This window comes from Marinilabilia salmonicolor (genome assembly GCF_003003035.1).
In the GTDB taxonomy this organism is placed as follows: Bacteria; Bacteroidota; Bacteroidia; order Bacteroidales; family Marinilabiliaceae; genus Marinilabilia; species Marinilabilia salmonicolor_A.
Map to the genome: position 1 here is coordinate 230,686 of NZ_PVTS01000006.1, position 57,671 is coordinate 288,356.

Annotated in this window: 54 protein-coding genes (2 of these 54 only partly in view); 20 read left to right on the plus strand and 34 right to left on the minus strand. The window is 43.0% G+C overall.

Features of this window, described 5'->3' with window-relative positions:
- The 6 genes from BY457_RS08235 to BY457_RS08260 all read right to left on the minus strand — a co-directional run.
- Positions 1-593, minus strand: the start of a protein-coding gene (locus BY457_RS08235) for an acyl-CoA dehydrogenase family protein (protein WP_106152850.1). 1,126 nt of this gene lie to the left of the window's left edge; 593 of the gene's 1,719 nt are visible here — the first part of the coding sequence; it begins with the start codon at positions 591-593; its stop codon lies off the left edge, out of view.
- Between the two features lie 74 nt (positions 594-667).
- Positions 668-1,687 (minus strand): electron transfer flavoprotein subunit alpha/FixB family protein, encoded by a 1,020-nt coding sequence (locus BY457_RS08240; RefSeq protein WP_106152851.1) that lies wholly within the window; start codon positions 1,685-1,687, stop codon positions 668-670.
- A gap of 32 nt (positions 1,688-1,719) precedes the next feature.
- Positions 1,720-2,592 carry an electron transfer flavoprotein subunit beta/FixA family protein gene (locus BY457_RS08245; protein WP_106152852.1) on the minus strand — a complete coding sequence of 291 codons (873 nt, stop codon included), beginning with the start codon at positions 2,590-2,592 and terminating at the stop codon, positions 1,720-1,722.
- A 291-nt stretch (positions 2,593-2,883) separates the two neighbouring features.
- Positions 2,884-6,363 (minus strand): AAA domain-containing protein, encoded by a 3,480-nt coding sequence (locus BY457_RS08250; protein ID WP_106152853.1) that lies wholly within the window; start codon positions 6,361-6,363, stop codon positions 2,884-2,886.
- 2 nt (positions 6,364-6,365) lie between these two features.
- On the minus strand, positions 6,366-8,564 hold the full coding sequence (locus tag BY457_RS08255) for a S9 family peptidase (RefSeq protein ID WP_106152913.1): 2,199 nt from the start codon (positions 8,562-8,564) through the stop codon (positions 6,366-6,368).
- Positions 8,565-8,732: 168 nt separating this feature from the next.
- On the minus strand, positions 8,733-9,902 hold the full coding sequence (locus tag BY457_RS08260; protein WP_106152854.1) for an MFS transporter: 1,170 nt from the start codon (positions 9,900-9,902) through the stop codon (positions 8,733-8,735).
- A gap of 267 nt (positions 9,903-10,169) precedes the next feature.
- Here BY457_RS08260 and BY457_RS08265 point away from each other — a divergent pair, with 267 nt between their 5' ends.
- The gene (locus BY457_RS08265; RefSeq protein ID WP_106152855.1) at positions 10,170-10,472 is read left to right on the plus strand and encodes an RNA recognition motif domain-containing protein; all 303 of its coding nucleotides are present in this window, start codon (positions 10,170-10,172) and stop codon (positions 10,470-10,472) included.
- A 114-nt stretch (positions 10,473-10,586) separates the two neighbouring features.
- Here BY457_RS08265 and BY457_RS08270 read toward each other — a convergent pair whose 3' ends face one another.
- Positions 10,587-11,042 carry a YhcH/YjgK/YiaL family protein gene (locus BY457_RS08270; RefSeq protein ID WP_106152856.1) on the minus strand — a complete coding sequence of 152 codons (456 nt, stop codon included), beginning with the start codon at positions 11,040-11,042 and terminating at the stop codon, positions 10,587-10,589.
- A gap of 569 nt (positions 11,043-11,611) precedes the next feature.
- Here BY457_RS08270 and ablA point away from each other — a divergent pair.
- From ablA to BY457_RS08285, 3 genes are all read left to right on the plus strand, one after another.
- The gene (ablA, locus tag BY457_RS08275; RefSeq protein ID WP_106152857.1) at positions 11,612-12,934 is read left to right on the plus strand and encodes a lysine 2,3-aminomutase; all 1,323 of its coding nucleotides are present in this window, start codon (positions 11,612-11,614) and stop codon (positions 12,932-12,934) included.
- The gene (ablB, locus tag BY457_RS08280) at positions 12,921-13,754 is read left to right on the plus strand and encodes a putative beta-lysine N-acetyltransferase (protein WP_106152858.1); all 834 of its coding nucleotides are present in this window, start codon (positions 12,921-12,923) and stop codon (positions 13,752-13,754) included. Before ablA ends, ablB begins: the two co-directional genes overlap by 14 nt.
- A 156-nt stretch (positions 13,755-13,910) precedes the next feature.
- A complete protein-coding gene (locus BY457_RS08285; RefSeq protein ID WP_106152859.1) occupies positions 13,911-15,311 on the plus strand; it encodes a sodium:solute symporter family protein in 1,401 nt (466 codons plus the stop codon).
- A gap of 89 nt (positions 15,312-15,400) precedes the next feature.
- Here the strand turns inward: BY457_RS08285 and BY457_RS08290 are convergent, their stop codons facing one another.
- The 3 genes from BY457_RS08290 to BY457_RS08300 are packed head-to-tail and all read right to left on the minus strand — an operon-like array spanning position 15,401 to position 17,398.
- Positions 15,401-15,901 (minus strand): MarR family winged helix-turn-helix transcriptional regulator, encoded by a 501-nt coding sequence (locus BY457_RS08290; protein ID WP_258176669.1) that lies wholly within the window; start codon positions 15,899-15,901, stop codon positions 15,401-15,403.
- Positions 15,902-15,946: 45 nt separating this feature from the next.
- A complete protein-coding gene (locus tag BY457_RS08295) occupies positions 15,947-16,726 on the minus strand; it encodes an MBL fold metallo-hydrolase (RefSeq protein ID WP_106152861.1) in 780 nt (259 codons plus the stop codon).
- 3 nt (positions 16,727-16,729) lie between these two features.
- Positions 16,730-17,398 (minus strand): B3/B4 domain-containing protein, encoded by a 669-nt coding sequence (locus BY457_RS08300; protein ID WP_106152862.1) that lies wholly within the window; start codon positions 17,396-17,398, stop codon positions 16,730-16,732.
- Positions 17,399-17,528: 130 nt separating this feature from the next.
- Here BY457_RS08300 and BY457_RS08305 point away from each other — a divergent pair, with 130 nt between their 5' ends.
- Entirely contained in the window at positions 17,529-18,206 is a 678-nt protein-coding gene (locus BY457_RS08305; RefSeq protein ID WP_106152863.1) for an HAD family hydrolase, read from the plus strand.
- Between the two features lie 437 nt (positions 18,207-18,643).
- On the opposite strand, the gene BY457_RS08310 is transcribed toward BY457_RS08305, so the two are convergent.
- The 10 genes from BY457_RS08310 to BY457_RS08355 form a co-directional block, all read right to left on the minus strand.
- Positions 18,644-19,558, minus strand: a complete 915-nt coding sequence (locus BY457_RS08310; RefSeq protein ID WP_106152864.1) for a PfkB family carbohydrate kinase — start codon at positions 19,556-19,558, stop codon at positions 18,644-18,646.
- Between the two features lie 10 nt (positions 19,559-19,568).
- The gene (locus tag BY457_RS08315; protein ID WP_106152865.1) at positions 19,569-20,111 is read right to left on the minus strand and encodes a hydrolase; all 543 of its coding nucleotides are present in this window, start codon (positions 20,109-20,111) and stop codon (positions 19,569-19,571) included.
- A complete protein-coding gene (locus tag BY457_RS08320) occupies positions 20,108-21,649 on the minus strand; it encodes a phosphoglucomutase (protein WP_219885149.1) in 1,542 nt (513 codons plus the stop codon). The genes BY457_RS08315 and BY457_RS08320 overlap by 4 nt, the downstream gene beginning before the upstream one ends.
- A 3-nt stretch (positions 21,650-21,652) precedes the next feature.
- On the minus strand, positions 21,653-22,270 hold the full coding sequence (locus BY457_RS08325; RefSeq protein WP_106152866.1) for an SIS domain-containing protein: 618 nt from the start codon (positions 22,268-22,270) through the stop codon (positions 21,653-21,655).
- Between the two features lie 189 nt (positions 22,271-22,459).
- Positions 22,460-23,509, minus strand: a complete 1,050-nt coding sequence (gene selD, locus BY457_RS08330) for a selenide, water dikinase SelD (RefSeq protein WP_106152867.1) — start codon at positions 23,507-23,509, stop codon at positions 22,460-22,462.
- Entirely contained in the window at positions 23,506-23,745 is a 240-nt protein-coding gene (locus BY457_RS08335) for a DUF3343 domain-containing protein (RefSeq protein WP_258176670.1), read from the minus strand. Before BY457_RS08335 ends, selD begins: the two co-directional genes overlap by 4 nt.
- The gene (locus tag BY457_RS08340) at positions 23,726-24,871 is read right to left on the minus strand and encodes an aminotransferase class V-fold PLP-dependent enzyme (RefSeq protein WP_106152868.1); all 1,146 of its coding nucleotides are present in this window, start codon (positions 24,869-24,871) and stop codon (positions 23,726-23,728) included. Before BY457_RS08340 ends, BY457_RS08335 begins: the two co-directional genes overlap by 20 nt.
- Positions 24,872-24,957: 86 nt before the next feature.
- Entirely contained in the window at positions 24,958-25,578 is a 621-nt protein-coding gene (yedF, locus tag BY457_RS08345; protein ID WP_106152869.1) for a sulfurtransferase-like selenium metabolism protein YedF, read from the minus strand.
- Positions 25,559-26,653 (minus strand): tRNA 2-selenouridine(34) synthase MnmH, encoded by a 1,095-nt coding sequence (gene mnmH / locus BY457_RS08350; RefSeq protein ID WP_106152870.1) that lies wholly within the window; start codon positions 26,651-26,653, stop codon positions 25,559-25,561. The genes yedF and mnmH overlap by 20 nt, the downstream gene beginning before the upstream one ends.
- 150 nt (positions 26,654-26,803) lie before the next feature.
- Positions 26,804-27,244, minus strand: a complete 441-nt coding sequence (locus BY457_RS08355; RefSeq protein WP_106152871.1) for a preQ(1) synthase — start codon at positions 27,242-27,244, stop codon at positions 26,804-26,806.
- A 216-nt stretch (positions 27,245-27,460) separates the two neighbouring features.
- Here BY457_RS08355 and rlmD point away from each other — a divergent pair, with 216 nt between their 5' ends.
- From rlmD to BY457_RS08370, 3 genes are all read left to right on the plus strand, one after another.
- Complete coding sequence (gene rlmD, locus BY457_RS08360) at positions 27,461-28,870, plus strand: 23S rRNA (uracil(1939)-C(5))-methyltransferase RlmD (RefSeq protein ID WP_106152916.1); 1,410 nt, start codon at positions 27,461-27,463, stop codon at positions 28,868-28,870.
- Positions 28,871-28,919: 49 nt separating this feature from the next.
- Positions 28,920-29,687, plus strand: a complete 768-nt coding sequence (yaaA, locus tag BY457_RS08365) for a peroxide stress protein YaaA (protein ID WP_106152872.1) — start codon at positions 28,920-28,922, stop codon at positions 29,685-29,687.
- A gap of 301 nt (positions 29,688-29,988) precedes the next feature.
- Positions 29,989-30,702, plus strand: coding sequence for a hypothetical protein (locus tag BY457_RS08370; RefSeq protein WP_106152873.1), 714 nt, complete (start codon positions 29,989-29,991; stop codon positions 30,700-30,702).
- A 165-nt stretch (positions 30,703-30,867) separates the two neighbouring features.
- On the opposite strand, the gene BY457_RS08375 is transcribed toward BY457_RS08370, so the two are convergent.
- Positions 30,868-31,629 carry a uracil-DNA glycosylase gene (locus BY457_RS08375; protein ID WP_106152874.1) on the minus strand — a complete coding sequence of 254 codons (762 nt, stop codon included), beginning with the start codon at positions 31,627-31,629 and terminating at the stop codon, positions 30,868-30,870.
- A 371-nt stretch (positions 31,630-32,000) separates the two neighbouring features.
- Between BY457_RS08375 and BY457_RS08380 the strand changes: the two genes are divergently transcribed.
- Positions 32,001-32,756: a 5'-nucleotidase C-terminal domain-containing protein gene (locus BY457_RS08380; protein WP_106152875.1), complete on the plus strand. Its 756-nt coding sequence runs from the start codon at positions 32,001-32,003 to the stop codon at positions 32,754-32,756.
- A 15-nt stretch (positions 32,757-32,771) separates the two neighbouring features.
- Positions 32,772-33,683, plus strand: coding sequence for a bifunctional metallophosphatase/5'-nucleotidase (locus tag BY457_RS08385; RefSeq protein ID WP_106152876.1), 912 nt, complete (start codon positions 32,772-32,774; stop codon positions 33,681-33,683).
- A gap of 393 nt (positions 33,684-34,076) precedes the next feature.
- Here the strand turns inward: BY457_RS08385 and BY457_RS08390 are convergent, their stop codons facing one another.
- Together BY457_RS08390 and BY457_RS08395 are read right to left on the minus strand one after the other, a co-directional pair.
- Positions 34,077-34,541, minus strand: coding sequence for an Lrp/AsnC ligand binding domain-containing protein (locus tag BY457_RS08390; protein ID WP_081485187.1), 465 nt, complete (start codon positions 34,539-34,541; stop codon positions 34,077-34,079).
- A gap of 144 nt (positions 34,542-34,685) precedes the next feature.
- Positions 34,686-35,972: a mechanosensitive ion channel family protein gene (locus BY457_RS08395; RefSeq protein ID WP_181256433.1), complete on the minus strand. Its 1,287-nt coding sequence runs from the start codon at positions 35,970-35,972 to the stop codon at positions 34,686-34,688.
- A gap of 195 nt (positions 35,973-36,167) precedes the next feature.
- On the opposite strand from BY457_RS08395, the gene BY457_RS08400 reads away from it, so the two are divergent.
- From BY457_RS08400 to BY457_RS08410, 3 genes are all read left to right on the plus strand, one after another.
- Entirely contained in the window at positions 36,168-37,445 is a 1,278-nt protein-coding gene (locus tag BY457_RS08400) for an IgA Peptidase M64 (RefSeq protein ID WP_258176671.1), read from the plus strand.
- Between the two features lie 24 nt (positions 37,446-37,469).
- The gene (gene mgrA / locus BY457_RS08405; protein WP_106152878.1) at positions 37,470-38,462 is read left to right on the plus strand and encodes an L-glyceraldehyde 3-phosphate reductase; all 993 of its coding nucleotides are present in this window, start codon (positions 37,470-37,472) and stop codon (positions 38,460-38,462) included.
- Between the two features lie 177 nt (positions 38,463-38,639).
- Positions 38,640-40,511, plus strand: coding sequence for an ABC-F family ATP-binding cassette domain-containing protein (locus BY457_RS08410; RefSeq protein ID WP_106152879.1), 1,872 nt, complete (start codon positions 38,640-38,642; stop codon positions 40,509-40,511).
- On the opposite strand, the gene BY457_RS08415 is transcribed toward BY457_RS08410, so the two are convergent.
- A complete protein-coding gene (locus BY457_RS08415) occupies positions 40,508-41,509 on the minus strand; it encodes a sugar ABC transporter substrate-binding protein (RefSeq protein WP_106152880.1) in 1,002 nt (333 codons plus the stop codon). The genes BY457_RS08410 and BY457_RS08415 overlap by 4 nt on opposite strands.
- A gap of 107 nt (positions 41,510-41,616) precedes the next feature.
- On the opposite strand from BY457_RS08415, the gene BY457_RS08420 reads away from it, so the two are divergent.
- The 6 genes from BY457_RS08420 (at position 41,617) to mnmA (BY457_RS08445) (ending at position 48,826) form a co-directional block, all read left to right on the plus strand.
- A complete protein-coding gene (locus tag BY457_RS08420) occupies positions 41,617-43,431 on the plus strand; it encodes a methyl-accepting chemotaxis protein (RefSeq protein WP_106152881.1) in 1,815 nt (604 codons plus the stop codon).
- Positions 43,432-43,769: 338 nt separating this feature from the next.
- Entirely contained in the window at positions 43,770-44,690 is a 921-nt protein-coding gene (locus BY457_RS08425; protein WP_106152882.1) for a prephenate dehydratase, read from the plus strand.
- 11 nt (positions 44,691-44,701) lie between these two features.
- A complete protein-coding gene (locus tag BY457_RS08430) occupies positions 44,702-45,865 on the plus strand; it encodes a pyridoxal phosphate-dependent aminotransferase (protein WP_106152883.1) in 1,164 nt (387 codons plus the stop codon).
- A gap of 2 nt (positions 45,866-45,867) precedes the next feature.
- A complete protein-coding gene (locus tag BY457_RS08435; RefSeq protein ID WP_106152884.1) occupies positions 45,868-46,962 on the plus strand; it encodes a bifunctional 3-deoxy-7-phosphoheptulonate synthase/chorismate mutase type II in 1,095 nt (364 codons plus the stop codon).
- Between the two features lie 15 nt (positions 46,963-46,977).
- Positions 46,978-47,754, plus strand: a complete 777-nt coding sequence (locus BY457_RS08440; RefSeq protein ID WP_106152885.1) for a prephenate dehydrogenase/arogenate dehydrogenase family protein — start codon at positions 46,978-46,980, stop codon at positions 47,752-47,754.
- 7 nt (positions 47,755-47,761) lie between these two features.
- Positions 47,762-48,826: a tRNA 2-thiouridine(34) synthase MnmA gene (gene mnmA, locus BY457_RS08445; protein WP_106152886.1), complete on the plus strand. Its 1,065-nt coding sequence runs from the start codon at positions 47,762-47,764 to the stop codon at positions 48,824-48,826.
- Here mnmA (BY457_RS08445) and tilS read toward each other — a convergent pair.
- From tilS to BY457_RS08465, 4 genes are all read right to left on the minus strand, one after another.
- Positions 48,816-50,138, minus strand: a complete 1,323-nt coding sequence (tilS, locus tag BY457_RS08450; RefSeq protein WP_106152887.1) for a tRNA lysidine(34) synthetase TilS — start codon at positions 50,136-50,138, stop codon at positions 48,816-48,818. The genes mnmA (BY457_RS08445) and tilS overlap by 11 nt on opposite strands.
- Complete coding sequence (locus BY457_RS08455) at positions 50,119-51,447, minus strand: chorismate-binding protein (RefSeq protein ID WP_106152888.1); 1,329 nt, start codon at positions 51,445-51,447, stop codon at positions 50,119-50,121. Before BY457_RS08455 ends, tilS begins: the two co-directional genes overlap by 20 nt.
- Before the next feature lie 167 nt (positions 51,448-51,614).
- Positions 51,615-52,247 (minus strand): peroxiredoxin, encoded by a 633-nt coding sequence (locus tag BY457_RS08460; RefSeq protein ID WP_106152889.1) that lies wholly within the window; start codon positions 52,245-52,247, stop codon positions 51,615-51,617.
- A gap of 204 nt (positions 52,248-52,451) precedes the next feature.
- Complete coding sequence (locus tag BY457_RS08465; protein WP_106152890.1) at positions 52,452-52,946, minus strand: metallophosphoesterase family protein; 495 nt, start codon at positions 52,944-52,946, stop codon at positions 52,452-52,454.
- Between the two features lie 286 nt (positions 52,947-53,232).
- On the opposite strand from BY457_RS08465, the gene BY457_RS08470 reads away from it, so the two are divergent.
- A complete protein-coding gene (locus BY457_RS08470) occupies positions 53,233-53,667 on the plus strand; it encodes an OsmC family protein (protein ID WP_106152891.1) in 435 nt (144 codons plus the stop codon).
- A 260-nt stretch (positions 53,668-53,927) separates the two neighbouring features.
- Here BY457_RS08470 and BY457_RS08475 read toward each other — a convergent pair whose 3' ends face one another.
- The 6 genes from BY457_RS08475 to BY457_RS08500 form a co-directional block, all read right to left on the minus strand.
- Positions 53,928-54,356: a hypothetical protein gene (locus BY457_RS08475; protein WP_106152918.1), complete on the minus strand. Its 429-nt coding sequence runs from the start codon at positions 54,354-54,356 to the stop codon at positions 53,928-53,930.
- 17 nt (positions 54,357-54,373) lie between these two features.
- Entirely contained in the window at positions 54,374-55,579 is a 1,206-nt protein-coding gene (gene mnmA / locus BY457_RS08480; protein ID WP_106152892.1) for a tRNA 2-thiouridine(34) synthase MnmA, read from the minus strand.
- Between the two features lie 118 nt (positions 55,580-55,697).
- The gene (locus tag BY457_RS08485) at positions 55,698-56,546 is read right to left on the minus strand and encodes a damage-control phosphatase ARMT1 family protein (RefSeq protein WP_106152893.1); all 849 of its coding nucleotides are present in this window, start codon (positions 56,544-56,546) and stop codon (positions 55,698-55,700) included.
- Positions 56,547-56,555: 9 nt separating this feature from the next.
- Positions 56,556-56,894 carry a NifB/NifX family molybdenum-iron cluster-binding protein gene (locus tag BY457_RS08490; RefSeq protein ID WP_106152894.1) on the minus strand — a complete coding sequence of 113 codons (339 nt, stop codon included), beginning with the start codon at positions 56,892-56,894 and terminating at the stop codon, positions 56,556-56,558.
- 165 nt (positions 56,895-57,059) lie between these two features.
- A complete protein-coding gene (locus BY457_RS08495) occupies positions 57,060-57,251 on the minus strand; it encodes a DUF5320 domain-containing protein (RefSeq protein WP_106152895.1) in 192 nt (63 codons plus the stop codon).
- 76 nt (positions 57,252-57,327) lie between these two features.
- Positions 57,328-57,671, minus strand: partial view of an acyl-CoA thioesterase gene (locus BY457_RS08500; protein WP_106152896.1) — the 3' portion only. The gene runs 67 nt beyond the window's last position; only the last 344 of its 411 coding nucleotides appear in the window; its start codon lies off the right edge, out of view; its stop codon occupies positions 57,328-57,330.

Below are 57,671 nucleotides of genomic sequence, written 5' to 3' on the forward strand. Positions count from 1 at the left end.
CCATCCTTTTCATTAAAAGTAGCTTTCAGCTGTACAGCCTGAAGGTCAGATCCGGCATCAGGTTCTGTGAGATCCATTGCGGCAGTCTCCCCACGTGAGATCCGTGGCAGGAAGCGCATTTTTTGATCTTCATCTGCAAATTCATTGATGGTTTCCGCACAATCCTGAAGTCCCCAGATATTGACAAAACCGGCATCGGCACGCGAAACCAAATCCGCTGCCATGATGTAAGGCACAATAGGAAAGTTAAGTCCCTCATACTTTCGGGGCAGGGTGATTCCCATCAGTCCGGCTTTTACCAGGGCATCCAGGTTTTCCTGAGTTCCCTTTGCATAAACCACTTCATTGTTTTCAATCTTAGGCCCTTCGGCATCAACACCTTCCGCATTGGGAGCCACAATATCGCCACTAATCTCACCCACAATTTCCAACACCTTTTCGTAGCTGTCCATGGCATCTTCAAAGTCCAGCGGCGCATAATCAAATTTGTCCTTGTCCTCAAAATCATTCTCTTTGAGGGCCACGATCTTTTTCATCAACGGGTGTGAAAGATGAAATTTAAGATCCGGATTATCTGTAAAAAAATTAGCCATTTTTTCTCTTTTATTTATCGGTCCGAAAAAGCATCCAGTGCCTTCGGATCAAAAGATACAACATTAAAAAAACTCTACTTGGAGTTCTTTTTATACGACTTGATAAGCTTAGGAATAATATCCATCACATCACCGGTTATGACATAATCGGCAATTTTATTGATGGGAGCTCCGGGATCATTGTTAATGGCAATGACCATAGACGACTCCTCCATTCCTGCTGTATGCTGAATCTGTCCTGAAATACCACAGGCAATATAAAGTTTGGGACGTACCGTAACTCCTGTTTGCCCAACCTGACGATCGTGATCGGCAAAGCCGGCATCAACGGCTGCACGGGAAGCCCCTACTTCACCTCCCAGCACCTCTGCCAATTCATACAGGACAGAGAAATTCTCTTTGGAAGCCATTCCATAACCTCCTGAAATAATGATAGAGGAATTCTTAATATTCACACGATTCTTTTCAATGTGACGCTCAATTACCTTTACCACGGTGTCTTCAGGCTTCAGTATTGCCCCTACGTCAATAGTCTTTAAAGCTCCCTTTTGGGTTTTAGAGAAAATCTCCTTTTTCATTACCCCTTCCCGAACGGTGGCCATCTGAGGGCGACAGTCGGGATTGATAATGGTAGCCACAATGTTGCCTCCGAAAGCAGGTCTAATCTGATACAACAGATTTTTATAAGTCTTTTTGGCTTTTTTATCCTCATGATCACCGATCTCAAGTGAGGTACAGTCAGCCGTAAGGCCGCTCTGCAAAGCAGAAGAGACGCGGGGTCCAAGATCACGACCCATAGTGGTGGCTCCCAACAGAGCAATCTGTGGCTTCTCCTTTTTGAAGAGTTCTACTATGATGGAAGTAAAAGGCAGAGTAGTATAAGGCTCCAGACGTTTATCGTCTCCCACATGCACCACATCGGCACCATAAGGATAGATCTGATCTTCAATTCCCTTGAGTTTATGGCCCAGGGCAAGAGCCTCCAATTTGCAATTGAGCTGATTGGCCAGCGACCGTCCTTTGGTAAGCAATTCAAGACTTACATCGGCGACCTTGCCATCTTCAATTTCACAAATAACAAATATATTGTCCATTTCTAAATTCGTTTTAAGTTCGTAAGCCGTCTCTAACCGATGGTATGATTGGCAATCAGTTCTTTCACCAGATCTTCAATCTCCTGATCATTGGCTTGAATCTTCCTTGATTCCTTAGCCTGGAAAACCACGTTCTCAATCTGCTTTACCTTGGTAGGCGAACCTGACAGCCCAAGCATCTGGAGATCACTCTCAATATCGTTGACACTCCATTCCGGAATGTTAAGATAGGGACGATCATTGGTCAGATCGATGTAATCTTCTGCCTGATTTTGACGTTCTGTGATGGTTTGCGCATGTTTGTATTTCTGCACCAGTCTGGCATTACGCGGACGACAGGAAGAAGCCGAGCTGTTGATGGTAACCACGGCAGGCACCGGACATTCAACGGTCTCCACACCTCTCTCAAGCCGGCGTTTCATGGAAACTTTTCCTTTTTCAACACTAAAAATCTCTTCTCCATAAGTAACCTGCGGAATACCAAGTTTCTCGGCAACCTGCGGCCCTACCTGCGCGGTGTCACCATCAATAGCCTGACGACCGGCGATAATAAGGTCATACTTTGCAATTTTTCTGATGGCACAGGATATGGCGTATGAAGTGGCCAGTGTATCGGAGCCGGCAAATGCACGATCGGTTAACAAAATACCATCATCGGCACCACGAAACAAACCCTCGCGAATAACATCGGCAGCACGTCCGGGTCCCATAGTCAGCAATGTCACGGTAGTTCCCGGATATTTGTCTTTAAGTCTCAGGGCCTGTTCCAACGCATTAAGGTCCTCCGGGTTGAAAATAGCCGGCAGAGCAGCACGGTTCACGGTACCGTCAGCTTTCATGGCATCCTTGCCCACATTGCGGGTATCGGGCACCTGCTTGGCAAGAACAATAATTTTTAATCCCATTTTCTATAATGTGTTTAAATTTGATAATATTTCTTTCAAAAGCATCACAAATATAATAAAACAGTGCAATCCCCAAACACATCAAAGATTCTGTTATACAAATATTTAAATATTCGAACATTCGGATTTCCCCCGAAGAAAAAGAACAAAATACTGTTAAAAAACGCCCCCTCAGATAGTTATAATTCGGCATAAAGAAAAGAGGTAATCACGGGTTGAAATGGAAATAAAATAAAGAAGAGGATGTAATTTAAAACTGGTCTTAATATGTATTTAGTAATGGACGGACTACTAATCTTCAACAATAGCCTTGCCCCCTTTCTGAAAATATCCCCCATTCGCCCGAATGTCTTCAATCAAAGTTCCGTAAATGGAATCATAGCCAAGAACAGCTTCATTTCCCGTTAGGATAATTTGCTTACGGGCCCTCGTGAGCATCACATTCAGCTTTCGATCCACCTCAACAGGCACCATCCGGTCTCTGGATCTATCCTCAATCTTCACCCGGTTTTGCACCAGGAAATCCAGTTGAGATGATTTGTTCATGCAAAACGATACCAGTATAAAATCTTTCTGACTTCCCTGGTAACGCTCAACGGTATCGGTCTGTATGGAGTCAAAACAACTAAAGCCATCTCTTTCCAGCTGATTACGAATGGCCGCAATCTGATTGCGGTACGGTGTAATAATCCCGACACGCTCCACAATTTCCTCATCACTTTTAAGACCATGAATAGTCACCAACTCCTGTAACAACTTACTGATGATGGCTGCCTCAAGCGGGTTGTATTTTTCGGAAATATCCCGCATTGCAAAAGCAGAAGGAATAAATACCATCCTGTGTGATGCAATCAATGAGGAGAGTTGAGTCCCGGCAACAAATCCGTCAGCAACCAGCTGCCCGCTTTGATGGGGCAATGCAGCAGTCCTGAGCTTATTGTTGTAAAAAAACTTATTGGCAAAGCCGGATAAATCGGGATGCATACGCCCCTGAAAAGTCAGTTCACCCCAGGCATCATCCCGGTTGTTTTTTTTACACAGATAAAGCAATCGCTCGAAATAAGAATTTCGACGGTCAAACAATCCGATGGAATTCAGTTTTTCATCTTTAACTACCGACTCTTCGGGTGATTGCGTTACAACAGCCGGCAACTGTCTTTCATCACCTATCAGCACAAATTTTTTAACTCTTCCCAAAAGATGAATAATATTAGGCTCCAGAATTTGAGAAGCTTCATCCACAATAACCACATCAAATTGCTTCAACTCAAACAACTCATTCTTCCCCAACACAGAAGATAATGTGCCGGCAAAAAGTCCGGTATCTTCTATGAGTTTCCGAATCTCTTTTCTGTTGCTGAGAGAGGCTATTTGTCTATCAAGCAACAAATCCTCATGCGCCCTGTCACATCCTAGAGAGGAACCAATGCGAATCATCCGGTCACTCACCAGATCACGCACGGAAGAACACATTTCGTCAACGGCGCGATTGGTATAGCTGACCAAAAGGACATTCAGGGCGGTTTCCTGAACAAGATTTTCAACCAAACGTTTCAAAAAAAGGTTGGTTTTTCCGGTTCCGGGGGGCCCCACCAACAGATAGTAGTCTTTGGCATTCAAAGCTTCCGAAAGAACCCGGTTTTGCTCATTTCGGCTCTCCTCAAGATACCCGGAATCTTCAGCAACAAGCTCTTTCACCTCCCCTCCTGAAGTTCGGGGAGGAATCAATCCCAGTAATAATTGCCGGCGACTTTCGGGAAGCTTAAGAAATTCAAACAAACCGGCATGCATTTGTTCAAAATTATTATCCAGGGAATCGTGCTCCAACACCCATGAGGAAAAGTCCTTAAAGTAATCCAGAGAACTCTGTTTCTGTCGTAAACGTACGGAGACCTCCTCATTGCTAAGCGATTCAATGGAGCACTTCAGCACCCGGTGTTGTGTGGCAAGCGATTTCTCATTTACATGAGGATACAAAACACAAATATCTCCTCTCCTGAAATTAATGAACTTATCGCCGGTCGCCGGCCTTTGAAGTCTGATGGATGCACTTTCGGTATCGGCATGATTCTCAGTGATAGTCAGATTGCGCAATTCGTTGAATGCATCCTCATCTGTCAGATCTGTCTTGTTCCAAAGGGCAGATAAGCCCTTGGTATATTCGCCGTCGCCCACTTTACTGAGAATTTTCTCACGGCTGATGAACGAGACAAAAGAAAAGAAATATGCGCGCTCCAGAGGGGTAATCCGTTCCAAAATAAGATGCTTAAAATCAAGAAACTTATTAAAAAACCAGGAGAATCTCTTGTCGCCAACATTTAACCCATACTTTTTTACATCCAGGTTACGAACAAATTCCTCACAAAATAAAAAGGGTTCCTTATCAGCTGCAAACCTATACTCCCAGGCAACAATCTGATTTCTGACATTCAATATTTCACGCTCGAAGCTTTTAAAATGAGAGACATAGCGTAAGGCTTCACCACTATTTGGGGAGGCAGAATAGAGTACCGCGTTAAAAATCTTTTTTGGATCATAACCCAGTACCCTCTGGGCCATCAAATTATACATCCGCACCTGTGCAGCATGATCTTCGGCCACCACCGAAGGATCTTGTGCAGGAAAAGGCAGTCTCCCCGATTTAAGTTCTATAATCTTGGATTGATAATTTCCGCTTTCACTGGCAGTCTCATCAAATAAGTCCATCCGGCCCTGCAGACCTACCTCAGGACTCATCAGGGAAACTTCCAGATTACTTTTCTGCCGGTCGATGGGCTGATGGTCGCCTTTCAGGAAATCGCTGTCCACCACCCGTCTGAGATTGACAAACTGCTGCTCCAACTCATCAAAATACGCTCTGTTAATTCCATCGAGAGATGTATAAGGCAGTGGAAAGAACCGGAACGAATCCATCAGGACACTCCGGAACTTCTTTTCTGCACCGGGCCGTTCATTCAATAACTCGTCAAAAAAAAGGTTGGCCACATTCCCTTTATGAATAGCCTTTGATAACTTCCTTGTCTCTGAACGCCCCACAAAGAACAGTTCAAAAGCTCTGATTTTTCGCCCCTGAATATTCTGAAAACATTTGGCAACCGAAGTAACATCGAGCAGGTAATCCGGCTCCAGAACAATAAGTCCGGCTACCACTTTACCATCGTCATTTCTGTGCGTTTCCAACAACTGGAGTTGCTGTCCCGGTTGCATCAACTCCACAGATGGTGTCAATTCGTGGTTCACGTTCTCGAGGTCATACAATATCACCAATGGAGAAGAACCGCCGGGAACATCAGGCTGAACCAGTAATTCATGGTTTTCGGTGTCCTTTTTCAGTAATATCGCCCGAAAACCTGAAGGATTAACGTGGTAGCTCCCTTTTACCTCCTCTCCATGGTTGTGCGTAGCATACAAATGACTTACTTCGGCAGGAATCTCCACTCCAAAGAACAGTCCATATGATTCTGCCAGAATTTTCAGCCCCCGATAGTATTCCTCCGTTCCCGGATTTAGTCTCTGACCAACGACTTTATTGGCAAAGATTCTGAATTCATGCAACCGGCTCTTTTGCCTTTTATTGAGCTGTTTTTTATTGCACAGATACTCCAATCGCCCGAAAAGATTGGAAAAAGTAAGTCCATCCTCTTTGGTAAGAAACTTACAGCATCGTTCCAGAGAAATCCGCTGCCTGACAACCTTTTCGACAAGCGAAAAAGCTTCATTTTCTTCAATGGTTATCAGGTCGTCAAAGAACTGGCGGGCAGGATTTTGCATTACTAAAGATTATCAAAAAGATACTGACTCATCATGGTATAGAGGTGATGACGGGTATTTCCTCCATAGATGCTGTGATTCCGGTTTGGATATACAAACATGTCAAATTGCTTTCCGGCCTGAATCAATTGTTCGGCATATTCCATGGTATTCTGAAAATGCACATTGTCATCCGCACTACCATGAATCAGGAACAACCGTCCGCTAAGATTCTCCGCCATATTGATGGGACTGTTATCGTCATACCCCCGGGCGTTCTGCTGCGGCTTTTGCATAAAACGCTCGGTATAAATGGTATCATAATAACGCCAGTTGGTCACAGGAGCAACCGCAATACCCACTTTAAAAAGATCACTTCTGCTCAAACAAATAGAGGACATATAACCGCCAAAACTCCATCCCCAGATACCAATTCGGGAAGCGTCCACATAATTCAGCGAACCAAGATACCGGGCAGTCTCAATCTGGTCATCCGACTCCAGTCGCCCCAATTGCTTGTAGGTGGATTTTTGAAACTCTTCTCCACGGGCTCCGGTTCCTCTGCCATCCACTGAAACCACCAGATAGCCGTTGGATGCCAGATATTGCTCCCAGTTGATACCATAACGATCCAACACCTCCTGCGAGTTAGGCCCGCTGTATTGAGACATCAATACCGGATAACGTTTTTGCTCATCAAAACCCAAGGGCTTTATCATATATCCGTTCAACTGAATACCTTCAGAGGTCTCAAACTGGAAAAACTCTTTTTGAGGAACTTCATAAGTGGCCAATCGCTCGGCCAATGCGCTGTTATCCTCTACAACACGAACCAGATCACCATCAGCTTCAAAAACTGAAACAACAGGAACTTCGTTGGCCGATGATCGCGTATTCACAAAGTATTTGAAGTGTTTGCTAAAATCAGCTGAATTATACCCTTCATCCGGAGTTAGCTGTAGCAGCTCCTCTCCTTCCAAATCCACAGAATAAACTTCGCGCTTAAGCGGTGATTTTTTGGCGGCCTGGAAATAGAACAACTCCTCATCAGCGTCAAACCCGTAAAAATCGGTGATATCCCATTCTCCGGTGGTTAGTTGCCGAACCTGAATGCCGGCCATGGAATACAGATATAAATGATTAAAACCATCATCCTGACCAACATAGGAGAAATGCTCCCCATCAGGAAGAAACTGAATATTGTCCAGCACATTCTCGGTGATAAACTTATCCTCCCGAACCGTCAGCAGCACGTTGGCAACTCCGGAAGCCGGATTGGCGATAAACAACTCCAGCTGATTTTGCATGCGGTTCATTTTCAAAACCCCCAACTTGTCGGGATGGTAACTCCAGCGAAGGCGGGGCACATAAAAATCATCCAACTCTCCGACATCCATCGCTTTTGTGGTGCGGTTTTTCACATTAAACACATGAACCGAGACCTTAGCGTTGGCTTCTCCAGCCTTTGGATATTTGAATTTGTATTGCCCCGGATAAAGTGCAAACTCTTCCCGGGCAGGATGAGTGCCCTTATAAAGTGGGAAGGAGAATTGTTTAACCTCAGACTCATCAAACTTCACATAAGCCAGGTTCTCGCTGTCAGGTGACCACTCGAAAGCTCTGTTGTATCCGAACTCCTCTTCATAAACCCAATCAGGAATTCCATTGATAATTTTGTTCTCTTCCCCATCTTCGGTTACAGCACTGGTAGTACCAAAGCGCAACTTCTTCAGATAAATATTATTGTTTCGGACATAAGCGATTTTGTAACTGTCGGGCGAAAAAGCTGGTACCTGCTGCTTCCCTTCTTCTGCCAGAGGAACAAGTTCTTTGTATTTTCGATCATAAACGTAATAGCTGGCCAGAAAGGAACGACGATAAATCCGCTCCACATCATTGTAAATCAATATTTTTGTTTCATCCGGACTAAATTCATAACCACTGATATTCTTTACTTCTGATGGATTTCGCTTGATTTTTTCGATATCAAAAACAACTTCCACAGCCTCTCCCGTTTTATAGGAATACTTAACGATTTTGGTTCCGCCATCCTCCAATGCAGTATAGTGTAAACCATCCTTCATGGATCGAAGACCGTCGATTCGTTTGGCAGAAAAAGTGCCGTTTTTGGTAATATCTTCAATGGTAATCTGCTTTTTCTGAGCGTTAACCACCGAACCAAAAAGAATAATTGTCAGAAATAAAAATGTAAGTTTTTGCATAATATCAAAAGCTGAAGTTTCTTGAAAAAACACTCTTCTCTGCTGTTTTTTTTCACCAACTGCCGATAAAACTGTAGTGTTAAATACATCGGAGAAGAGAACAAAAATAACCACAATTTATCATTTTACCGAAGAAATATCGGAAAGCCATACCCCCCGGAGGTACCTTCATTTACTTTTAGATTGATTTCGGAAAAATAAGATCATTGCCAGAAAAACAACCATACACAAAGCAAAGGCAACAAATACCGGATTCTGATAATTCCCTGAAATATCTCTCAGCACGCCTCCGGTAAAGGGACCGGCAAATCCTGACACACCGTATCCCAGAAAAACAAAGGGATAAATCTTCCCCAGATTGTTCAACCCGTATATCTGGGCAGTCTCTTTGGCATATATTACAAAATTGGCACCAAAGCTGAAGCCAACTGCAAAAGAAATGGCCAGGTAGAGCAACGGACTTAAATGAAGAAGTCCGATCAAAAGAGTAGAAATGCCCATTAAAAGAAGAGAAAGCGGAATCAAAACATTACCGCTAACAAAATCGTTGAGCCATCCCCAAAATAAACGACCACTGAAATTGGCCACCGAAAATACGGTGATGCCCAATACAAGAGTTGTTTCATCAATCGGGAATTGCTCTCCGATGGGTTTGAGATTCCCAATCACAAGAAGGCCGGCAAACGTTCCGGTAAAAATACCAAGAAACATTTTTAAAAATTGACTTTGCCTTAATAGTCGATTCATTGGTACCAAAGGGCTTAAATCATCACTCAGGGAGGGTCTGTCTATAAAAAATGAAGCCACAGCCAGGATAACTCCTTTACTAAGCCCAATCAACAGAAACACCTGTGGCAATGGAATCTCTGCAACAAACAACTCCTGAACCACCATAGACTCAACAATAGCTCCACCTCCGAAGCCGGCAGAAACAAGTCCTGTAACCAGCCCCTTTTTTTTGGGATACCACTCCACCGGTATGGTAATAGATATCAGATAGCCAAAACCGGTAGCGACACCTGCAAAAACAGAGATTCCCAGAAGCATTACCGGAAAGTGAATTCCGAACACAGGTACTACAAGAAATCCGACGGTATATAATCCGGAAGCAAGAAGTGCCAGTCTCTTAGCCCCCATCGTAGCAAGCAATGAACGGCCGAAAACCATGGCCACGGTAAAAACGGCAATAAAAACACCAAAAATAAGTTGAGTTTGTCCGGTAGAAAAACCATAGTCGGCAACCAACCGGGGAACAAAAATACTCCAGGCATAGATACTACCCAGAGCTAACATCATTGTAACAGCAGCAAAAACAGTCCTTACGGGCTTTAACATCATAACAGCAAGTAATTATTTATACATTTTTCACATACCAAAATAACTAAAAAACAGAAAAAAGGTTGTTTCTTTGCACCCAATAGATTTATACGTATTGCACTTCTTTTACGCTTCCTTAAACTGAATTGCCTTGCTACACTTCTATTTAAGTTCTTTTTATTTACATTTTATGATCACACATATTTCAGTGCAAATACACGGCTCATCCCATACGGGTGCGGGCATTGTCAGTGCTCTGAAGTGTCGGTCATCTCAAACATTTTTTTAATGAATCTTTTTGTAGCAAAGTTAAGTGACGCAACAACCAGCGAAGACTTAAACGATTTGTTCGCCGAATATGGCGAAGTAGTATCAGCCAAAGTAATTATGGACAGGGAAACCGGATCCTCAAAACGCTTTGGTTTTGTTGAAATGAAAGAAGATGACGCTGCTCAGAAGGCCATCAAAGACCTGAACGAGTGCCTCTTCGACAACAGCCCCATCGTGGTTAAGAAGGCCCGTCCGAAAGGCGAAGGTCGTGAACGTTCATTCGGTGGTGGGAACCGCAACCAGGGACAACGCAGATACTAAAAAGTTTCTGTCCAGAAACAAATTTTGCTTAGTTTATAGACGGACTAAATAATTTGCAAAATATAAAAGGGGCGATTGCAATTGTGCAGTCGCCCCTTTTTTCATGTTATCGGTTTAATCCACTTTAATTTTTCCTACCAGCTTCTTCACTTTCGAGGGGATACCATCGGTAACCATTGCTTTGTGAATCTCTTCGGGAAAGAATATAATAAAAGCCCCCTTTGGATGATTGACTTTCATTCCGGAATCGCCTGTGAATAAAGTACAATCTTTCTCCTCATCATAAGGGACTTCCACTTCCATTTTATACTCCTCGGCATACTTAATCATTTCATGACCTTCCATCAGATAATGAATATCTATATGCTTCTCATGTGATTCCCACACTGCTTCATCTTCCGACACAGTGGATTGTTCCATGGCATTAACAAAAACATCACTGCCACTCAACTCAACTCTTCCGGCCTCAAAATCAGAAGGATCAAGATTTTCCAAATAATCCAGCACGATCTCCATGGCCGGATGCAACATATAATAACGTGCTGCATTTTCAAAAGTATCTATAACCATAATATTTTTCTTACAAAGAAACTACATTCAGAGGTTTTTCACTCATCACCACCATACAATTTTATCAATTTTCGGGGAAAAATTCAATGAATAATCCATGAAATCGAATCTTACAAAATGCGTATCGCTGAATTTTTAGCGTGTCATTATCTTTAAATGGCACTTTTCCCGAAAATGTCGTAATTTCCAATTACAAAGAAAAATTCAACACAACTATGTTTGTACACCAACATTCATCCGCAACAACGGAAGTGTGCAGACAACAATAAATTACAAATCAATCTAAATTTAGTTCGCATACAAACAAATAAAAACAGCCGTTCTGTTCAATCAGCCATGAATCTCAAAACACAAAAACCAAAAAATCACACAATGTTCACTTTTACAGGCACTTAACCCGGACAAAATCTTTTCAAACCATTAACCATACCGGCCTCCCGTTTCCCGTTTCAAAAAAAATGATTAATTTTGTCGCGCAGAAACAATCAGGTTTCGGAGTTAAAAATCCCATCAAAAAATGACTTTTCAACCCTGACCCAAAAAACTGATTATTCACCAAACTGAATATTATGGCAATCTTCACAGCAAATCAACAAAGAATTGCAACAAAAATTGATTCTTCTTCCGAACTGTCGAACTGGCGGGACTGGAAATGGCATCTCAAACACTCCATTAAAACCATTGACAAGTTTGAAGAGCTAACGGGAATTAAGTTTCCGGAAGAGGAAAAAAAACAACTTGAAGAAACTAAGGGGAAATTCCCTCTCAGCATCACTCCTTACTATCTCTCTCTAATTAAAAAAGAGAATTTCAGACATGACCCTATCTACAAACAGTCATTTCTGGACAACAGAGAATTACACGTCACCCAATATGAAATGGGCGACCCGCTTTCCGAGGATACCGACAGCCCGGTTCCCGGAATTACCCACCGCTACCCCGACAGAGTTCTTTTTCATGTCAGCAATGTATGCGCCATGTATTGCCGCCATTGTACCCGCAAAAGAAAAGTGGGTGATCAGGATTTTGTACCCGGCAAATCGCAAGTGGAAATAGGATTGGATTACATCAGAAAAACTCCACAGGTAAGAGACGTACTCCTTTCGGGAGGTGATCCGTTCCTGCTTTCTGATGATTATCTGGACTGGATTCTGACAGAACTAAGAAAAATTGACCACATACAAGTCATCCGCATCGGAACACGTACTCCTGTTGTACTCCCTTACCGAATAACAGATGACCTGGTGAATATGCTGAAAAAGCACCACCCGATTTGGATCAACACACACTTTAATCACCCACGGGAAATAACCTCATCTTCGAAAGAGGCACTAAGGAAACTTGCTGATGCCGGTATTCCTTTGGGTAACCAGTCGGTATTGCTGGCCGATGTGAATGACTGCCCCAGAATCATGAAAGACCTGGTACACAAGCTCGTTGCCAACCGGGTACGTCCTTATTATCTGTATCAGTGTGACCTGTCAGAAGGATTGTCACATTTCCGCACTCCGGTAGGCAAGGGGATTGAAATCATAGAAAGCCTGATAGGTCATACCAGTGGTTTTGCGGTTCCAACCTATGTAATTGATGCTCCCGGCGGTGGCGGTAAGATACCGGTGATGCCAAATTACATCATTTCATGGTCAACCAACAGGGTAATTCTCAGAAACTACGAAGGGGTAATTACTTCGTACAAAGAACCCGACAATTATCAGCAAACCACATGTGACAGAAATTGTGACAATTGCAACCTGGAGCTCGACTTGCAGGAGGGCTACGAAGAGAATGCCATCGGAATAGAAAAACTTCTGTCCGATTACGATGATGCCATTTCACTGGTACCATCAGACAATGAACGAATTCAAAGAAGGGACGATAATGGACAAGACTGAGAAACTCGGACAATCGACCATACAGCATGGACCTGAGAGTAACAGAATTTATCTCATGCACCTGTGGCCAACCGATTTTCCCGGAATTATTGACAAGATAGATACTTTGGCAAAGAGCAATGGTTATACCAAGCTCTTTGTCAAAGTTCCTTCAAAATACGGTGCCGCTTTCCGGATGGCCGGATATGAAACAGAAGCACTGGTCCCCGGCTTTTTCAATGGTGCGGAAGATGCACTATTTATGGTAAAATACAGGGATGCGGAGAGGAAAAACCCCAACCGGGAAGAGATGGAGGTCTTTCAGAATCTGCTGCTATCAGATGCAAACAGTGAGATACCGGAACTGGACAGCACACACATATTGAGACTGCTGACTCCTGAAGACACTCCTGAAATGGTAAAGGTTTTCTCCGAAGTATTTGAGAGTTACCCCTTCCCCATCTTCGACACGGAATTCCTGAAAAAGGAGATGAGCGAAGAGACCCGCTATTTTGGTGTATTTCAGGATGGCAAACTGGTCGGCATCAGTTCGGCTGAGTGCAACGAATCGCTTAAAAATGCGGAAATGACCGATTTTGCGGTACTTCCCTCCCAACGTGGAAAAAAAATTGCCATACACCTCCTCAGAACCATGGAGGCGCACCTGAAAAACAATGGATTTAAGTCCTTTTACACCATTGCACGTCTTAAATCTCCTTCCATGAATAAAACCTTTCTCAACAACGGATATCGATATACCGGCACACTGGTGAACAATACGCACATTGCAGGTCAGATAGAGAGTATGAATGTGTGGTATAAGCAGGCGTTGAAGGGTTGAGGGTTGAGGGTTGAGGGTTGAGAGTTGAGAGTTGAGAGTTGAGAGTTGAGGGTTGAGAGTTGAGGGTTGAGGAACAGGCAAAAAAGCAAAAGCTCCAACAATCCCGGGGAGATTAAAATCAGAATTCCATTGCAGACCATAGAATAAAACAATACTATGCATCCGATAGATTTCATCATCATCTTTGTTTACATCGCAGCCATGCTCATGGTGGGACTTTGGTTTCACAGAAAGAATCAGAGTTCTGAGGATTATTACGTAGGTGGCCGAAAGATGACCCGCTGGCACTTAGGATTATCCGTTGTGGCAACAGATGTGGGTGGTGGCTTTTCCATCGGACTGGGAGGACTGGGCTTCGCAATGGGTCTGTCCGGCTCCTGGATACTCTTTACCGGATTGATAGGAGCCTGGCTCACCGCAGCAGTATTAATTCCGCGGGTTTACAAAATTGCCTTTACCAGCAAATTCCAGACATTCCCTGAAATGCTGAGCCACCACTACGGCAAAAGAGTAGCTTTTTGGGCAGGTATCATCAGTGCAATAGGTTACCTGGGATTTACCAGCAGCCAGATTCTGGCAGGCGCCAAACTCACTTCAGGCACCATTGACGGACTCAGCGTCAACAATGCGGCCTTGATAATGGGAATCATTGCGGTGGTTTACACAGCTTTGGGAGGAATTAAAGCAGTTATTTATACCGACACCATTCAATGGACCATATTGCTTTCGGGACTCATTTTTGTTGGAGTTCCCTTTGCCATTTACAATGTGGGCGGGCTTGACGTATTGCGGGAATCGGTTGACAAAGAAATGCTTTCTCTGACCAACATCAAAGGGTCGGTAATTGTCAACTGGGCATTTTCCATCATCCCCATCTGGTTTATTGGAATGACGCTCTACCAACGGATTTATGCGGCATCCTCCCGCAAAGAAGCACAAAAGGCATGGTTTGTGGCAGGGTTGTTTGAATATCCCGTAATGGCATTTCTGGGTGTTTTTCTGGGACTGATGGCTAAGGTATCCATCGATCACGGAGTTGTGCCCGCTGAAGCCGCTATTGGCATCGACAGTGAAACGGCTATGCCCATGATGCTTAAGTACATTCTGCCAACAGGAGCTCTCGGAATTATTCTGGCAGCCTATTTTTCAGCCATCCTTTCCACTGCTGACAGTTGCCTGATGGCATCCTCTGGAAATTTTGTAAGAGACATTTTTAAGGTAAAAAGGTCGGAGAACACACTCAAGGTCTCTCAGATCATGACTTTTGTACTCGGGTCACTGGCACTTGTTCTGGCCTTGTTTATGCCCAGTGTTCTGGATCTGATGCTGCTCTCCTACTCATTCATGGTAAGTGGTTTGCTGGCTCCGGTAATAGGATTTATCTTCTTCAAAAAGCCCAAACCCATGGCAGGATTGTTGTCTATGGCGGCGGGAGCGGCAGTGTTTGCCATTTTTCACTTTCTGAAAATTGAGCTTCCCTACGGATTTGATCCGGTTGTACCCGGAGTGATTGCATCCATCATAACCTTGTTTATTGTACAGAAAGTGGGCAAGTAAGAATCAGGGAGTATCACAAAGCCCCCTGTCGAATGGGGCCGTGCAGGAATCAAACAAATGTAAATGGCATCAGACAAACACCCCACGCTTTATTCCGGGGTGGTATCTGACTCAAAATCACCGGTGATTAAAGGCATTTCATCGGCTTGACTGGCTTCAATCTCCAGCATCTCAATAAGCAAATCCAAAGCACCCCCTACTCTGACCAGTTCATCGGCAGAAAGTCCTTTCAATTTTTCATCCAAACGCTGCTGCAACAAATCAGGAGTACGCTCCAGCAAGGCATCGCCCGAAGAGGTTAGAGCGATGTGCATAACCCGTTTATCCCCCGACTTTGGTAACCGGGCAAGAAAACCCTTTTTTTCCAGGCGCCCGATTATTCCTGTCACGGTACTGGAGTTCAGATTCAGATGGTCACGAATAGAGCGCTGAGTAGCCTGATAACCGGGAGAGGCTTTTAAAAATTCAAGACATAAAATCTGGGGAATACTCACCCCGAAATCTTTCTGCACTTTCTTGGATTCCAGATTAATAGAACGAACAATGCGCCTGATTTTTATTAAAATATCTTTGTAATCCATCTTACTCATAAATTGTTTCTTTATTACCTGAACTCTGTCAGCCGAGCTCTAATTTTAAACTGTCACTGGTTTCTTTTCCAGTCTAAACACCTCTGCTGCAGCATATCGGTTGGTCAATCTCACATCAAACCTGTGTGACAAGCTGTTAAAAGCCTCCAATGCCAGTTGCGGAGTATTGTTTTCGGCCGACAAATGCGATAAAAAAACAACTTCCAGATCGGCTCCACCGTGTATATCCAAAAGTTCCACTGCCTGTGCATTGGACAAATGTCCCACTTCAGAGGCAACTCTGTTTTTCAGATGCCAGGGATATACTCCGTTCCACAACATATCCTCGTCATAGTTTGATTCCAGAAACACAGCCTGACAGGAAGAAAAATGCTGAATCACATTGTCGCATGGCGACCCAATGTCTGTCATTACTCCCACATTAACCCCGTCATGTTCGATTCTGAAACTACACGGCTCTGCCGCATCATGTTGCTTTAAAAAGGTATGAATAATAAAATCTCCTATTTCGATGCGTTCTCCCGGAGTAAAATTCTTAATTAAAGCAGGACGATTGGGACCCCAGCTTTTCTCCAATGATCTGTGAGTAATATAGACCGGAACATCCAGTTGCTTACTCAAAACCCGCACACCTTTAAAATGATCGGCATGTTCATGAGAAATTAATATTCCTTTGATCTTTGAAGGATTCAAAGACCGTTCTTTCATTCGTTCCAACACCTGGCGTCGGCTGATTCCGGCATCCACAAGTATCGCTTCATTTTCATTGCCTATGTAATAACAATTTCCGTTACTACCCGATGCCAGTGCACATATTTCAATCATCTTTTATATCACTTTTATTTCAGGAGAAGCATTGCTGACATACTTACTCAACAATTCCGAAAGCATTGCCATAGTCTCCTCCAATCCGTCACCATCCCCGTCAAAAGAGGGAACAATCATAAGTACCCGTTTGGTTTTTTCATCAATCAGAGTCCGGGAAGAATCACTTGTAGGGGTTCCAAATGCTCCGTTTGAATCTCTGAAAACCGGTAAATTTTCAATATTTAATTCTCCCCTTCCGATTCCCTGGTAGGGTTCTGCTGGCTTCCCCTTGCCCAATGTCACATCTCCACTAATTTTACTAAGGTCGTAGCCACAAATGGAAAATCCGGTTTTAACAGAAACCAGATTCAAACAATCCACTACATTATTTACCTGATACAAACCCTTGCCTTTACTTACCCTTCGAAGCAATGATTCAGCAGCCGGACGGTATCGATTGGGGTCCTTTCCCAGTTTCTTATAGGCTTGCTTCAAGGACTTTACAGCCGGCATTTCCCTGATTTTCTCCGCATCCAGTTGAGTGGAAAGTGCTTCAATTTCGCTCTGCATACTTTGCAGTAAATCAGCTCCGGGCTCTTCGACCAGCACCTCAGAAACCAGACATCCCAGTTTAAGATCCGGAAAATTTTCAGCGATTTCGGGCTGGAGACTTAATTTAGGAAATTCCATTGTACAAATTGATGTTTTTCTCTTATTCTGCTAAAATACCAAATTTTCATGAATCCGCCTCAAAACTCAACGGGTGGATTTCGGACAGGCAGGTATTATTGCTATTTTTGCAGACTTAAAGTTATAAGCGATGACAAAGACAATACCTCAAAAAATAAATGCTGTGCTTTTTGATATGGACGGAGTGCTTTACGACAGCATGAAACACCATGCCGCCACATGGATTGAAGCATTCAATGCCTACAACATAAATTTCCCATTAGAGGAAGCCTACCTGAATGAAGGAAGCACCGGAGATTTCACCATAAAAAAGGCCATAAAACAGCTTTGTCACAGGGAGGCCACCCCCGAAGAAATTGAGGGCATTTACGAGGAGAAGACAAGACTCATGCATCTGCGTCCAAAAGCAGACAAGATTCCGGGAATGCAGGCACTAATGAAAAAAATCAGGGATGCCGGAAGAAGAATCATTGTGGTTACCGGCAGCAAGCAACCAATCTTACTGGAAAGATTACAGGAAGACTTCGGCGTTCATCCTGATGAAGTTGTATCCGGATACGATGTAAAACATGGTAAACCTCATCCCGAGCCCTATCTCATGGGACTAAACAAAGCGGGCGTTTCGGCGGATGAAGCCATCGTAATAGAAAACGCACCACTCGGAGTAGAGTCAGCTGTTGCGGCAGGGATCCACACCATTGCCATCAATACAGGTCCTCTGGAAAAGCAGGTATTGTTTGATGCCGGTGCGAGTGAGGTTTTTGATAAAGCTAAAGAGGTTGATGAGTTTTTTGAAAAACTATTGTAACCTACCTTATGCATAAGACCGGTACGATGCAAACAGGCTGAAAGCCTGAGAGCAACAGCCCATGGCAACGCCCTGGGTTTTGAGGTATTCCTCATGCCCCCTCATTATTGGTCGCGACGCGACCAATAATGAGGGGGGAGGTAATTATAATTTCCCTGGGGCGTTGCCCCAGGCTATTGCTTAAAGACCTTCGGCCTTAAAAAAAACACAACAACATTATGTATTTCCCTAACAGGAAAAAGCCCAACTTTTGGGAGGACTGAATTATTGACTTCGTCGAACTTCGTTTCAAAAATTATCTGTTGCGATGTTCAACTACCTTCCAAATTCCGGCGTCCTCCATAAAGTTGATTTGAAAAAAGCTCACTATTCCGGAGGAATAAATTGTTTTTGTCCTGTCAACTATCTGAAAGAAATATCTCTACGAATGGGTAGGCTTATTTTTTGTTCCTCGGTAACGTGGCTGCAAACTCCCTCGAGATATAATTATCAAAAGATAAACAAACATTTGTGGAAAACTCAATGGCGTTTTCCACAATATTTTTCCATCGGTCCATATCTCCTTCAGCAGGTTTTTGTCTGTTAAGGCCATAAGCCAGCCCTGCATTGAAATTATCACCGGCACCAATGGTACTAACAGGCTTTATCGTCCTGGCAGCAACATGAAAATATTGTTCACCAACCAGCCCATATACCCCATCCCTGTTGGCAGTAATAAGTCCCATTGCATCAAATTCCCGAATTTTTTGTAACACCTTATCTGTATCCAATCCGGGATAGATATTTTCAAAATCTTCATCACTTCCCCTTACCAAATGAGCCAACGAAAAGTTCTCTTCAATGAGGGGACGGTAAACATCTATATTGCTCAGATGATTTTTCCTGAAATTGGGATCATAAATAAGAAAAGCTCCCTGTTTACGTGCCTTTTGGAGCAATGGCACCACCTGCTTACGAAGTACAGGGTTCACGGCAAAGAAAGAACCAAACAGAAGAATGTCTCCCGGCAGGAAATCTGGTCCGGAAATCTGAAACCTTTCATCGGGAAAATCTTTATAAACCTGGTAGGACGCATTGTTGTCCTCATCCAGAAAAGCAAGAGCAACGGGTGTCTTACCTGTAGAAAACCTGTGAAGCCATGAAGTTCCGACACCGTTTTCCCGAAGAAATTCCACAATCTGGTCACCAACCTCCTCCAGGCCTATTTCACTAATCAAAGCCACCTCTTCCCCTGCCCGGGCAAGAGATACAAGGGCATTAAAGGCAGAACCGCCGGGGCGTGAAGCCACCGGCCGGTTATCCTTAAAAATAATATCGAGGACCGTTTCACCCAGCCCGAAAATCCGTCCCATACAGCAACCATTACTTAACAAGTTTCGAAATGGCTTTAAACTCATCCGTACCTGAAACACGGCACATCTCAAATAACAGTGACTCGTAACTGGTAATGATGATTCCATCCTGAACAAGTCTGGCCATAGCTATCCTTTTGTTCTCAGGATTTCTGGACCCTACACAATCTTCCACTACTACAGGATGGAAACCACGTTCCTTCAAATCGAGGGCTGTTTGCAACAGACAAATATGTGCCTCGATACCGGCAAGAACCACGGTACGTTTAGACGACAACTCGACCTTCTCCATAATTGCGGGATCATCACAGCAGCTAAAGGCAGTTTTTTCACTATGTGGATATTCGTCCACCAAAGCAGCGAGTGAAGGAATGGTTTCACCAAGGCCTTTTTTATACTGTTCGGTTACCATCACAGGAACTTGTAAAAGTTTAAGTCCCTCAACCAAAATCTTCATGTTTGCAGCCAGTTGCTCATGTTCATAAATATGAGGAAACAAGCGTTCCTGAACATCCACAACCATGGCAAGTGTATTGTCTCTGATAATTCTCATACTCCAAATCTTTTAAATGCCGATAAATCAAGATTGTCAAAACGTCCGAAAAATTCAAATAATTCTTCAGCGATTTTTTGTACCCCACCCGGTTCGTTAGATTCAATATTCAACGGAAGAACCGGATCATGCAACGACAAACGCAGCAAGAACCAGCCATCCTGACCGTTACCGGAACATTTCACCCGTACACCTTCGTAATTTTCGGGCAACAAATCCCAGTTGCTTTTATTTCCGGCCATAATGCCAACTTCAGCAATAATATCCGAACCGGTTTGAATAAAATCAGCAGAATTAATTCTCAATCGAATTTCACAGCTGTCAACCGGCTCTGGAAGACCTTCAATAAGGTCGGTCAAGCGATTGCCTTCGGCCCTCTTCTTTGCAAGGGTTACAATCATCCGGGTGGCAAGATAGGCTCCGTCATCCAAAAAGAAATTTTCCCTGAAAGCAGCATGACCGGAAGTCTCAATGGCGAGACAGGATTCCTGGCCGATTCCGTTCAAACGAACCGCTTCATTGATAACATTCTTATACCCCCGTTGATAGCGATGATGCTTGCCACCCAACTTCTCCTGAATAAACCATGACAACCCATCTGAAGTGATTGAGTCGGTAACAATGGTACTTCCGGGCTTCTTCTGTAACACCATCGCTGAAGCCAGTGCAATCAGGGAATTTTTATTAATGGGGCGTCCGGTGTAATCAACCAGTGCAGCACGATCCACATCCATATCAAAGATAATTCCCAGGTCAGCTTCAGACTCCTTTACCTTGTTGATAAGAGAATTCATGGCATTGGTGTCTTCAGGATTGGGGAAATGGTTGGGGAATCTTCCATCAGCCTCTAAAAACTGGGAGGCGGAAATATCTGCACCCAACTGCTCCAATACATCAGTAGCAAAAAAACCACCGGATCCGTTACCTGCATCCACCGCAATCTTCAATCCCTCAAGAGGAGTCTCATAGTGATCGGGATGATTAACTCCCTGGCGGATAACATCTGCCAGGTGCTGTGCATAAACAGCCATAAAATCATACTCTCCTACTGTTCCCTTCCTGCTTCCTTTTTTTAGGTGACCATCTGCAAGGGTCAGAATTTCTGAAATATCAGCCTTATCCAGGCCGCCTGTGGAGGTAAACAGTTTCAATCCGTTTTTATGAGCAGCCGAGTGACTGCCTGTCACCATAACCGCTGCATCCACTGGTTTCTCCCCAATTTGAGTGGACATAAACATAGCTGGCGTGGAGGCAAGTCCAACATTGACCACATCTGCTCCACCCTCACTAATTCCTTTGATAAGTGCCTGCAGCAGTTCAGGACCCGATAATCTCGGATCGCGTCCCACAGAAATTCGCAATTTGTTTTTTCCTGAAAAATAGGTTTGCAACCAGACAACAAAAGCTCTGCCGAGCCTTTCGGCAATTTCGGGGGTAAAATTTACTTCATCTCCCCTTACTCTGTCCAGAGCGACCCCCAGAATATCAGAGCCGTTGTGTAATTTCTTCCAGTCAGTTTGTGGCATGGTCAGATTCATAGTTTATTTTTTTTCGAGATTGGCAGCCTGACGGGATTTATCGCCCAGATAGCCGCCATGATGTCTTAATGCATAATCATGATTATTGAACCCGATTTTTTTCATCAGCAACACCACCAAAACATCACCAATTACGGTCATTGTAGTAGTGGAAGTTGTTGGTGTGTGGCCCAAAGCACAAACTTCGGGAGGATTTCCCGTAAAGAGACAAGCCGAAGCAGCTTCTGCCAGCAGGGAATTTTCGTTCCCGGTAATTACGATAAACGGGATATCGGGTCTGAGCCCTTTAGCCAGGTCAATCAACTCAATAATTTCCCGTGTCTTGCCCGAATTGGAAATAAGGAGCATTATATCATTGTCCTGTAAAACCCCCAGGTCGCCGTGCTGGGCCTCACTGGGATGTAAAAAAACGGCGGGAGTACCGGTACTGCTAAAGGTTGTGGCCATATTGTTGGCAATTTGACCAGCCTTACCCATTCCGCTGGTAATCAGTTTACCCTTACGATTGTGGACAAACTCAAAAAGCAGGCCAACAGCCTTTTCAAAACCTTCTGTAACAGGGATTTGTGCTACTGCACGGGATTCAGCTTCCAATAAAGCCCGGATTTCTTTTTCTATCATTATTTTTCTCTAAAAATGGTTCCTTTTATCCTTAAAAATAATTATGATATCAGATGCAAATTAATAAAAATATCATTGGTGTCCGGTTAAAAAAATGAGATTGCTTCACTACGTTCGCAATGACGCGAATTTACACGATTATGGGGGTTGGTAAGGGCTGATTAATTTTCTCTTCCGGAAAAACTATGCTTACTCCAGATAGATCCTTTTCCTTGTTTTTGGAAGTACTTCTCCAATCACTTTTGTTTGGGGATGTTTTCCGGTAGCTTTCAAATCAGCCAACACGGCATCCAGTTTTTCCGGAGGTACGCACATCAGCAGTCCGCCGGATGTTTGAGCATCCGCAGCAAGCATTTTCAAGTGCGGTTCCACCAGTTTATTTACATGCAACGAGGATTGCACAAAATCCAGATTTCTAAAGGACGCCCCGGGCAAACAGCCATCATTGGCCAGTTCGGCAGCCTGATCAATTATGGGTAAATCCCGGCTTCGAATGGCCAGGCTCACCTCACTTGCCTCAGCCATTTTGAGTGCATGACCGAGCAGTCCGAAACCGGTAACATCAGTGGCACAGGTGAGTGCGTGTTTGGTCATCACCTCAGCCCCCCACTTATTCAGCAGCTTCATTTGGTCAAGTCCTTTACGATATGCATCCTCACGTACCATCTTTAATCGCTGGGCAGCAACCAGCACTCCAATCCCCAGTGGCTTGGTAAGTACCAGCAGGTCTCCGGGTTTTGCTGATGCATTGGTAATTAATTTATCCGGATGCACCGTACCCACCACGGCCAATCCGTATTTGGGCGGATGATCTTCAATGGTATGACCTCCCATTACCAGGGCTCCGGCTTCCTGAATCTTACTGTGGCCTCCCTGCAATATTTGCTCAAAGGCACTCAATGGCATTTTGGCTGACGAAAACATAAACAGATTAAGAGCCAGCAAGGGAGTCCCGCCCATTGCATAAACATCACTCAGCGCATTGGCAGCAGCAATCTCACCAAATTCAAACGGATCGGAACAAACCGGAGGGAAAAAATCAGTGGTAAAGATAAGTGCCGTTTCATCGTTAAGCCGATAAACCCCAGCATCATCGTGGGTATCAATATCCACCATAATATTGGGATGCTGCATCTGCGGAAGCTTTGATAGAATTCCGGCAAGTTCTCCGGGTGGTAATTTTGCTGAACAACCACCATATTCCACTGTCTCTAACAAATCAATTATTTGCTCACTCATTGTTTGCCTCTCTTATGTAGTTCAAAAGTAATATTCTCTTTGCTCAAAGCCTCTCTGCAGGCATTCAAATTACTGTCTGCAACAACCAGGCACATTCCGCACTCGGAAGAGACCTCTTCCGGAACAGGAATAACCCTTGTGGCAATTCCTAACGCTTTACAGATTCGATCAGCACGCATCACTTTGTGCACATTCGGGAAGAGCAACAGCGGTTCTTCAGACATAATTCCTATCATTTAGTATTATTTTCAACGCTTCACCCAGATTTTGCAAATCCCCTTTTGTATGATAAAAGGAGGGAGCAAATCGTGCAGAACCTTTTGGGAAAGTATCCAGAAAACGGTGTGCCATGGGTGCGCAATGCAATCCGGATCGGATCTCTATCTCAAATCGTTCATACAAACGATTGGCAATGGTAGATGGGGTAAGATTTTCATGAACCAGCGAAAAGACATTTCCCCTGTTTACCGAATGCTCAGCTGTCAGCACCCTGACTCCTGAAATCTGCTGTACTCCCTGAACCAGAGCATTGATATCGTAGGAATCCCATTCCGGTTTCGGTCGGTTTTTAAGGGCAGCCAGAAGACCTGCAATACCAACCGCATTGTGTGTTCCGGCTTCAAACTTATCAGGAGCAAACAAAGGCATCTCAACACTCTCCGACCGACTCCCCGTTCCACCTAAAATCAGAGGAGAAAGCAATTCCGGATAACGCACATAAAAGCCCCCGGTTCCTGTTGGCCCCAGCAACCCTTTATGTCCGGTAAATGCTATAAAATCCACGTCCCACCTGTCACCTTCAAACGAAACACTGCCCAACGACTGGGTGGTATCAACCAAAAAAGGAATATTACCTATATACTCCCGAATCTTTTCTATCGGCTGAATAACTCCGTTCACATTACTTTCGTGATTGACAATTACCAGACGCGTTCGATCGCTGATTATTCCGGGAATTTGCTCAGGGATAATTGTTCCGTCTTCTTCGGCCGGAATCACTTTCCAGTGTACATTACAGGTTTCTTTAAGACGCTCAAGCGGACGCATCACGGCATTGTGTTCCAATGGTGATATCAACACCTCGCAATCGTGCAAATCAAGACCAAAAAGAACCGTATTGATGCCATGCGTTGCATTTTGCGTAAAAGCAATATTCCCGGCCTCTCCAACACCCATTACCTTTGCCAGTTCATCTCTGCACTCCTCAATCATTGACGAAGTCTTGTAAACCCTTGGGTAGGCAGCACGACCATAGGTTCCGGCAGTATTCCGGATAAAATCGGACAGTGCCCCGGCAACTTCCGGAGGTTTTGGCCAACCGGTACTTGCATTGTCGAAATAAGTGTTGGTGAATTGAGGCATAAAAAAAAATTTCTTCAAGTGTTCATTGACCCCAAATCAATAAATCCTGCAATTAAGCGATTTCGGGAAATTACATTCCGTGCCTTCTATAAATAAACCACTTTGCCTGCTTCGGCAAGTGTGGTAGCAATCTGATACATATTACTGATACGCCCCACCCCTATTTGCTCTTTCATACTGTAATAATCGACACAGGTACCACACACCAATACACTCACATCCTTGTCTTCAAGTTCAGCAAGAGCAGCTGCGGTATCGGTATCCTTCACGGCCAGTTTCACTCCTCCGTTATACATAATAATATGAGTAGGCAATTGATCCATCTCCTTCAGAGCATTAAAATATCCCCGAATCAACAAGGAACCCAGATCGTCTTCGCCCTCTCCCATACGACAGCTGCGGACAACAACCACATAATCAGTGTTTCCTCCGGCAGGCTGGGGCACCGCACAATATGCTTCGGGATTACTTTCTGCGACGGAAGCAGATTCTGCAGGTTTCGTGACTTCAATGGTATAAATGCCGTCTTTCTTATCGGCAACCGGGTTGGCACCAAGATCCTCCAGAAAGCTCATCAGATTCTGATAAGAGGTATCATTGTCGGAAATCACCTGCATTTTCTCTCCCTCATTCACCTCTCTCAGTCCGTTTCGGGCCATAATCAATGGTTCGGGACACAACCGTCCCTTAGTATCTATTGTCTTCATGACTAAACTGTTTTATCAATTTTCGGGCTACATTTTCAGGCTCATCGGTCATTTCTTTCAAGACCAATACCGGTTCATTTCTTTTTGCCAAAGATTTGGCATATCCTTTATCGTAATACTGCAAGGTAAGGTCAGCCACGGAGCGATAGTCACCTGCATCTAAAGCCTCCAATGCTTCGTTGGTTCTCTGGCCTCCAAGTCGTTTCTGAATTTTCAAAACAGATTCCTGCAGTAACTCTTTATCAAAGCAACCATAATCCCTAACAAGCCGATCCACCCGAAGTTTTCGGTCAATATCATACATAACCAATGGTGCCTGCATCAACAACTCAAAGAGTTGATCGGGAATATAGACACGGCCGATACTGTGGCTTTCACCTTCCACCCAAATTATTCTGTCGGGATTAAATTTCAGAAAACGGGCATGGATATCATTTTCAAACTGCTCTGATGTTGGTTGGTCCTCTTCTCCCAGTGCACCAAAGGCCGATCCTTTGTGATTGGCCAGGCCTTCCAGATCCAACATCTGTTCTCCATGGTTTTCAAGCTCCTTCAAAACTTCGGTTTTCCCACCTCCGGTAGGGCCGCCAATTACCATAAAACGCCATTTCTGTTCTTCCAGCATTTTTCTGAACGATGCCCGGTATGCCTTATAGCCACCCTCCAAGGTAGTGGCTTTCAACCCGACCGTTCTGAATAGCCAGGCCATACTTCCACTGCGCATTCCACCCCGCCAGCAATGAACCAATACCTGGTTGTCAACTGCAATACGCCTTGCCGCACGGGCAAACTCAGCCATTTTGGGGCCGACATACTCCAACCCCTTTAAAACGGCTGCATCACGCCCCTCTCTTTTATACAAGGTTCCAACCACAGCTCGCTCCTCATTGGAAAAAATGGGCATATTAATGGCTCCCGGAATATGCCCCTGGGCAAACTCCGCCGGCGTACGAACATCAATAACCGGAAACACCTCAGCTTCCTCCAGAAACGACTCCGGAGCAAGCACTGAGGTGCTCGCTTTATTACTATTTTCCAAATTCAAATGGTCAGAATCATTATTATTCACCATCATAGTTTTTTAAAACTGAAGGCAGGGTAACTTTTGACTGAAATATCGACTTCGGAAATATCACCCTCAAAACACCATCTTCATCCTTATCACTTCAGTAAAGACGCACAATCGTGCTTCTCTGCCAGAACCTCATTCCTCAACCCTGATTCCTTACAACGTCACACTCCAGGTGTCATCCATATGATTTTTCCAGTCGCTGTATTTTTCCTGACCGCCGCGTACTTTCCAGTCGCTGTCGATGGTCAAACGGGAACTGATACCACCACGGGGGTTACAAACCATTACAATTCGTATTCTGTCCGGATTGTAAACCTCCATCAGGTGATCGTAAAAAACATTAATCAATCTTTCATAAGAAACAGTGATATTCCGAAGTGCCTGAACGTACATCTTCAGGGATTTTAATTCAATAATGCGGTCGGTTGGATAAAAAGTAATGTAAACATCAGCAAAATCCGGCTGATCCTTTACCCCGAGAAAAGTAAACTCAGGTATCTTCACCTTTATTTCGTAAGCCTGATTGGTAGGATTAGGCAACGATTTCAGCATGCTTTTATCGATATCCTTGTAGGTTAAAACTTTATCTGCCATGACATTATTCGATTTGATGAACTAAAAAAATTATATCTGAAGTAAAAAACAACTTTGCATGATCCGGTTTCATTATCAGCAACCGGAAACAGAATGGCAAAGCACCAATAGATGATAAAATCGGTGCAAAGTTAACAATTTAAGAGAAACAAAAAGATTAGTGAATCTTAACGGATTCACATATCTTTGCGCGCAAAACCAGAAAAGAAAAAACAAGTGGGACGATCAAGACGAAACAAACCATTGCTCGAACGATTGGTGATCAGCGATGTAGCAGCAGAAGGCAAAGCCCTGGGCAGAGTCAATGACACGGTGGTATTTGTGCCACTGGCAGCACCGGGGGATGTGGTGGATGTTCAGGTAACAAAGAAAAGGAAAAAATATTTTGAAGGACGCCCTGTTAAATTCCATCACCTTTCGGAAATGCGTGCCGAACCTTTTTGCGAACATTTCGGCATATGCGGCGGGTGCAAATGGCAACATCTCCCCTATTCCGAACAGGTAAAGTTCAAGCAACGTGAAGTACTTAACAATCTTCAGCGAATCGGAAAAGTTGAGTTGCCGGAAATCAGTCCCATTTTGGCCTCCCCACAGGAACGTTTTTACCGCAACAAACTGGAGTTTACTTTTTCCAATAAAAGATGGCTTTCATTAGAGGAGATGGAGTCGGAAGAGGTCATTGACAACAAAAACGGCCTGGGATTTCATATTCCCGGGATGTTCGATAAAGTTATTGACATAAAGGAGTGTCATCTGCAGCGACAACCATCCAACGACATTCGTCTGGCCATCCGAAATTATGCCCTTCAAAACAACTGGACATTTTTTGACCTCAGAGCCCAGGAAGGTTTTTTGCGGACATTGATTATCCGCACAACTTCTATCGGCGAAACCATGATTATTGTGGTATTCTTTCACGAAGATGAAGAAAAACGAAACAGGCTGTTTGAACATCTCAGAGAACAATTCCCCGAAGTAACTTCATGGATGTACGTAATCAACGAAAAGAAAAACGATACCATTACAGATCAGGAAGTGGTGCTTCAATATGGCCGGGACCACATTTTTGAAGAGATGGAAGGTCTGAAGTTCAAAATCGGACCCAAATCATTTTATCAGACCAACTCTGACCAGGCTTACAATCTCTACAAGGTTGCCCGGAATTTTGCCGGACTTACAGGAGACGAAACCGTTTACGACCTTTATACTGGCACGGGAACCATTGCCAACTTTATTGCCGGCAACGCTAAAAAAGTAGTGGGAATAGAGTATGTGCCAGAAGCCATTGAGGATGCCCACATCAACTCGGAAATTAACAACATCGAAAACACCCGTTTCTTTGCAGGCGACATGAAAGACCTTCTCAACCATGACCTGTTTGAGAAAGAAGGATTCCCTGATGTAATTATTACCGATCCTCCACGGGCTGGAATGCATGAAGATGTGGTCAGAACCATCCTCAATGCCGCTCCCGAGAAAATAGTTTATGTGAGCTGTAACTCCGCAACCCAGGCCAGAGACATCAATATTCTGGATGCCCGGTACCGCGTTACCGCAATTCAACCGGTTGATATGTTTCCCCACACGCACCATGTGGAAAATGTGGCTTTGTTGGAAAGGAAATAATTTTCGGTTGAACTTTTTAATAGTGTGTTGCGTTTTTCTGTAAAAAAGTATGATTGCAATATTATCACCGGCAAAAAAACTGGACTTTAAAAAGAAAGTTCCAACATCGCAAAGTACCGAAATACTCTTTTCTGATGAAGCATCTTCATTGGCTGATGATTTGAAAAAATTCTCACCCGATGAACTCATGAACCTCATGAAAATAAGCCGACAATTGGGAGAACTCAATGCAGAACGTTTCATTCAATGGAGCTGGCCTTTCAATTCAACGAAAGCCCGTCAGGCCATTTATGCTTTTAATGGTGAAGCCTACAACGGGCTCGATGCATGGTCACTTAATCACAAAGAAATAGAAACAGCTCAAAAGCAGTTGCGCATTCTGTCGGGAATGTACGGTGTATTAAGACCATTGGATAATATACTTCCATACAGACTTGAAATGGGCACTAAACTCAAAAATGAAAAGGGGAAAGACCTCTATGAATTTTGGGGTGAAAAACTGACAAGACAAATTAACGAAGACCTGAAACAAGGCAAACATAAAGCACTCATCAACCTTGCGAGCCAGGAGTATTTTAAAGCCCTTGATGAAGATAAAATTGAAAAACCCGTAATAACCCCCGTTTTCAAAGAAAACAAAAACGGGACATACAAAGTCATCAGTATTTATGCTAAAAAAGCACGAGGCATGATGGTCCGATTTATCGTACAGAACAAACTAACCCAACCTGAAGACCTGAAAGCCTTTGATGAAGATGGCTACCATTTCAACAACGATCTTTCAAAAGGAAACGAAATGGTCTTTACCAGACACTAAAAACTTCAACATTCACGTTCAATAGTTCGTTAGATTTTTAGATTTTTAGACGTTAGAGGTTAGACGTTAGAGGTTGGAAATTAGAAGTTAGAAAAAACGTATTACGCTGACATTCTAAGCATTACCGGAAAACTCATTTAAACATAAAGATTTAATGCCCCAAATTTTTTAAAGGGTTTATCGGACTATTGGTCGGTATTCAAGAACAGAAAACAAAAAATACAAACCACTTTTAACGCACAATTTCGTGACAAACCCATGATTTTTTCTTAACTTTTGTACATACAAAAACTAAGTTATTATGAGTGAAACACAACATATTGAACGTTATGGAAATCTTCTGAAACAGGAAAGCCTGAGAACACTGGAAGACAAAATATGGCCAAACACCTTTGTTTTGGAAGCTCCGGAACCCTTCCCCGGGTTTTTTAATTACTATTCCGACCATCCGGTGGACAGCAAACCGCTTTATATCTACCTGGTATTAAAAAGGTTATATACACTGGAGGAAATTACCCGGGCAACTCAGAATATTCAGAAGTATTTCGATACCGATTTCAACGCCACCCCCGGAGTTGTAAACATCTACAACAAGCAGTTTGATGTCATCAGGGTGCGCCATCTGGACAACTTCTCTCAGATCACCGACTTGCAGGCAAGCTACATGGATCAGGGGATAGAATTTAAAAGCAAGCCCAACAGAAAAGTGGAAGGTCCGGCCGTAATCCGCATCAAAAAGTTTTTCATTCTTGATGAACCGGAACAGGGACTATTTTTTGACACCATCGAAAAAGATCATGGATATTTTCTGATTCCGAATCAATTAACATGGAAGCATTTTGAAGACATTACCCGCAGAGTAAAGTTTAACTGGGAAAAGCCGTTTTTCGATGCTGCCATAGGCCACTTTCATGTAAAATTTGGACTTCAGGATATGATTCGAATTTATTATCCTGAAATGAGTCTGGATTATTTGCGTGAAGTGAGGAAAAAGTATCTGGAACGCATTAAATAACAAAATTAGTGTTTGTCTATAAAGTCCAACTTCTGCGTTGTTGCTCAAAATCTAAATCCTAAAATACACTAATATTCTGCGGTTTAGATTTTTCACACGCCTTGAATTTGAACTTACTCGTTCAAACACATGAAAAACGTTTAGTTTATGGACAAACACTAATGATTACCAAAGCCTCTTCTGTCGTTGCACCGAAGAGGCTTTTTTATCTCCTCCTGTCCAGTCAATCAACCCGGAAGTAGCCTCAAAAACGTTTGTTTCTCCCAGTAAAAAATCATTAGGGCGCTCATGGCAAATCATTGGATGTGTTGTGGAAATGCTATGCTTAATCTCAAGATGCTCCACTGCTTTTTGGGCGTGGTTTCCCCATAGAAACCAAACGGCATCCGGACAATTTTTATTAATAAAATCTAACAATCGGTCGGTAAAGGGTTTCCAGTATCCCGAATGACTTCCGGGTTTACCTACATGACAGGAAAATGAGGTATTCAGTAACAAAACACCCTGTTGTTCCCAATACTTAAACAGCTCATCCGGCGGGAGCAAAGAAAATTCCCCGGCAGCCATTTCTTTTTTGATGCCTTTGAAAGTTTTGAAATCCTTCCTTTCAGCAGCATAAAGCGCACGAACAATATTACGCAGGCTGGTATTCCGAAAACTTTCGGTCCAATTCTTCAATGGCCCCACCTCAAATGCCCTGCCCGTAGCAACCCCTTGCTGAGGGTAGGGATCCTGACCGAGAATCACTACTTTGGTTTTGAAAAGATCAAGGGCCAAAAACCGAAGCATTCTATTTCTACCAGGCGTTAAATCTTCGCTGTTCGTAATTCCAATTTGGCTTTCAACATCATCAAGTATTGCCGAAATCTCCTGAGTAAAAAAAGGCTTCCAGGAAGGATGAATGTCTGAAGGTAAAATCATCTGCATTATTCAAGTTCTAACTTGTTTCTGTCCATAAAGTACCACTTGCGTCGCGTTACGCTTGCCGCCAAAATACTCATTTACCCAAGTAAACTCCGCTTTTGGCGGCTGTACAAGCCTTGCAACTGGCACTTTCTAACCAGACACATGACCATGTACAAACTTAGCTTTGCTTATAGACGGGCACTAACTTGGGACTTAACCTGATGTATCCGGTAAATTTTCAGGTTGAAAGTTCAAATATAACTAATCCTGTATTTTTCCAATCATACCATCCCTCATTCAGCAATCATTTCCGGATAAAGAGAACATTAACAATTTTGTAACCCTGGATAAACACATATTCCCTCTGATTTGTTAGCTTTGAAAACAAAAAAATGCGACACCATCATTTTATTTTCATTCTTCTAACACTCGCAGCAATCAGCTGTCAGTCACCAGAAAAACCATCACTTACCTCGACTCAGAACATAACCATCGATAGTACGATTGTAGCAGATTCGATGGTTGCATCTTACATTACACCACTTCGCGATTCGGTAAATGCAATAATGAACGAAGTCATCGGAACGTCACCGGAAGAAATGTTTGCAGACAAACCAGAGTCCCCTCTATCCAGCTTTGTTGCTGACCTTCTCAGGGAAACAGCTTTAAAAGAATTAAAGGACCTGAACAAAGAAAAATTACCGGTTATTTCCATCATAAACATCCGGGGTTTGAGAGCTCCCCTCCCAAAGGGCTCCATAAAAGTTAAACACATCTATGCCCTGATGCCATTCGAAAATCAGATGGTTACCTTAAAAATGTCAGGCGAAGACATCAAAAAACTTTATCAGCACATAGGCGAATCCAACGGGGACGGCCTGAGTGGCGGTTCTTTTACTTTCACCGGTCAATCGGTAAAAAATCCGAGAATCAACAACCAACCGGTTAGAGACGAGGCCTTTTATTATGTGGTGACATCAGATTACCTGGCCACCGGAGGCGACCATTACACCGTTTTTGCCAACGCCGTTGAAAAACATGAATCATCGAATAAAATCAGAGATTTGATCATTCGACACATTCGGGAATTAAATGAACAGAACAAACAGATTCCATCTCCATCAGATCAGCGAATCGAAATGCAATAAAAAAAGCCATAGATCATGCAAACCACCAGAAGACAATTCATAAAGACCCTGGCTGCCGGGAGTCTGGCTGCCACCCTCCCATTTGCTGTAAAAGGAGAGTCGCGTAATTATCATACACTAACCATTCTACATACCAACGATGTCCACAGCCATCTCGATCCCTTTGAAGCCAATCATCCAAGGTTTCCTGACATGGGTGGATTTGCAAGAAGAGCAAGCCTCATAAACCAAATCAGGAAACAAAACAATCACGTTTTATTGGTGGATGCAGGTGATATTTTTCAGGGTACCCCATATTTTAACTTCTTTGGAGGAAGACCCGAATTGGAATTAATGTCGAAAATGAGATACGATGCAGCAACCATCGGCAATCATGAATTTGATAATGGCATTCAGCACCTCTCTGACCAGTTGAAATATGCCGATTTTCCTTTCATCTGTAGCAACTATAATTTCGACAACACCATCCTGAAAGGCAAAACCCGGCCCTGGAAAATCATTGAAAATGGCCCCTTCCGAGTTGGCATCGTAGGCATTGGAATCAACCCTTCAGGGCTGGTATCCCCGGCAAATTATGAAGGAATGAAATGGCTTGATCCAATAAAAACAGCAGAGGAAACAGGAGCCTTCCTGAGAAATGAAAAGAACTGCAATCTCATCATTGCGTTATCGCACCTGGGCATCAACAGCACCTCCGAAAGGCCCGATTCGGACCGAAAACTAGCGGCAGAAACATCCTCCATAGATATCATCATAGGAGGACACTCACACACATTTCTTGACGAACCTGAACAAATAAAAAACAAAGCAGGCAAAAATGTCATCATTAACCAGGTTGGCTGGGGCGGAGTAATTCTGGGAGAACTAAACATTACGCTAAGCAAAGGCAAAACAACTTTTCTTTCAACACAACATCTGCTAAAATAATGTTGCTTTGGGCACTTTTGAATTTAGTCTGAGAGAAAATCATTATTGTCCGGCTAAAATATAATTCTTGAAAAAAGACTGTGCCACGGTCCTCCTATTAACTCGATCCTACAGAATTGATGAAGATCAAGTGGCGTGCAAAATCAGATTTTTCATATAAATTATTGGCCTCTGAAGCATCGGGAGACCAAGGATGTAAAGGATTTATACATTTTCTTTCGTGACTTCTTTTTCCATGCTCGTTTCATTAGGAACATTTACCTCAAAATAATTATTGGCAACAAAAGTGTACAATAATTGAGTACGCAAAAAATCAGCCCGTCTCATCTCACAAAAAAACGCGCAAAACCTCAGCAATGAGCTTTTTGCGCGTTTTTTTAATCTATAATTTAATTACTCAATCGGTAATTGTCTCTTGAATGACTCATCCAGTGAGATGATGGTCTCTGTTGAAGAGATACCCGGAATGTTTTGTAAACGATCGTGAAGGATACGTTTTAAATGCTCATTACTTTTTGCAAAGATCTTGATAAACATGGCGTACTCACCTGTAGTATAGTGACATTCCACCACTTCCGGAATCTCTTCCAACATCTTTACCACCTTATCAAAAAGGCTGGCTTTTTTGAGAAATATTCCCATAAAAGCACAGGTGTGATAACCAATTTTACTGGGATTAATAATAAACTCAGATCCCTTAATAACTCCCATATTCATCAAGCGCTGAATACGCTGATGAATAGCGGCTCCGGACACCTTACATTCCCTGGCAACTTCAAGAAACGGAATTCGGGCATTATGTGTAATCATTGACAAAATCTTTTTGTCAAGACTATCAATCTGTAAATTGCTCTCCATACTAAAAATGACAAATGTTAGAAATTAAAAGAATTTCTGCTTTTTTTTTAATGATTCTTTTCGAATTTACGGGATTTTCTCCAATAATCCAATAAATCTGCGGCAAAAATAGCACTAATAATTTTCTTCCTTTCGGTTTCACTTTCAATTTTTAACCAAACTGCCTAACATTTTCAAATCGTCGCCACTGGGATTCTGAAATATCCGGAGTTCAAACAAAGGAATTATTGCTAAAACATGATCAAAAATATCGGCTTGTACTGCCTCATATTTAGCCCATTCCTGCTCCCTTGAAAAAGCATAAATCTGCATAGGAATTCCTTTTTCTGTAGGATCCAGATGACGAACAATCAGCGTCATTTTATCATTAATCTTCGGATGTTTAATCAGATAGTTCTCCAGGTATTTTCTGAAAATCCCCAGATTCGTCATCCTTCTCCCGTTTACAGGTAAGGATTCATCAATTTCATGTTGTCTGTTGTAATTCTCTATTTCTATTTGTCGTTCCTCGATATATGCTTTTAAATGATGAATCTTTTTAAATTTCTCCAACATTTCAGGAGTACAAAACTTAACACTATGAGTATCGATAAACACAGACCGGGCTATACGGCGTCCACCGGACTCCTCCATCCCCCGCCAGTTGACAAAGGAGTTGGAAACCATAGCATAGGTAGGTATGGTGGATATGGTTTTATCCCAATTCCTGACTTTCACGGTATTCAGTGTTATTTCCAACACTGTACCATCTGCATTGTGCCCCGGCATGGATATCCAGTCTCCTACCCTGACCATCCGGTTGGCTGACAATTGCACACCGGCAACCAACCCCAGTATAGAATCCCGGAACACCAACATCAACACAGCAGCTAAAGCACCCATACCAGCAATAATTGCGGTTACCTCAACATTAAAAACAATAGAAACAGCAATCAACACTCCAACTATAATTGCCAATAGCTGAATAACCTGTAAGTACCCCTTTATTGGCCGGTCGTAAGCAAAAGGAAAAGTATTATAAATATCTTCAAATGCCTTGAGAAGGGCCTGGAAAGCCATAATGATGACCACAAGCAAATAAAGAGAAACGATGTCATGAAAAACGGCGAGACGAGCGGTCTGAGCTCCCCAAAAAAGGTCGGAAAGAAAATAAATAACAATCACCGGAGCCAAATGTGCAAGCCTGTGAAAAACTTTTCGGTGAACCAGATAATCATCAATCTTTGACTTGGTTTTTCGGACCATCTTAATAATTGAAAAAATCAAAACCCGACGGACAACCACAAAAGACAGCCACGAAAGTAACAGCATTATTACTGCGGAAACCCCAAATAATAGCACCTCAGTCCAAAACTCAGATAGATTTAGCAACTCCAACCGGGAATGCAACCACTCTGTCATCCATGTAACATTAGAATTTATCGTCTCCATGCTTTAATTATTACAATGATTTTGTATATTTTTGTTTGTACTACAACTTTAACCTAAACCGAATCTTAACCCGGAACTCCTGAACCTCATTTACAATGCCGAAAAGAAGTTGAAGCCCATAAATATCACTTCAAAAATCCGATGTTCAGCACAAAAATAACGAAACCACCGGATGTAACCTATCATAATGAAGCTATGAACACAAAATATATATTTAAGACAATAGCCTTTTCAATCTTTTTTATTTCGACATGGTCTTACAGCCAGGGCAATTTTGATTTCGAAAAGGCGCTCCGAATAGACTTCGTCCTTTCCGGTGACAAACAGGAACAAACAGCAACCATTGCAAATTACCTGAAGACACCAAACTACTTTGACAGTCCTGAACAATCCATTCCTGATTTCGATTATGGCTCCTATCGAATTGTGCTCACCTCATCAGCAAACCGGGACACCCTCTATATAAAAGGTTTTTGCACCCTTTTTGAAGAATGGCGGGCCACACCTGGGGCCAAACAAAAGAAAAGGGCCTTCAAACAAACGATTGAAACCCCCTTCCCCCTGCAAAAAATAATCATAAACCTCGATTTTAGAGAGAAAAACGGGAAATTTACCTCCCTGCTGAGTGAGGAGTTTTCTCCCGAATCGCTCATCACAAAACTAATCCCGACAAAATTTCCGTCAAGGATTATTCATGGAACCGCTGCCCCGTCAAAAAAATTGGATTTTTTGATTTTAGCCGAAGGATACACCAAGGAAGAGGCAGAAACTTTTTTTAATGATGCGGAAAAAATGGTTTCAGAACTTTTTAAGACTCCTCCATACGATCGGCTTAAGAATAAAATTACCGTAAGAGCAATGGCTGTTTCATCGGCTGAATCAGGAACAGACGATCCGGTAAAGGATGAATGGAAAAACACAGCCATGGAAAGTACATTCAACACTTTTGGGACCGACCGCTATCTGGAAAGTCTCTCCACCTGGAAAATATACGATTATGCCGCAGCCCACCCGCGCGATCACATTATAGTATTGGTCAACACGAAAAAATATGGCGGCGGCGGCGTTTACAACCATTTTTCCATTACCTCAGCCGGTCACTCCCAGTCTGCGAAAGTTCTCATTCACGAAATCGGGCATGGTCTCGCCGGTTTAGGAGATGAATATTACTCCTCCGAGGTAACCTATTCCGGTTTTTTTGATCTGGATACCGAACCCTGGCATCCCAACATTACCACTTTAGTTGATTTTGACAGCAAATGGAAAAATTTGCTTGAGGATTCAATACTGATTCCCACCCCCGCAAAACACAAATACAAAAACATTACCGGGGTGTTCGAAGGTGCAGGTTATACCGCCAAAGGAATTTACCGACCAGCCTTTAATTGCCGGATGAAATCAAATGAGGCAGCCGGTTTTTGTGAAGTATGCAGGCTGTCCATTGAAAATATTGTCAATTTTTATACACACTAAAAACATCAATAATAAAAACAACTTATGAATTATTTAGCCAACGACAAACGTTACGAAAAAATGACATACCGCCGTTGCGGTGAAAGTGGAATAAGATTACCCGCACTTTCCCTCGGCTTGTGGCACAATTTCGGATCAGTAGATTTATTTGAAAATGGTCGCAACATTCTTCACCATGCATTCGACAATGGAATTACCCATTTCGACCTGGCCAACAACTACGGACCTGTTCCGGGAAGTGCGGAAGAAAATTTTGGCCGTATTCTGGCCACCGATTTCAAACCTTACCGCGATGAAATGATTATTTCCTCAAAAGCAGGGTACCTGATGTGGCCCGGACCATACGGAGAATGGGGTTCCAGAAAATATCTTCTGGCCAGTCTGGATCAGAGTCTGAAACGAATGGGCTTGGACTACGTGGATATTTTTTACTCTCATCGTCCCGACCCGGACACTCCCCTGGAAGAAACCATGGGAGCTCTGGCACATGCAGTTAAACAGGGGAAAGCTCTGTATGCAGGAATCTCCAATTATCCGGCAGATATGACAAAAAAAGCAGAAACCATTCTTCGTGATATGGGAGTTCCTTTGCTCATTCATCAGCCCCGTTACAACATGCTGGATCGTTGGGTGGAGGATGATGGTCTTCTTGATGTACTCGGAAAGCGAGGAGTTGGTTCAATTGCCTTTTCACCTCTGGCCCAGGGTCTGTTAACCAACAAGTATCTGAAAGAGATACCCGCCAATTCCCGCATGGCTAATCCTCACGGGTTTCTACAGAAAGATGCACTTACTCCGGAAGTTCAATCTAAGCTTAATAAACTAAACAGCCTTGCCGAAGCCAGAGGTCAGTCACTGGCACAAATGTCCATTGCATGGTTGCTCAAAGACACAAGAGTCACCTCTGTTCTGATAGGCGCCAGCAGTGTGAATCAACTCAGCAACAACCTGGATGCACTCAACAATACAGCATTCACCGATGAGGAGTTGAATGACATTGAGAAAATTTTGAAATAATCAGAACAAGCTGAGGTTGAACAAGAAGTTCTTCCTCAGCTTATTTTCCTTCTAACTTCCACTGTTTTTTAAAAACTTTATCCCCCTCCGGGACGATTGTATTAGTCTCCTACTCTTTTGCCTCCTGCATTATCGCCAATCTTATTATCTTTGTTGGCACAAGAATTAAAATAAGACATGGCCAACATATTATCAGTAGAAAATCTCACCCACAACTGGGGCGACATACGGTTATTCAACAATCTTACTTTCGGACTGGAAGAGGGAGATAAAGCAGCTTTGATAGCCCGAAACGGAACCGGAAAAACAACTCTTTTAAATATTTTGGGAGGCAAATTTTCTGCAGATTCAGGGTTGGTTACGTGGCGAAAAGACATTGTCACCGGATATCTCTCCCAAAATCCCGAATTTGAACCCGAGCAAACAGTCCTTGAATCCCTCTTTCATTCCGAAAATGAAACTGCGGTTGTGGTTCGCAGCTACGAAAAAGCAGTAGCGGAAAATGACGATACTGCCATTCAGGAGCTGCTGCCAAAGATGGAGCAACTAAACGCCTGGGATTATGAAGAACGAGCCAAACAAATTCTTTCGCAACTGAAGATTGACATATTCAATCAGCCCATGGGCCAACTATCCGGAGGCCAGGTAAAGCGTGTGGCACTGGCAAGAGTGCTGATTACCAACCCAGACTTCCTGATTTTGGATGAGCCTACCAACCATCTTGATCTGGATATGATTGAATGGCTTGAAGATTATTTGAAAAGAAGCCGCATGACCCTGCTGATGGTCACGCACGACAGGTATTTTCTTGACAGCGTTTGCAATACCATTTATGAACTTCATGACGAGTCTCTTTATCAATATAAAGGAAACTACACCTACTATCTTGAAAAACGTGCGGAACGCATCAGCCAGAAAAATCAGGAAGTAGAACGGGCCAAAAATCTGCTGAGAAAGGAGCAGGATTGGATGAACCGCCAGCCACAGGCTCGTGGAACTAAAGCCAAGTATCGGATTGATGCCTTCTACGACTTAAAGAAAACGGCAGAACAGAGTACCGAAGAACAAAATCTGGAAATCAACATCAAGTCTGCCCGACTGGGAAAGAAAGTGATTAATCTGCACCACATAAGCAAAAGTTTCGGAGACCTCACCCTGATTAAGGACTTTTCCTACAAGTTTGCCCGGGGAGAAAAGGTGGGGATTATCGGGAAAAACGGAAGCGGAAAATCAACTTTTCTTAATATTCTGACTGGAAAACTTGAGCCCGATAGCGGAGAAGTAGAACCGGGAGAAACGCTCGCTTTTGGTTACTACAGACAAGAAGGATTAAACCTTGACAACAGCAAAAGAGTTCTGGATGTCATTACAGAGATCGCAGATCATATTCAATTGGGGAAAGATCAGTCGATGTCGGCTTCCCAGTTTTTAAGATACTTCCTATTCCCCAATGAGATGCACAACGTACTGGTGGAAAAGCTCAGCGGAGGTGAGAAAAAAAGGCTCTACCTCATGACTGTTTTAATGAAGAACCCAAACTTCCTGATTCTTGATGAGCCCACAAACGACCTGGACATACTGACCCTTAACATTCTTGAAGATTACCTGCTCCAATTCGATGGTTGCGTAATGGTGGTATCGCACGACCGATATTTTCTGGATAAGGTTACCGACCATTTGTTTGTTCTGGAAGGAAACGGCCGAATCAAAGACTTTCCGGGCAACTATACAGACTATCACGGTCAAAAAAAGCAGGAAGCAAAGGAACAAAAAAACACTTCTGCACCTGTTAAAGACCCCAAAAAGAAGAAACCCGCCAGACAACAGGATAAAAACAAACTCACGTACAAAGAAAAGAAAGAGCTGGAAAACCTGGAACAACAAATTGAAGAGCTGGAAAACCGGAAGAAAGAAAAAGAGACCCAACTCAACTCAGGTACGCTTACAGGAGATGAACTACTTCAAACATCAGCCGACCTTGGTCAACTGATGGAAGAACTGGAAAGCTGTGAAATGCGATGGCTTGAATTAAGTGAGAAGGAGGGTTAATTCCTGATCTCCTCCCAGGAATATTCGCCCAAGTCAACCAATGTCCCCAGATTTTCCCGGTTAATGCCCATCGATTTAACCCGAAAAGTAGGAATACTCTCTGTACCATTAAAAGTCTCCGCATTTGCCAGCTCCTCAGGATCTTCATTTTCTCTGAGAATTTTAGCAATTAAATCCCCGGTTTTATAGCCTAACTCTCTGTGCGGATGATAAACAGTGAGATTCATCTCTCCATCTTCAATACTCCTGACGGCCTCCAAAATGGCATCCTGACCTGTAACAAATACATTACCGGCAATTCCATACTGGTTCAATACATCAACGGTTCCAAGTCCCATAGGATCATTACAACTAATAACTGCATCCACTACAAGCCCATGTGAGTCGAGTACTTCCTGAAATTCAAAAGCTGCCCGTTCCCTGTTCCATCCCTCAATATAAGTTTCGTAGATAACATTTATCTCACCCGCTTCCACATGAGGTTTTAACATGGTATCGATGTGTTCTTTTACCTCGAAACCGTTTTTATCAAAACGATCGCCTGCAAATACCACATAATTTCCGGAAGGAACCGCCTTCAATGCCCCTTCACAAAATATACGTGCAATCTCCTCATTATCTCCGGTAACAAACATATCATAATCCGAATTATTGATCAGTCGGTTATAGGCAATCACTTTAACTCCTTGCGATCTGGCATCGCGAACAAGCGGAGCAATGGTATTTCCGTTCACCGCAGCTATAACCAATAAATCAACCCCTTCGGCAAGCAACTCATACCCCTGTTCAAGCTGGGTGATATCATTGTCTTCGGCATGTTTTATCAGCGTTTCAATGCCATACTCCCTTAACTTTTCAGCCATGAAGTTCCCCTCTTTTACAAATCGCTCTCTGTTTTGAGCAGGGTTCAGGTAGCCTACCGTATAATCAGAAGTATCCGAACAGGACCATAAAAAAATAAGAGAAAAGGCAAACAAGATGGTTTTATAGATTTTCATAATACAAACAAATTTTTCAACTGCCTAAAAATATTAAAAAATTACAAACAAATACTAAATTCCGATAAAATATACATATTTTTACCCTGACCAAAATCATTTTTACAATGCAGAAAATCAATTGGAGCTGGCAGGATATAAGCATCCGCCATAAGATAGGACTGGGATTTACTGTTATTATTGCAATTTCTGTAATTACAGGACTTGTTTTGTTAAGCAACCTGAATAAAATCTCCAGTCAGACAAAAAACCTTTCTGAGACCCACATCCCCACCGTTTATGAAGTTAATTATCTGATGCGTTATTGGCAGGAAACGAGCGAAAATGCAAAAGCTTTTGATTTCTCCCAAAACCCATACTTCAACAATCAGGCAGATATAACCTTTGAAAGAACACTAACAGCCTTCAGTAACTTGAATGAGCTGACAACCGAACGGAAAGAAGAGTTAAAAAAGAAAGGGGTCTTTCTGGATTTATTAGAACAATACCTGACTCAATATAAAGAGACCAGAGAACACTATCTCGATTTGTCTTCAAATTTTGAAAATCAGCGGAACCGTTTCAACCAAGAGTTGGATAATCTGAATAATACCGCCAACATCAGATCTTTCAATGAGGCGCGAATTCTGGCAGAAGTCAATCAACTGGGTGTAAAACTCAATGATCACTTTTTAAACAGAAACGGAGTTGAATTAATTGAGTTATCCATTGCGTTGCCTTCTTTCCGGTCTGAAATATCATCCATTCCGGCCAGGACTGCAATAAAAGAATTAACCACCGGAATTTTCAGCACAATAGAAAATTTGCTGGCAACTTACAAGCAAATGCGCATTGCTGAACTCAAAAACTATGAGGCTTCGAAAAATGTGATGTGGGAAGTAAGAGCCTCATCAGACATCGGATTAGATCAGATACAGGTGGTAGGAAACACCAGCAATGACATCACCAACAAACAAAGAACCATTCAGGTAATCACCCTAATCCTCTCCATTGTTCTTGGAGTATCCCTCATTTTCTTACTTTCAAACTCCATTGGTCGCCCAATCATCAGAGGCATAGAACTGGCAGAAAGAGTGGCCAAAGGAGACCTGACCGTTAAAATGAAGGAAGACAGAAAAGATGAGATTGGCCGACTGGGAAGTGCCTTGAACAACATGACAGTTAATTTGAACAAATTAATATCAGATATTATAAACACCTCGAGAACCGTTGCCGACTACAGCGAACAATTGAATGAGAAAGCTCTTGACCTTGCAGAAGGGGCTAACCAACAGGCATCTTCAGCAGAAGAAGTTTCTTCATCCATGGAAGAAATGCACAGTGTAATTGAACAAAATACCCAGAATTCGAAGGAAACAGAAACCATATCGGCAAAAGCAGCTGCCCAGATGCGCGAAAGTAACAAACGCAGCAAAGAGGCGGCATTGCAATTGGAAGAGATTACCAACAAAATCATGGTAATTAAGGACATTGCCTTTCAGACCAATATTCTTGCCCTTAATGCTGCGGTGGAAGCAGCCCGCGCAGGACAGGAAGGCAGAGGATTTTCTGTGGTAGCGGCAGAAGTCCGCAAACTGGCCGAACGCAGCCAGGCAGCAGCACAGGAAATCAGCAAAGTATCTTCGGTTACCATTGAAGCCTCCAGGCTTTCTACTGAAATGCTTGATGAGCTGACACCGCAAATTGAAAAAACCGCAGAACTGGTCAGCGAGATTTCAGCAGCCTCGGCAGAACAGGTAAGCGGAGTGCAACAAATAAACCTGGCATTACAGGAACTAAATCAAATAACACAAAAAAATGCCTCCAGCGCCGATGAAATAAATATAACCTCGGATAAACTTCAGGGAATGTCTCATCAGTTGCTAAATGCTACCACCTCGTTCAAGGCTCTGAGTGGGTCGGAGGAAGATGAAGATTTTTAGCCGTTGATGTCAGCGGTTAACCCCCATTATTCATAAAATGGGTTAAGACCAGGTTATTAATGACAGAAATCAGCACCACAACTTTAATTTTATAAGTAAAACCCGTTATTTTTTATCAATTTTATTGTTTTAGACTGAATTAATAATTATTTTTGCAAAGCAAACAAAAACAAAGACGATTTATCATGTTAAAACATGCCTACTCTTTCTTTTATTTCTTCTTTTATTTTTTTGGTTATTCAACCAGAAGGGGCAGGCTCGTGTATAAACAATAACGAAAAGGATTTTTCAAAAATATACGTCCCGCCCCACAAGGCGGGACTTTTTTTATCTAAACTATGAGTACAAAAGAAACCATTAAAGTGGCCATACAGGGTATTCCGGGAGCCAACCATGAGATTGCGGCCCGGGCCTGGTTTGCCAACAAAGAAGTTGAACCGGTGGCCTGCCACACTTTCCAGGAAGTTTTTGACGCTATGCACAAAGACCCTGACACATTGGGAATCATGGCCATCGAGAATACACTCGTCGGGAGCCTTCTCCCCAATTACACCATGCTTCGGGAGTCAGGCTATTTCATTCATGGCGAGCACAAGCTAAGAATCAAACATCACCTGATGGCATTGCCGGGACAAACCATTAACGACCTGAGAGAAGTTCACTCGCATCCCATGGCCCTTGCCCAGTGCGAAGCATTCTTCAAAGATTATCCGCATATCAAACTCATAGAAAGTGAAGATACCGCATACAGTGCCAAAGTTATCGAAGACGGCCAACTGGAAGGAATCGGAGCCATAGCCTCCTCGCTGGCAGCAGAGCTGTATCACCTGGATATCATTGAAAGCGGAATTGAAACCAACAAACACAACTACACCCGTTTTCTAATCATTGGACAGGAAGATCATATTGAGAAAGCGGAATTGATCAAACAAAAAAGAATCAATAAATCCTCTCTGGTATTCTCTCTGCCTCACGAAGAGGGCAGCTTGTCAAAAGTTCTGACCATTTTGGCATTTTACAACATTAATCTCACCAAAATTCAATCATTACCGGTAGTTGGAGTGGAGTGGGAATATCTTTTTTACATCGATGTCAACTATAATGATTACGATCGTTATTTACAATCGCTGGATGCCATTCGCCCCTTGTGTAAAAAACTGAGGATACTGGGTGAATATGAAGCCTGTCAAACCACCCATTCCACCAATGGCGAGACTGTGAAAAAAGAAAAAGTTCAACAAGCATTATTATCGATTTAAAAGAACATATTATGATAACACCAGCCCAAAGAGTAAGCGAAGTGAAAGAGTATTACTTCTCCCTTAAACTGAAGGAAATTGCCGAAATGATTAAAGATGGCAAACCCGTCATTAATCTGGGCATTGGTAATCCGGATCAACCACCGGCTCCCGAGGTTTTGGAAACCCTTAACCAGTCAGCTCTACAACCCGACACCCACGGCTATCAGGGATACATCGGAATTCCTGAATTGAGAGCGTCTTTTTCACATTGGTACAAAAAGTTCTATGGCGTAACGCTGAATCCTGACTCTGAAATACTGCCTCTGATGGGCTCCAAAGAAGGTATCATGCACATCTCCATGGCCTTTCTGAACCCCGGAGATGAAGTATTGGTTCCCAATCCCGGCTATCCTACCTACTCCGCAGTTACACGAATAGTAGGAGCCAAAGAGCGTTCATACGATTTATTGGAAGCGAACAACTGGCAACCCGACCTGGATGCTTTGGAAAAAGAGGACCTCTCTTCGGTGAAAATAATGTGGGTGAATTATCCCAATATGCCCACCGGAGCAAAAGCAAGCAGAGGATTCTTCGAGAAACTAATAGCATTTGCCAGGCGCAATGACATCCTGATATGCAACGACAATCCTTACAGTTTCATTTTAAATGAAGAGCCCCAAAGCCTGCTTGCCATTGCGGGAGCAAAAGAAGTGGCCATCGAGTTGAACTCGTTGAGCAAATCACACAATATGGCCGGATGGCGTGTTGGCATGGCAGCCTCGAATCCTGAATTCATTAAATACATCCTGCGCATCAAAAGCAACATGGATTCAGGGATGTTTCGTCCTATGCAGGAAGCCGCAGCAAAGGCTCTAATGCTTGAAGAGAAATGGTATAATGAAGTAAATGCGGTATATAAGAAAAGAAAGGAGCTGGTTCTGAAAATCATGGAGCTTCTGGGATGTACCTGGCAGGAAGATCAGGTGGGAATGTTTATCTGGGCCAAAATTCCGGAAAAATACTCCTCCAGCGAGGAATTATCAGACAAAATCCTTTACGAAGCCAACGTATTCATAACGCCGGGCTTTATATTCGGGGACAACGGCAGACAATACATCCGCATCTCCCTGTGTACATCCGAAGAAAAATTACAAGAGTCAATAAACAGAATTGAAAACATAATAACCAATTAACCATGCATAATTTGAACATTCAACCAATCACCCTTCCGGGGTTAGAACTGAAAAGGCCAATCATCATTTCCGGCCCATGCAGTGCAGAAACAGAAGAGCAGGTAATGACCACTGCAAAGGAACTCGCCGCACAAGGCGTTAAAATATTCCGTGCCGGCATCTGGAAACCCCGAACCCGTCCCGGTGCTTTCGAAGGTGTAGGAACAGTAGGATTACCCTGGCTCAAGCGGGTAAAAGAGGAGACCGGAATGTTTGTCGGTGTTGAGGTAGCCACTGCCCACCATGTGTATGAGGCCGTAAAATTCGGTATCGATCTGGTATGGATTGGTGCCCGCACCTCGGCCAACCCATTTGCTGTTCAGGAGGTTGCAGATGCCATCAAGGGAATGGATATTCCCGTACTGATAAAAAACCCCGTAAACCCCGACCTGGAGTTGTGGATTGGTGCAATTGAGCGCATCAACAGAGCAGGAATTACCCAAATAGCAGCTATCCACAGAGGATTCAGCTCCTATGATCAGTCCGAATTTCGCAACCACCCACAGTGGCAAATTCCTATTGAACTGCGACGTAGAATCCCAGAACTGCCAATCATCACCGATCCCAGTCACATTGCAGGAAACCGTGAACTGCTCGAAGAGATATCCCAGGAGGCTATGGACCTCAACTTCGACGGACTGATCATCGAGTCTCATACTTGTCCCGACAAAGCATGGAGTGATGCCAAGCAACAAATCACCCCGGTACGCCTAAAAGAAATCATTGACAATCTTGTTCTCAGACGTCCTAAAATTGGTGATACCCCTCGTGTAACACTGGATGAGTTGCGTAAAAAAATTGACTTGCTGGATGACCAGTTACTGGATTTGCTGAAAGAAAGGATGAATATTTCGGAAGCCATCGGAAAATACAAATACGACAACAAAATTACCATTCTTCAGACCCGCAGGTACGACGAAATAATGAACAACCGAAGAGACCGGGGATCACAGCGCGGTTTGGACGAGGAGTTTATTACCCGTATTTTTGAATCCATTCATGAGGAATCCATTCATCGTCAGAATGAAATCATGAATAAGGCAACCACTAAGAAATAAGAAAACCTTTTTGGAATGAAGATATGTATTCTGGGCGCAGGAAAAATGGGAACCTGGCTTACCGACGCTTTGTGCCTGCAGCACGAAGTAGCCATTTACGATCCCGACATGGAGCGTCTGCGCTTTGTATTCAATACCCAGCGACTTACAAAACCTGAAGAAATCACGGCATTTGCTCCGGAACTATTGATTAATGCAGCCAACCTGAAATATACCATCCCGGCTTTTAAGTCGGTGATGGATTATTTACCTGAAAGTTGCATTTTATCAGATATCGCCTCTGTGAAAACCGGATTGGAAGATTTTTATAAAGAAACCGGGAAGCGATATGTCTCCACCCACCCTATGTTTGGCCCCACATTCGGAAACCTGAAAGAATTGCGCCAACATCACGCGATTATCATCAGCGAATCGGACCATATGGGAAAGACTTTTTTCAAAGATTTTTTCGGTTCACTGGGACTCAACATCCATGAATACAGTTTTGAAGAACATGACCAGACAATTGCATATTCTTTGTCGGTTCCATTTGCTTCAACTCTGGTGTTTGCCGCCTGTATGAAAAAACAGGATGCTCCGGGAACCACCTTTCGCAAACATCATGACATAGCCAAAGGTCTCCTTTCTGAGGATGATTATCTGTTGACGGAAATCCTGATGAACCCCTTTACCACCGGTCAGGTGGAAAAAATCAGACAGGAACTGAAAGGACTCCTGGCTTTGATTGAGAGTAAAGACACAGAAGGCTTACAGGGATTTCTGAAAAAGGTACGCCAAAACATCGAAGAGTAATATTTGAATGCAAGTCAATAACCGGATATTATTAGGCATGAGTGGAGGGCTCGACAGTACTATGTCGGCCCTTTTACTTAAACAACAGGGTTATCAGGTCATAGGCCTTACCTTAAAAACCTGGCATTTGCATCCCGGGAAATACGAGCAGGAACTTCAAAAAGCTGCTTCTCTGGCAAAAAAACTGAATATTGAACACAGCATTTTGGACATTAGCCGTTCCTTTCACGAAGAAGTGGTGGATTATTTTTGCAGGGAATACCAAACAGGCCGTACACCCAATCCATGTAACCGTTGTAACCCGGTCATCAAATGGCCCTGGCTGATAAAAAAAGCCGAAGAATTAAACTGCAGATTTGTTGCCACCGGCCACTATGTGCAAAAAGTAAAAGATAACGGAAAGTGGTACATTAAAAAAGGAGCAGATCCTTCCAAGGATCAATCCTATTTTCTTTGGAATCTCAGTCAGGAAATTCTTGAAAAGGCAATCTTCCCATTGGGCAATTTAACAAAAAGTGAAGTTCGCCAAATGGCATTGGATTATGGATTAAAAGAGACAGCCCGAAAGCAGGAGAGCATGGGTGTATGCTTTTTGGGAGGAACCAATTACAGAGATTTTCTTACACAAAAACAAGCAAACAACGAACTGACCATACATCCCGGAAAAATCGTTGATGAGGAAGGAAATATACTGGGGACACACCGCGGCCTGGCATTTTTTACCATCGGTCAAAAAAAAGGACTGGGACTTCCGGACAAAAAGTTTTTTGTAAAAGAGATGGGCCCTGAAACCAACCGGATTATTGTATCAAAAACGGCCACCCTCTCCACATCCACCTTAAAGCTCACCGAGTTCAACCTCATTCCGAATCTGGAAGAAAACCGGAAATATCAGGTGGACATCCGAATTCGGGGAATTGACAAGGTTCCCTCGTTACCGGGATTCATAACCTTGCATTCCGATAAGCTGTTGGTGGATTTTGAAGAAGAAGCATGGGGAATAACACCCGGTCAAAGCATTGTGTTCTACCAAAAAAATATAGTAATCGGAGGCGGACTGGTTATATCCTGATCTCCAAAATATTTTTGGTTGTCTTAGTTACCTTAAACCGGTCATCAATTCTGTATCCGACAACCCATGCAATATCCTCTCCCGAAAGGAGCAACCAAACCTTTTCCTTTTCTACCCTGGAGAGCTTCTCATCCACAAAAAAATCACTCAGCTTTTTAAATTTCTCCATACCCAAAGGTCTAAAAAGATCACCCTGATGCCAGCGCCGCACTTTCAGCGGAAAATCGATGCAGTCAGCATCAAGATGAATGCATTGCGGATCACGGGAGAATTTAAAATCCTTATTTACTTCATATTGCTTTAACCTCAAGCTCAGAGAACCGGTAAGCACCTCCCCCTGTCCATTTTCAATATAGAAGACTTCTGCTTCCTCTGTGTCGCGGGGCAATAGTATGAGATTATAGCGGTCGCGAACCAGCCGATAATTTTGTGAGAAAAATTGTTTTCCCGGGATGCCTTCAAAGCTTTCTATAATTTCGGAAATGGTAGCCCCGTTAAATCCGTATGGTCTGAGAATCTCAAATAAGACGACCTCTCTTTGCGGATGCTCACGGATCAACCGGATGGGAATCAGCATATGCTCCCCCTCCCTGGCTAGCAACTGGTGTTTCAGCTCCTCCATATGATTCAGGAAAACCTGCCAGACATCATCAATGTTTTTGAAATTTCGTTGCATCGTGGAGAAAAAAGAGGGATTCAGTTTCTCCATCTCCGGAAGGATATTATGCCGAATGAAATTGCGCTGATAGGCGGTATCCAGGTTGGAAGAATCTGTTCTGAAGGGAATTTGATTCTGAAAACACCATTTTTCAATCTCTTCCCGGCGAAATGCAAGCAACGGCCGAAGCAAAGCTTCATTGCATTCCCGCATTCCCCGCAAACCACGCACACCGGTTCCTCTGGCAAGGTTCAAAAAGAAAGTTTCTATCATATCATCGCCATGATGCCCGGTAGCAAGCCGATGAAATCCCATTTTCTCAACCAGCTCCCAAAACCATTGATACCGAAGTTCCCGGGCGGCCATTTCTATGGAGATTCCTTTTTGCCTGGACTCCTCCTGCGTATCGAAATGTTTAATATGCAACGGGACCTGTTTTTCACGGCAATAATCCGTCACAAAACGTTCATCCTCATCAGACTCGTCACCCCTGAGGTGAAAATTACAATGAGCGGCTTCACAGTTATATCCTAACATTAGAAGTGCATTGAGCAATGCCATGGAGTCGGCGCCACCACTAAGAGCCACCAAAATACGCTGATCAGGCATTACCTGATGTTTTTCCAATATTCTTTTAACCCCTGAAGGAATCATATACATTATCTTTAGTAAAAAGAGACCGCAATCTCTCGGCTTTGAGCAGACATTCCTCATATTCTTCCTCAGGATCACACATTCCCGTTATGGCACTTCCGACAGTATAAGAAAGATGTCCGGAACGAAGGTTATACAACAAACTGCGAATGACCACATTAAAATCATAATCCAATTCAGGAGTAACATACCCCACAGCCCCGGAATAAAGACTCCTACTTCTCTTTTCATACCTGTCAATAAGCTGCATTGCCCTTATTTTGGGTGCTCCGGTCATCGATCCCATGGGAAAGCTATGCTTTACAGGATCCAGCCAGTTGGCATCAGAATGCATCTGAGCAGAAACAGTAGAAATCATCTGATAGACACCGGGATAAGGTAAAACAGAGCAAAGCTCCTCAACTTTTACGGTGCCACGAGCAGCCACCCGGGAGAGATCATTTCTCACCAGATCGGCAATCATAATATTCTCCGCCCTCTCTTTGTCTGAGTCTGCCAAACTTTTCATCACACTGTAATCATCCTGATTGTCAGAGCTCCTTCGGGCAGTCCCTTTCATCGGTTGTGAGATTAATCGGGCTCCCCGTTTTCTAAGATATCGTTCAGGAGATGCCCCCATCAGGAAGGAATCATTATCCCGCAGCAAAACAGCAAAAGGCATTGGAGCAACATGAACCAACTCAGAAAATACCTTTCCGGGATTAAGCTTGTTTTTTTTGGCAAAAAAATCGATACAATAGTTGATTTCATATATATCCCCTCTATGAATGTGTTCCTTTAACTTATCAACAGTTTCCAGATATTCGTTTCGTGAAACATTGGATTCAAAACGTACATCAGGAAGCTCCTCGTCAGGGATTTCAATTTGGCGCAAAACATCAAGAAAGCGCTCAGCATCCTTCATTTCATCATGATCGGTCTGAAAACCAAGTTGCCAGTTTTCATTACTCTTCCGGACCATAAAACGAGGCTGAAAGAATCGAAACCTCTCGAAGCCAATGGGATCGTTGTTTTCGGACAAAAGATCCGGTTCCAGGTCATTTTTCAAATCATAAGAGAAATATCCAAGCAACCAATCATTTAGTGATGCAGCAGATTCTGCCAAATGTCCGAGGGCCCCATCAAACACGCATAAAGCATCAAATCCGGCAAGAAAATCAAATTCATGGTAGAGGTATGCCTGTCCGTTGTAAAACGGATATTTATCCGTCAACACCGCAGCATGTTTATATTCATTTACCAGTTGGTAGAGTCGCTGTTCAAACTTCCGGGAATACTCTCCCGGGAAAAAAGAAAACCATTTACGCATGCTTGCAAATTTAAGCGTAACGGGTCTCATTCACAAATTATCAGCCGGGTTGTGAAGTCATTCGTAAAACAATGCGTTCGGTGGCTCGAAGATTGGGATAAAAAAAAGAGACCACCCCGAAGGGCAGCCTCTCAAAAAGCTATGGTATCCGAAAAATCAAATGGTTATTAGTTTTTGCCTAAATAGTTGGCAATACCCTCCTGGGTTGCCTGAAGAGCTTCGTCACCCTTGTGCCAGTTGGCAGGGCAAACTTCTCCGTTTTCTTCAAAGAACTGCAAAGCATCAACCATTCTCAATACTTCATCAACGCTACGTCCCAATGGCATATCATTCACCACCTGGTGACGCACCACGCCCTCTTTATCGATCAGGAATAATCCACGGTATGCTTGAGGATTACCATTGAAAACAGCCTTTCCTGTTTCATCATAATCCCATTCACCCGCCAATACATCATAATTTTCTGAAATGGTCATAGCGCTATCTGCAACCAATGGAAACTTAACGCCTTTAATTCCACCATCGTTTTTCTCTGTTTGCAACCACTTCCAGTGACTGAACTGCTGATCGGTAGATGCACCAACTACTGCTACATCTCTTTTTTCGAACTCGGCAAGCTTCTCCTGCATGGCCACAATTTCAGTCGGGCAAACAAATGTAAAGTCAGCGGGATAGAAGAAAAACACAACATATTTTTTTCCTTCGTATTGCTTCAATGAGAAGTTCTCTACAATTTCTCCACCGTTAACCACAGCAGGAGCTGTAAATTCCGGTGCTTTTTTTCCTACTAATACAGACATAGTTTAAGTTTTTATACGTTTCTAATTAAAATTCTGATTTGTTTCTATCAGCAAATTTACAAAAGAGAACTTTACCTCAAACTATTTCGGTACTTTTTTACCTTATTAATTACCGATACCATATTGACAAAATTTATAACTTAATAATCGTAAAATTGAACAATTAAGTGTGAAAGCATTATTCAATCTGGATTATTGATTGCACTACCTCTTACCCAACTCAATTACTTCCAAATCTTTAATTTCTCCGTTATTTATGGCAAATCGAATCGCCGTTCGAACCTGGTGGAACCCGGATTTGCCGGCAGCTCCGGGATTGATATGCAAACAGTTGAGATTTTTATCAAACATGACTTTCAAAATATGACTGTGGCCTGAGATAAACAAGTTGGGAGGATTTTTGTAAATATCTGCTTTAACTCCGGGAGCATATTTCCCAGGATATCCACCAATATGAGTCATCCATACCTTCAGGCCATTAACTTCGAAACGCTGATGCTCGCTGGTTCTGATGCGAATATTCCAGTCATCAATATTGCCATAAACGGCCCGGCATGTTTTGAAAGCTTCCAGATCTGTGAGCACATTCTCATCCCCTATATCTCCGGCATGCCACACCTCATCCACTTCGCTGAACAATTCAAAGAACCGCGGATCGAGGTAACCATGGGTATCTGATATCAAACCTATTTTTATCATTCAATCAGTATATAATTTATCTAACCTACCTTATACATAAAACAAGTACAATGTAAACAGGCTGAAAGCCTGAGAGCAACAGCCCGGGCAACACTCCGGGTTTTGAGGTATTCCTCATGCGCGTCCCTCTCATTATTGGTCGCGACGCGTCCAATTAATGAGAGAAGGTGCACTAAATATTTTTTTCTATATACGTTAGGCCAATTAAGAAAAAATTCTTTAATTTGATTTCAGGTAATTTACTACCTAATTAAAACAAAAATTACGAACCAATAAAAAAATAGTTATGGCAAAAGCAAAATTCTCCATTACCGGAAAAAATGATAATCCCACAAAATTCGTAGCAAAAGCACGAAATTTTGAAATCGTTATTGACGAACCGGAAAACCTCGGAGGAACCAATGCGGGCCCCAATCCCGTGGAGTATATTCTGGCAGGTTATGCAGGATGTATCAATGTAATGGGCCACATCATCGCCAAAGAGCAGGGCATTGAGCTAAATGGTCTGGAAATTACTCTTGAAGGTGATCTGGATCCGGACAAACTCTTTGGAAAACCTACAGATGCAAGAGCCGGGTACCAGGAGATCCGTCTTCAGGTAAAACCTGACTGTACAGCAACCCCGGAACAATTGAAAAAATGGATTGATGAAGTTGAATCACGTTGTCCGGTGAATGACAACCTGGCCAACACCACTCCTATTAAAGTGGAAGTTGTATAAAGAACCAAGGCACACGGTAACCGAATATATTACCGTGTGCTTTTAAAACAAAATAGTGTCTGTCCATAAAATCCCGTTTACTGCGTTATACCATTCACGGAAACTACTCATTTACTCAGGTAAACTCCGCATTTCCGTGAATGGCAAGCCTTGTAAACGAAACCTTATGAACAGACACAGTACTTGTAAAATGTTTTCCCGACTTTATAGACGGACTCAAAATAGGCCAACGACCACACCTGACAATATCAGTTTTTTCCCTACTTGTTGACTGCAGGTCTGTTTAATTTAAACCTGATTCTCAGAACACCATTTTCAAAAGAGCTCGACCCAAGAACAAATTCTCCCACTTCTGCAGTATTCTGCACATGAGCCCCAATACATGGGCATGCATCATAATCTCCAATGGTCACAATCCGTATCTCATCCTCAGCATCTTCAGGCAACCGTGTCAAATTGTATCTCTTTTCTGCATTTTCCTTTGAGAGCCAATGCTCTTCAACCGGGAGGTGACGCATCAATTGTTCATTTACCAAATCCTCAATTGATTTCTCTTCCCCGACGGACAACGCCCGGTTAAATCTGTAATCGCATTTGGATTTTTTCCGCTCAAGATGGCTGCTGAAAGCTCTTTCAATTCCAAATAACCGAACCATTGTCTTATTCAGTATGTGTTCGGCCGTATGCATTTGTGGATCATAATTTTTCATGAAATCACCCCCGATCCTGTCAATTCATCATTTTCGTACCAGGCAGCAAACTGACCGGCAGTAATCCCACGCTGAGGCTCATCAAAAACGATAAACATTCCTTCTCCCCTTTTTATCAACACGCCATCCTGCAGTGGCTGACGATAGCGAATACGCACCTTCAGCCTGCGTGATTCGTTATCTTTCAATGCCAGGTCGGGACGAACCCAATGTACCTCCGCATTATTTATCTTCAATACTCGCCGAAAAAGACCGGGATGTTCTTTCCCCATTCCCACAAATACCTGATTGAATTCCACGTCGATGCCAATCACAAACAAGGGCTCAGCGAAACCGCCTATATCCAAACCTTTACGCTGGCCAATGGTATAAAAATGAGCACCATTGTGTTCGCCGATTCTTTGGCCATATCGGGGATGAAACGAATAAGATGCAGACAATTCCTCCAAAGCAGCAGTGTCAGCTTCCGGTTCGGCTTTGCTCCAATCTCTCTGAAACAACTCACTATCGGGCGGAATCAAAAAGACCCTGCCTTTTTTTGCTTCCAGCTTTTGCTGAAGAAAAACCGGTAAATCAACTTTTCCCACAAAACAAATACCCTGTGAATCCTTTTTATGAGCAGTAACCAGTTTCAGTTCACCGGCAACCTTACGAACTTCGGGCTTTACCATCTCTCCAATAGGAAATAAAGCTTTGGCCAACTGTTTCTGACTCAACTGACAGAGGAAATAACTCTGATCCTTATTCCCGTCGGCTCCGGCCAACAACCGGTAAACCTCCCCATTTTCGGTTTGTATGGTCTCCTTTCTGCAATAATGTCCCGTTGCCACATAATCAGCCCCCAATTCGAAGGCCTTATCCATAAAAACATCAAACTTAATCTCCCTGTTACATAGCACATCGGGATTTGGGGTACGTCCTTTTTCGTATTCTGAGAACATGTAATCCACCACTCTGGCCCGATACTCCGTACTCAAATCCACAAAGTGAAAAGGAATATTCAGTTTACGGGCAACTGCCTCGGCATCAAATTTATCATCGAGCCAGGGACAATCGGACTCCAACACCCCCGTGGTATCGTGCCAGTTTTTCATAAAAAGACCAATCACCTCGTACCCCTGCTCCTGCAACACACGAGCTGCAACACTGGAATCAACACCTCCCGAAAGGCCAACAACTACACGTTTCTTTTGATTTGTCATTCATCTTTGTTTTGGACTGCAAATTTAATGGTTTTGTTCCGATTAACAGCAAAAACAAAAAAACGGGATTCTCCAGACGAAGAATCCCGTTCCAACCAATTGTCAACAAACAAAAAAACTATTCATTTTTTAAGACCACCGCCTCATTTTTTAAACGTCCGGTTGCCTTTGCAATCTCATCACATTTTACCATAAAAAGGAAATACAGCTTTTTATGGTCCACCTGTCCATAGAGTCCCTCAAAATTCCCTTGTCCCTTGGAAATAATGACATCTGCCTTATTGAAAATCTCCATGAATTCCTCTGAACAATAGTCAGTCAAAGTAGATGGGGCGTCAAACCCATTATCCACAACTGTTGCAAACTCATGCATCCCTACTGCTTCAGCCTCATAGGTTGTTACATCATTCAAAACCGGATTTCCCCGCACCGCAAAAACAACATTCGGATGATTAAGGGTTTCAATAAAAAGCTTGTCTGTCACTATTTCACCGGCGTTATCGCCCAAATAAAGGACAGTCCGGGCTGCTTCCAAATCCCGAAACAATTCATCGGAGTGATCTATTCCTATTTTTTTATCCAGTGCCTCTGAAAATGTTGAATCCAAATCGAACTCATGCGGAGGGCCAAAATCAATAATATTACCTGCAAGTGCGTATCTTAATGCCGTTTTAAGCGGGTTATCGCTACTCAAAACACCATTCTTCAATTGCTCATACCGCTCCAAAAGTACATTGTTATAAAATTCTTTTTCTTCAAAATAAAGATCCTTTATCCCGGTCTCCTCACGAACAAGCTTATTCAAGAACTGAGCGCTCAACGGCGAAGGTTGGTTAACTCCATCGTTTTGCAGGAAATCCTCAAAAACACCCTTTAAAACAATCTGTCTGTCTTTAGCAATTTTATACTTTTCAAATAAACGAGTAGCCTGCTTGCGCAAACAAGGCACGCAATTTACATCAATCATACACAGTTATTAATGACTACATTGATTAACACCGGCCACCAACTTATCTGCCAGAAACTCATCAACCAATTCTTTTGGAACTTTTGCAGGTACACCAATGACGGGTTTAACCCCGAATTGATTAAACAAATCAACAGCCTTTTGACCAATCCCGCCTACCAGAACAACATTCACTCCTTCTTCACTGAGCCAACGCGGAATCACACCCGGCTCATGAGGAGGCGGAACAACCTCTTTGGTTTGCCGAACTTCACCGTTTACCACATCGGCGATGAAAAAAAACTCACAATGCCCAAAGTGGGCACTCAATAGACCGTTAACAACGGGAACTGCAACTCTCTGCTCCATATTTTACATTTAGATAATTAACAAAAAACAACCGGCCGGTTTCAAACAAAACGCTATAAAACAATCGGAAAACCGGCCGGTTGAAATCAATCATAAAGATTGTGTGCCAATTAATAAATTTCTTCAATAATTTAACAACAGACACACTTGCACTGAAAAAAACCTTTAAAAGTTACCGCGTCCGCTCATTCCTCTTCCGCGGCCGCGACCACTATTCCCCATTCCGGAACGACGCCCCGCACCACGCCTGTTTTCATCATTGGTATATCCGGGATTGTCATTTCCGCTACAAAGGCCTTTGCCTCTACCGGTACGGGATCCTTGTCCCATTGGTCCGGTTTTATCTCCTCGTGGCATAAAACATAGTTTTAATAAAAATTCGATACTACAAAGTGAACAAATGTTCACTTAAAAAGCAAATTTTTTTGAACTTTTATTCGCAGGTATGTAACAACTCAGGAATAGCCAACCTGGTAACTTTATTTTTTTCATTCAATGCGGTCATAATAAAGAGAGCTTTTGCTGCCAGATCTTTTTCGGTGCTGTACAGAGACTCACTAAATATTTTCACCTCAACTTCAAGTCTGACACTTCCTGCATTTTTGACATTTGCCACCACTTCAGCAATAGAATTTTCCTGAACAGGACAAATAAATTCCACATTTTCAACCTTGGCGGTAAACATTTTCTGACGCGTAGCACGTGTGGCACAAATAAATGCTACCTCGTCCATCCATTTCATCAACTCTCCGCCAAAAAGAGTTTCATTGGCATTTA

Bases quoted from the DNA above. Each gene is read 5' to 3' on its own strand.
- BY457_RS08240 (WP_106152851.1), bottom strand. From the start codon at position 1,687: ATGGACAATATATTTGTTATTTGTGAAATTGAAGATGGCAAGGTCGCC.
- BY457_RS08245 (WP_106152852.1), bottom strand. From the start codon at position 2,592: ATGGGATTAAAAATTATTGTTCTTGCCAAGCAGGTGCCCGATACCCGC.
- BY457_RS08250 (WP_106152853.1), bottom strand. From the start codon at position 6,363: ATGCAAAATCCTGCCCGCCAGTTCTTTGACGACCTGATAACCATTGAA.
- BY457_RS08255 (WP_106152913.1), bottom strand. From the start codon at position 8,564: ATGCAAAAACTTACATTTTTATTTCTGACAATTATTCTTTTTGGTTCG.
- BY457_RS08260 (WP_106152854.1), bottom strand. From the start codon at position 9,902: ATGATGTTAAAGCCCGTAAGGACTGTTTTTGCTGCTGTTACAATGATG.
- BY457_RS08265 (WP_106152855.1), top strand. From the start codon at position 10,170: ATGAATCTTTTTGTAGCAAAGTTAAGTGACGCAACAACCAGCGAAGAC.
- BY457_RS08270 (WP_106152856.1), bottom strand. From the start codon at position 11,042: ATGGTTATAGATACTTTTGAAAATGCAGCACGTTATTATATGTTGCAT.
- ablA (WP_106152857.1), top strand. From the start codon at position 11,612: ATGGCAATCTTCACAGCAAATCAACAAAGAATTGCAACAAAAATTGAT.
- ablB (WP_106152858.1), top strand. From the start codon at position 12,921: ATGGACAAGACTGAGAAACTCGGACAATCGACCATACAGCATGGACCT.
- BY457_RS08285 (WP_106152859.1), top strand. From the start codon at position 13,911: ATGCATCCGATAGATTTCATCATCATCTTTGTTTACATCGCAGCCATG.
- BY457_RS08290 (WP_258176669.1), bottom strand. From the start codon at position 15,901: ATGAGTAAGATGGATTACAAAGATATTTTAATAAAAATCAGGCGCATT.
- BY457_RS08295 (WP_106152861.1), bottom strand. From the start codon at position 16,726: ATGATTGAAATATGTGCACTGGCATCGGGTAGTAACGGAAATTGTTAT.
- BY457_RS08300 (WP_106152862.1), bottom strand. From the start codon at position 17,398: ATGGAATTTCCTAAATTAAGTCTCCAGCCCGAAATCGCTGAAAATTTT.
- BY457_RS08305 (WP_106152863.1), top strand. From the start codon at position 17,529: ATGACAAAGACAATACCTCAAAAAATAAATGCTGTGCTTTTTGATATG.
- BY457_RS08310 (WP_106152864.1), bottom strand. From the start codon at position 19,558: ATGGGACGGATTTTCGGGCTGGGTGAAACGGTCCTCGATATTATTTTT.
- BY457_RS08315 (WP_106152865.1), bottom strand. From the start codon at position 20,111: ATGAGAATTATCAGAGACAATACACTTGCCATGGTTGTGGATGTTCAG.
- BY457_RS08320 (WP_219885149.1), bottom strand. From the start codon at position 21,649: ATGAATCTGACCATGCCACAAACTGACTGGAAGAAATTACACAACGGC.
- BY457_RS08325 (WP_106152866.1), bottom strand. From the start codon at position 22,270: ATGATAGAAAAAGAAATCCGGGCTTTATTGGAAGCTGAATCCCGTGCA.
- selD (WP_106152867.1), bottom strand. From the start codon at position 23,509: ATGAGTGAGCAAATAATTGATTTGTTAGAGACAGTGGAATATGGTGGT.
- BY457_RS08335 (WP_258176670.1), bottom strand. From the start codon at position 23,745: ATGATAGGAATTATGTCTGAAGAACCGCTGTTGCTCTTCCCGAATGTG.
- BY457_RS08340 (WP_106152868.1), bottom strand. From the start codon at position 24,871: ATGCCTCAATTCACCAACACTTATTTCGACAATGCAAGTACCGGTTGG.
- yedF (WP_106152869.1), bottom strand. From the start codon at position 25,578: ATGAAGACAATAGATACTAAGGGACGGTTGTGTCCCGAACCATTGATT.
- mnmH (WP_106152870.1), bottom strand. From the start codon at position 26,653: ATGATGGTGAATAATAATGATTCTGACCATTTGAATTTGGAAAATAGT.
- BY457_RS08355 (WP_106152871.1), bottom strand. From the start codon at position 27,244: ATGGCAGATAAAGTTTTAACCTACAAGGATATCGATAAAAGCATGCTG.
- yaaA (WP_106152872.1), top strand. From the start codon at position 28,920: ATGATTGCAATATTATCACCGGCAAAAAAACTGGACTTTAAAAAGAAA.
- BY457_RS08370 (WP_106152873.1), top strand. From the start codon at position 29,989: ATGAGTGAAACACAACATATTGAACGTTATGGAAATCTTCTGAAACAG.
- BY457_RS08375 (WP_106152874.1), bottom strand. From the start codon at position 31,629: ATGCAGATGATTTTACCTTCAGACATTCATCCTTCCTGGAAGCCTTTT.
- BY457_RS08380 (WP_106152875.1), top strand. From the start codon at position 32,001: ATGCGACACCATCATTTTATTTTCATTCTTCTAACACTCGCAGCAATC.
- BY457_RS08385 (WP_106152876.1), top strand. From the start codon at position 32,772: ATGCAAACCACCAGAAGACAATTCATAAAGACCCTGGCTGCCGGGAGT.
- BY457_RS08390 (WP_081485187.1), bottom strand. From the start codon at position 34,541: ATGGAGAGCAATTTACAGATTGATAGTCTTGACAAAAAGATTTTGTCA.
- BY457_RS08395 (WP_181256433.1), bottom strand. From the start codon at position 35,972: ATGGAGACGATAAATTCTAATGTTACATGGATGACAGAGTGGTTGCAT.
- BY457_RS08400 (WP_258176671.1), top strand. From the start codon at position 36,168: ATGAACACAAAATATATATTTAAGACAATAGCCTTTTCAATCTTTTTT.
- mgrA (WP_106152878.1), top strand. From the start codon at position 37,470: ATGAATTATTTAGCCAACGACAAACGTTACGAAAAAATGACATACCGC.
- BY457_RS08410 (WP_106152879.1), top strand. From the start codon at position 38,640: ATGGCCAACATATTATCAGTAGAAAATCTCACCCACAACTGGGGCGAC.
- BY457_RS08415 (WP_106152880.1), bottom strand. From the start codon at position 41,509: ATGAAAATCTATAAAACCATCTTGTTTGCCTTTTCTCTTATTTTTTTA.
- BY457_RS08420 (WP_106152881.1), top strand. From the start codon at position 41,617: ATGCAGAAAATCAATTGGAGCTGGCAGGATATAAGCATCCGCCATAAG.
- BY457_RS08425 (WP_106152882.1), top strand. From the start codon at position 43,770: ATGAGTACAAAAGAAACCATTAAAGTGGCCATACAGGGTATTCCGGGA.
- BY457_RS08430 (WP_106152883.1), top strand. From the start codon at position 44,702: ATGATAACACCAGCCCAAAGAGTAAGCGAAGTGAAAGAGTATTACTTC.
- BY457_RS08435 (WP_106152884.1), top strand. From the start codon at position 45,868: ATGCATAATTTGAACATTCAACCAATCACCCTTCCGGGGTTAGAACTG.
- BY457_RS08440 (WP_106152885.1), top strand. From the start codon at position 46,978: ATGAAGATATGTATTCTGGGCGCAGGAAAAATGGGAACCTGGCTTACC.
- mnmA (WP_106152886.1), top strand. From the start codon at position 47,762: ATGCAAGTCAATAACCGGATATTATTAGGCATGAGTGGAGGGCTCGAC.
- tilS (WP_106152887.1), bottom strand. From the start codon at position 50,138: ATGATTCCTTCAGGGGTTAAAAGAATATTGGAAAAACATCAGGTAATG.
- BY457_RS08455 (WP_106152888.1), bottom strand. From the start codon at position 51,447: ATGCGTAAATGGTTTTCTTTTTTCCCGGGAGAGTATTCCCGGAAGTTT.
- BY457_RS08460 (WP_106152889.1), bottom strand. From the start codon at position 52,247: ATGTCTGTATTAGTAGGAAAAAAAGCACCGGAATTTACAGCTCCTGCT.
- BY457_RS08465 (WP_106152890.1), bottom strand. From the start codon at position 52,946: ATGATAAAAATAGGTTTGATATCAGATACCCATGGTTACCTCGATCCG.
- BY457_RS08470 (WP_106152891.1), top strand. From the start codon at position 53,233: ATGGCAAAAGCAAAATTCTCCATTACCGGAAAAAATGATAATCCCACA.
- BY457_RS08475 (WP_106152918.1), bottom strand. From the start codon at position 54,356: ATGCATACGGCCGAACACATACTGAATAAGACAATGGTTCGGTTATTT.
- mnmA (WP_106152892.1), bottom strand. From the start codon at position 55,579: ATGACAAATCAAAAGAAACGTGTAGTTGTTGGCCTTTCGGGAGGTGTT.
- BY457_RS08485 (WP_106152893.1), bottom strand. From the start codon at position 56,546: ATGATTGATGTAAATTGCGTGCCTTGTTTGCGCAAGCAGGCTACTCGT.
- BY457_RS08490 (WP_106152894.1), bottom strand. From the start codon at position 56,894: ATGGAGCAGAGAGTTGCAGTTCCCGTTGTTAACGGTCTATTGAGTGCC.
- BY457_RS08495 (WP_106152895.1), bottom strand. From the start codon at position 57,251: ATGCCACGAGGAGATAAAACCGGACCAATGGGACAAGGATCCCGTACC.